The organism is Rhizorhabdus dicambivorans (assembly GCF_002355275.1).
GTDB classification, from domain to species: Bacteria; Pseudomonadota; Alphaproteobacteria; order Sphingomonadales; family Sphingomonadaceae; genus Rhizorhabdus; species Rhizorhabdus dicambivorans.
Window position 1 is genome coordinate 4,372,404 of sequence record NZ_CP023449.1, and the last position, 57,671, is coordinate 4,430,074.

A 57,671-nucleotide genomic window follows, 5' to 3' on the forward strand; every position below is an offset into this window, starting at 1 on the left:
ACCGCCGCCGCGATCTCGGACGGCTGGACGCAGCGGTGGATCATCTGGTGGTGGCTGGCCACCTCGGCCTGCTGCTCCAGCGTGAACATCGACGCGATCTGCGGCGTGGCGGTGAGGCCGGGCAACACGCTGTTCACCCGGATATTGTCCTGCGCATAGGCGCAGCTGGCATATTGGCTGAGGTGGATAACCCCCGCCTTGGCCGCCGAATAGGAGGCCGGCGCCGATGGCGTGAAGATGCGGCCCGACATCGAGGCGGTGTTGACGATGGTGCCGCCGCCATTCGCCTTCATCACCGGAATCTCATGTTTCATCGCCAGGAAGGTGCTGGTCAGCGAGATCGTTACCGTCCAGTTCCAGTCGTCGAGGCTCAGTTCCTCCAGCGAACCGAGCTTCGCCGCGCCGACATTGTTGAAGGCGTGGCGCACCGGGCCATGCGCCGCGCAGGCGGCGTCGATCATCGCCCTGACCGATGCCTCGTCGGTGGCGTCGGTCTGGACGAAGCGGGCGTTGCCGCCATCCGCGACGATCGCGTCGCACACCGCCTGCCCCCCGGCAGCGTCAATATCGGCGAGAGTGACCAGCCCGCCCTCGGCAGCGAAGGCGCGCGCGGCCGCCTCGCCGATGCCGGAACCAGCGCCGGTCACGATCACCGAACGGCCCTCGAAACGGCGGCTGCTGCTCATGCCTTGTCTCCTGTCGGAAGCGCCGTCAGCGCGGCGATGCTGTCTTCGGCCTGATCGGCCCAGAACGGGTTCCAGCTGGCGAAATGCTGGGGCAGCGCGGGCGGCAGCGGATGCGCGGCCCAGCCGGTGAAGGGCGCCGAGGGGCGCTCCTCCCAATCGGCCGCATACCAGTGCTTTTCCTGGCGGCGCACGAAATACCATGTGCCGTCGCGGCGTTCATAGGTGTCGAAATAGGCGATCGCCATCACGATCCACTGGCCGTCGGCCTCATGCTCGGCGCGGCAATAGACGGTGCCATGGGCATGGTCTGCATCGTCGAATTCGACATGGTGGCCGCAGAGCTGGTGGATCGAACGGTAGAAGGTGCGGACCGACGGCTCAATGATCGAGCGCAGCACATCGCGGCCCGAGCCGCGCTTGCCGCAGTTGACGTCGGGAATGAACAGCTCGACCCAGGCGTCGAGATCGCGCCCGTCGATCGCCAGTGCATAGCGGATCGGCAATTGCTGGATCGCCGCCAGCGATTCGAGCCGATCGATTCGTTGCTCGATGCCGCTCATGTCAGCCGCTCCAGGCTGGTGGGATCGAAAGGCAGGAAGGGCTCGCCAGCCACCGCCCGGGTGAACCAGGACGGATCGTTGAGGATCGCCCGGCCGACCGCGACCAGATCGAACTCGCCGCGCTCGAACCGCTCGATCAGCCGGGGCAGGTTGTTCACCGAGTCCTGGCTGGCATCGATATGCTTGGCGCTGCCCTTTGCCTTGTCGAGCGCGACACCGCCCACCGTCATCGATGCCTTGCCGGTGAGCTTCTTCGCCCAGCCGGCAAGGTTGAGCGTCGATCCCTCGAAGGTCGGCGTGTCGAAATAGCGCTGGCTGGCGTCGAACAGGTCGACCCCGGCATCGGCCAGCGGGCCGAGCAGCGCGCCGAGGCCGTCGGGCGTGTCGGCGAGCAGGGCGAGGTAGTTCTGCATCTTGAACTGGGAGAAGCGCAGCACGATCGGCTTTTCCTCGCCGATCTCGGCGCGGATCGCACGGACCACCGCCGCGCCGAATGCTGCGCGCCCTGCCGGATCGCCGCCCCATTGGTCGTCGCGCCGGTTGGTGTAATCCCATAGGAAGGTGTCGATCAGATAGCCGTGCGCGCCGTGGATGGCGATGCCGTCCGCCCCCAGCGCGACGGCGTTGCGCGCCGCCAGCGCATAGGCGGCGATGATGTCGGCGATATCGCTGTCGGTCATCGGCGGCACCGGCGCGAGGCTGGCGTCGCGCCCCTCGGGCCGGAAGGAGATGATGCCGTCGGCCGGCCCCCATATGCCCGACGGGCGCATCGGATTGCCGGTGCCCGGGCCGGCATATTCGACGTTCCACATCGGCCCCTGGTGCCAGAGCTGGGGCACGATCCGCCCGCCCGCCGCATGAACCTCATCGATCACACGCCGCCAGCCGTCGAGCACCTCGACCCCATCGATGCCGGGGATGTCCGGATGGTCGGCGGCAGCATAATGCGGCAGCGCCACCCCTTCGGTCAGGATCAGGCCCAGGCCGGTCGCGGCGCGGCGGGCGTAATAGCTGGCGACCTCTTCGGTCGGCACCCCGAGCGGCGAGCGGTAGCGGGTCATCGGCGCCATCACCACCCGGTTGGGCAGGTCCAGGCCGCGCAGGACGAAGGGCCGCAGCAGCGGTTCGATCGGGCTCATCGTCATTGTCCCGTGAATTTAGGGCGCCGCTTTTCGATGAAGGCCTTGCGCTTCTCGGCGGTGTCGGCGGTCGACTGGCTCATGAAGATGGCCCGGTTCTCAAGTTCGATCGCGGCCTCCAGGCTTGGCGCATCGGCATTGAGCCACATCGAGCTCTTGGTGAGCGCGATCCCGATCGGGCTGTTGACCAGGATCGCGTCGGCCAGCGCGAGCGCTTCATCGATCAGCTTGTCGTCGTCGACGCAGCGCAGGATCATGCCGATCTGGGCGGCCTCCTCGGCCATCACGGTACGGCCGGTCAGCATCAGTTCGGCGGCGCGCTGGGTGCCGATCAGCCGGGGCAGCATATAGCTGAAGCCCAGTTCATGCCCGGTGCCGGCATTGTGGAAGGCATTGACGAACTTGGCCGACCGCCCCGCGATCGTCATGTCGGCGGCCAGCGCCAGCGCATAGCCCGCGCCCGCCGCCGCGCCGTTGACCGCGCAGATGACAGGCTGCGGCAGCGCCCGCATCCGCACCGGGATCTGCCCGAGCTTGTCCATGATGCGGCGCTGCCACTGCGCCTTGCCCAGATCCTCCGACACCCAGTCGGGCCGGCCGCCGTCGCGGATATCGTGCCCGGCGCAGAAGGCGCGACCGGCGCCGGTGAGCAGCACCACGCGCACATCATGATCGTAGCGGATCGATTCGAGCTGGTCGATCAGCTCGCCATACATGGCGTAGCTCAGCGAGTTGAGCGCATCGGGCCGGTTGAGGGTGAGGCGGCAGACCCCTTCGGCCGGGGTGTCGCGCAAGATATCGCCCATGCGGCTTCCCATCCTGTCGTCTTCGGTTTCGATCCAATAGCGTCATAAAGAGGAGAGTCCGGGCCTGCGGGGAAGCCCGGCGTCCTGCATATCATGGTTGTGAACAGGCGGACGGCATGACTTGTCATGGCGGCTGGCCGTGGCGAGGGATGATCGGGCATAGTTTCAGGTTGAACCATGGCCAGACTACCACTTGAGAATATCCGCGTCCTCGATCTCACCCGCGTGCTGGCGGGGCCGTTCGGATCGCAGGTGCTGGCGGACATGGGCGCCGACGTGATCAAGATCGAGCGCCCCGGCGCGGGAGACGACGCGCGCATCTTCGGCGAGCCCTATCTGCGCGATGCCGAGGGCAACCGCACCCGCGAGAACGCCTTCTACATGTCGGTGAACCGCAACAAGCGATCGGTGGCGCTCAACATCGCCTCGCCGCGCGGCCAGGCGCTGATCCGCGAGCTGGTCAAGTCGTGCGACGTGGTGATGGAGAATTACAAGGTCGGCGACCTGAAGCGCTACGGCCTCGACTATGACAGCCTGAAGGCGATCAACCCGCGCATCATCTATTGCTCGGTCACCGGCTATGGCCAGACGGGTCCGCTGGCGAGCAAGCCCGGCTACGACGCGGTATTCCAGGGCGAATGCGGGCTGATGAGCGTGACCGGCATTCCCGAGGGCAAGCCGGGCGCCGGCCCGATGAAGGTGGGGCCCAGCATCATCGACCTGTTCACCGGCCTGAACGTCGCCAATGCCGTGCTCGCCGCGCTCTACCATCGCGACGCCGGCGGCGGCGAAGGGCAATATATCGACGTCGCGCTGCTCGACTGCGGCATCTCCGCGCTGTCGCATTACGCGCAGATCTACCTGACCTCGGGCGAGGTGCCGGTGCGGCGCGGCACCCAGGGCAATGGCGGGATGCCGACCAGCAAATTCCCGTGCAGCGACGGGGCGATCATGATCACCTCTGGCAACGACAAGCAATATGTCGCGCTATGCGACGCGGTCGGCCATCCCGAACTGGCGACCCATCCGCGCTTCCACACCAATGTCCTGCGCGTCCAGCATCGCGACGAGATCACCGAGGTGTTCGACGCGATCTTCGCCACAAATACGGTGGCCTATTGGCTGGAGAAGCTGGGCGCGGCAGGCATCCCAAGCGGCCCGATCAACGATCTGGAACAGGTGTTCGACTATCCGCAGGCAGTGCATCGCGGCATGCGTGTCCGCGTGCCGCACCCACTGAAGCCCGACCTCGATGTGATCCGCAGCCCGCTCAACTTCTCGGAGACCCCGATCACCGACTATCGCGCCCCGCCTATGCTGGGCGAACATACACGGGAGGTGCTGGCGGCCGAATTGGGGTTGAGCGAAGCCGAGATCGCCGCGCTCGCCGACGAAGGGGTGGTTTGAGCGGCGCTCAATTCTCCGGGATCGCCGCGCCCACCGCCGCCCAATAGTCGGGCGAACCATAGATATATTCGACATAATGGCCGAGTGTCGCGCGGGCGTCGGCGTAGAAATAGGTCATTCCATTGGATTCGGAATCGATCGGGATCGCAAAGCCGCGCTCCTTCGCGGTGGCCTGCAACGCCTCCAGATCGGCGAGGCTGTCGAGCCGCTGGGCGACATGGTGGAAATGCAGCGGCCCTTCGCGGCCCAGCGGCTCGCGGTAGAGATCGACCGCGCCCGATAGCGGCTGGATCAGCTCGATCTCCAGATCGCCGGTTCGCCCCAGCGCGATATGGCAATGCGCCACGGCCCCGGCGCGGTCGATCGGGAAGCGGATGTCGCGCAGTTCGAGGAAGCGTTCGATGCCATGGGCCGAGCGCAGCGCCTCCAGCCCCTTGTCGAAATCGGCGGTGACATAGGCGATCTGATGGAATTTGCCGCCGAGCAGATTGTTCATGTCCGTCCTTTCCTCGTCAGGCGTAGCCGCGCCGCGCGCGATAATCGGCGAAGCGCTGCCGCAGACCCTTGGCGGTCAGCCCGAAATCCTCGGGCCGGTAGCGGGGTCCTGCGGCCGCGCGGCGCGGATGGGCGTCGAGCCAGGCCTGCATCACCGCCTCGGTCCCGGCCGTCAGCGTCAGGCCGAAATGTTGATAGAGCCGCTTGACCGTGCCGAGCTGATCGCGCGTGAAATCGCTGAACTCGATGTCGAAGAAGCGATTGTCGCTCTGGCTGCGAACCTGTTCCGCGCGATCGAGCGCCACCGCCCACATCTCCGCCTCGCGCCGGCCGATCGCTTCGGGATCGGCGCGTTCGCCCGCGAAGACGCGCTGCGCGGCGAGGATCAGGTTGCAGATCGACGGTAGCGCCTCGACCGGATCGCGATGCGTCTGGACGATCATCGCGTCGGGGAAGACATCCAGCACCTCGCGCAGCGAGAAGAGGTCCGTCGGGTTCTTGAGCAGCCAGCGCCGGTCGTCATCCTTACCGATCAGCCGCAGCACATCGGCCAGCCAGCGGTAGCTGTCCCTGTCGTCGCGATCGCGATACCAGCCGTCATAGCGCGGCACCGGCCACATCGACGGCCACATGTTGCTGGCGAAGCCGGTGGCGAGGATGAACAGCGATTCCTCGATCCCCTCGGCCGACATCATATGGTCGTCGAGCATTTCCGGCGCGCTGGCGATGAAGGCTGCGATCCCCTCGGAGACGGCACGGTACTGCGGGATGCTCGGCCACTGGCCGCGCGGCGGGCGCGGCATCGGCGCGACGGTCAACCAATGCTCGGGGCCCTGGAACTGCGGATCGAGCGAAAGCAGCTGGTGGAGCGCGGTGGTGCCCGAGCGGACCAGTCCGGCTATGATCAGCGGCTGGCGGATCGGCATCGCCAGCACATCGGCATGCCGCCGCAGTCCGTCGACCGCCATGGCGCGGGCATCGAGGAACTGGCCGATCCGGAAGGCGGTCGCCTGGACGAAGGGTTCGGCTAGATCGAGCGCGCGGATGTCGGCGAGCAGCAGGTCCAGCCCTTCGCGGAAAGCGGGATCGCCGAAGTCGGACAGGCCGGTCCGCGCCGCCGACGCGGCCAGCATCGCTTCGGGCCGCAGCGGATCGTGCAGGGTCATGCCGCGGCCCAGGGGTCGATATGGACCTTGGTCTGGCTCGATCCGGTGCGCAGGGCCTCGAACGCGGCGGGCAGCGCGTCGAGCCCGATCGTGTCGGTGATCATCATGCGCGGCGCCACATGGCCGGCGTCGAGGGCGTCGGCGCAGTGCTGGAACTCGCGCAGATCATAGGCGAAGGAGAATTTCATCGTCACCTGCTTCCAGGTGGCAAGCGAAGGGATGATCGGATCGGGGCTGCCGCAGAAGCCGAGCGAGACGATCATGCCACCGGGCCGCACCAGTTCGACCGCCTTCTGCATCAGGCCGACCGCGCCGGCGCATTCGAGCACGACGTCGGGCATGCAGCCCAGCGCCGCCGCCAGACGATCGCCCTCTCCATCGCCGAACGCTTCGAACGCATCCGCGCCCATCGCTGTGGCGAGATCGGCCCGGCGCGCCGAGCGCGACATGGCGACGACCCGGCCGGCGCCGAGCAGCCGCGCCCAATAGATCGACGCGAGGCCCACCGCGCCCGCCCCGAGCACGACGACCTTCGCCCCCGGCTTCAGACCGGCGAGCGCGGCGCCGCGCAGTCCCACCGCCAGCGGCTCGACCAATGCTCCGTCGGCCATCGACAGCGTCTCGGGCAGATGGATCGCGGCGGGCGTGTAGATCCGCATATATTCGCCGAACCCGCCGATCATCCCCGCCATTGCCGCGCAACCGAGCGGGAAGCCCGCAAGGCAGGCGCCGCATTGGCCGCAGCCCCGCGCCGGCATCGCCGAGACACGCTGGCCCACCTTCAGGTTGGACACATCCTTGCCGATCGCAACCACCTCACCGGCATATTCATGGCCAAGCGTGGTGCCCGCCGGATAATCGGCATAGCCACCCGAGGTCATGCTGATATCGGACCCGCAGATGCCGCAGCGGCACACCTTGATCACCGCTTCGCCGGGGCCGGGTTCGGGATCGGGCAATTGCTCGATCGTCATCGGCTTGCCAGCGCCGTGGAAAATGGCGGCCCGCATCGTCCCTCCTTTCGCGCCTTTACGGCGTCCCATGGTGCGGCGATGTGGCCGCGCCACGCGCCTTCGTGCAAGATGACCGGCCAAGGGATCGCACCTATGATGTCGCCGCTACATAGCAGGACGAGGCCGCCGCGCCGGAACTAGGAGAAGACAATGATCGCGATCCGCTTCGTCAGCGCCCGGGGAGAGGCAATGAGCGTCGCCGCCGACAGCGGCTTCTCGCTGATGGAGGTCGCCAAGCGCAACGGCATCCCCGGCATTGTCGCCGAATGCGGCGGCGCCTGCGCCTGCGCGACATGCCACGTCCATATCGATCCCGCCTGGCTGGAAGCGGTGGGCGATCCCACCCCCGGCGAAGCGGACATGCTGGATTTCGCCCATGACCGCCGCCCCGACTCGCGGCTGTCCTGCCAGATCCGGATCACCCCGTCGCTGGACGGCCTGATCGTCCATGTGCCGGAGCGACAGGGCTGAGCGGCGCGGTGCCGCCAGCAGCCGTCGCGTCCCGCATCGAACCGGCACCAGCCGCTCTCCAAATCGAAGAAAAATGGCAGGCGTAGCGGAGACAGATATCGCTATGAAGTGACCGCTATCATTTTTAAGGAGGATTCCTTATTCCAAACATCTCATAGTAGAGCCCCCGATGTTGCAAGCGGATTTTCTCTTCCGAGGAGAGAGTAGAGACGCGGGATCGCATACACGATTGCTGGGGCCGATCTGCCCAACCATTGTCGGCGCGGCACTCCGGAACTGTTAGATTGCGCTCCATCCCATCAAGCAGACGCCGACTTTCAACGGCCATCCAAGAAGAGGGAGGGGACATGAAAAAGCATCTCTATGCGGCCGGCATGACGGCCATCGCACTCGTCGCCATCTTGCCGGGCGGGGCCCAGGCGCAGACCGCCGCTCCGGCCACCGACCCGGCGATCAGCACCATCGACGACATCGTCGTCACCGCCCGCCGTCGCAACGAGCGGCTCCAGGAGGTTCCGCTTGCGGTAAGCGCGGTCTCCGCCGCCGCGCTGGAACGCGCGAATATCCAGAATGTCGCGCAACTCAGCCGGCTTGTGCCCAGCCTCACCTCGGTGCCCGGCCAGGGCGGCAGCCGCTCGCTGCCCAATTTCTCGATCCGCGGCCTGTCGCAGCAGGAGCTGACGATCCTCGCCGACCAGTCGGTGTCGACCTATATCGGCGACATCGTCGCGGCGCGCACCCAGGGCATCAACAGCACGCTGTTCGACATCGCCTCGGTCGAGGTGCTGCGCGGCCCGCAGGGCACGCTGTTCGGCCGTAACACAACGGGCGGCGCGATCATCATCCGCCCCGCGCGGCCGACCGACGAGTTCGAAGGCCGGGTCGGCGTGACCGTCGGCAACCTCGACACCTTCAATGTCGAGGGCATGGTCAACGTGCCGCTGACGCCGAACGTCGCTATCCGCATCGCCGGCCAGCGCCAGCGCGACGACGGTTTCGTCTATGACGAGATACTGGGCCGCAACGTCAACGACACCAGGCAGGAGGGGGTGCGCGCCTCGCTGCTGCTGCACAATGACGCGGGCCTCGAATCGCTGACCGTCTATAATTATTTCCATGAGAATGACGGCGGCACGGCGAGCTTCCTGCAGAATGTCCGCGCCACCGGCTCGCTCAATGGCGCGGCGGTGCGCACCGCGCGCGGCTATCGCCCGCTGGAGCAGTTGCTGACCGAGCAGCGCGCGCGTGGCATCTACCGCATCGCCAATGGTTCGCCGATCTTCACCCGGGTCGAGACCCATGATGTCGCCAACACCACCAGCGCCGATCTATCCGAACAGATCAAGATAAAGAACATCATCGGCTACCGCCGCGTGAAGGATCACATCTTCGACGATATGGACGGCACGTCCAACTCGCTTCACCCGCAGGAGCGCATCGACCGTGCCCGGCAATTCTCGGAAGAACTGCAACTGCTTGGCGATACCGGCAGCCTGAACTGGATCACCGGCCTCTATTATTTCCGGGAGAAGGGCCGCAACCAAGGCATTTCGGCGGTGGGCGCGGTCGATCCGGGGCTGATCGAGCCGAACAACGTCGCCGCCTTCCCCGGCACCGCCTTCAGCAACACCGATACGGCCGCGCGCAACAGCAGCTATGCGGCCTTCGCGCAGGGCACCTACCGCTTCGGCGGATCGATGGAGGGGCTGAGCCTCACCGCGGGCATCCGCTACAATCGCGACAAGCGCCAGGCGACGATCCGCAACCGCACCGCCACCGCCTGCCGCTTCACCCGCGATCTCGACAACAATCCGGCCACGCCGGAGACGGCGGTGCCGCTCGCGCAGTGCCAGCTCGACGTCAGCGATACCTTCTCCGAGGTCACCTACAATCTCAGCCTCGAATATAAGATCGCCACCGACAAGCTGGTCTATATCGCGCATCGCCATGGCTACCGCACCGGCGGCTTCGGCGCGCGCGCCGGGACCGAGGCGGGCCTGCGCCGAACCTTCTCGCCCGAGACGGTCGACGATATCGAGATCGGCGTGAAGGCCGACTGGCGGATGGGCGACGCCTTCCTGCGCACCAACTTCGCCGGCTATTATGCGAAGTACAAGGACATCCAGCGGCTGCTGACCGATCCGCTGGCGGTGCCCCCGACCACGGTGACCACCAATGCCGGGCGGGCGCGGATCTGGGGCATCGAGGCGGATATATTGTTCCGCCCGGTAAAGATGATCGAACTGACCGCGAACTACGCCTATACCAACGCCGAGTTCACGAAGTTCATCTATCCGGACGGCACCGATCATTCGAACGATCCGTTCGCCCGCGCGCCGCGCAACGTCTATACGCTGGGCGCCCGCGTGATCGCCCCGCTGGCCGATGGACAGGGCAACGCCTCTGCCGGGATCAGCTATTATCACACCGACGGCTATAGCGGGAACGACACCTTCGTGCGCGGCTATACCGACGTGAAGGGCTATAATCTCCTGAACCTGGATGCGAGCTGGAACCGGGTGATGGGTTCGGCCTTCGACGTGGCGCTGTTCGTCAACAACGTCACCAGGAAGAAGTATGACTTCCTGCTGATCAACCTCGACAGCCTTGGCTACACCAGCCACACGCCAGGCCTGCCGCGCACCTATGGCGCGACCGTGCGGGTCCATTTCTGAGATCGCCGCATGCTGCGGTGATGCCTGAGCTGCGCCCGCCCCCACCGCCGGAGATGGTCATGGCGGCGGGGCCGGGTGCGGCAGTCCTCTCCCAAGGAGGCATATTGGGGGCCCGACGGGCGGCGCCGGACGGCGACCGATCGTCGGGCCCTTCCTTTCAGAAGCGGGGTACCGTGTCGAACAGGCTCATGCCGCCCGCGCCGGGCTGCATATATTCGACGAAATGGCCGAGATCGTCGCGGCGATCGAGATAGACATAGCGCATCAGCCCGCCGAAATCACCGCGCACCGGCATTGCCGTGCCCGAGACATCCGCCTCGTCCAGCACCGCATCCCATGCGGCATCGCTGTCAAGCAGGCAGCCGATATGGTGGAGCCGCAGCCCGCAGCCGGGCGGCAGCATCGCCCGATAGACGTCGTCGGCGCCGCCCGCCGGGGCGATCAACTCAATCTGGACCGGCCCGACGAACGCCAGCGCGAAATGACAGTGCGCGGTGCCGCACACGGTTTCGATCGGGACATCGCGATTGACCTGCATCCTCGGAACGGCGAAGCGCGCCTCCGCCAGCTTCACGGCGGCATCGATATCGGCCGTGACATAGGCAGTCTGGAAGATGTTGAACGGACTCACGCCGCCAATCCCGGCGCCTTGTGCAGCAGGCCGCCCCTGACGATGGCCAGCAGCCGGTCGTGCTGGGCAAGCAGCCCGGGATCGGCCAGCGGATCGCCCTCGACCAGCAGCAGATCGGCGGGTGCCCCCTCGGCGATCCGACCCGCGCCCTGGCCCATCAGATCGCCGCCATGCAGGGTCGCGGCAGTCAGCGCCTCGCGCGGCGAATAGCCGAGATAGGTGACGAAATGCTCCACGTCGCGAGCGTTGGTGCCATTGGGCTGCCAGGCGAGGCCATAATCGCCGCCAATCACGGCACGCACTCCCCGCCGCCGCAGCGCGCCATGCGTCTCGATATTGGCGGCCATCGCCGCCTCTACTCCCATCCGGTCGAGCGTCGCCCGGTCGAACGGGCTGTCATGGAGCAGGCTGTGATAATAGCCGATCGTCGGCGCGACGAATACGCGGTCACGGGCCGCCTCGAGCATGTCGAGCGCCTCCTGGTCGGCGAAATCGGCATGGTTGATCAGGGTCGCCCCGGCGCGCAGCGCCCGCTTGATCGATTCCGCCGAGCGGGCGTGCGCGCTGATCGGCAGGCCGAGCGCCGCCGCGGCCTCGCCGATCGCCTGCATCTCATCCTCGGCCAGGGTGGTGGTGCGCCCCGACGGACGCGGGAAGAAATCGTCGCCCGAGACATTGACCTTCACGATATCGACGCCCTCGCGATAGCCGATCCGCACGGCGCGGCGGCACGCCTCGGGCCCGTCGACCACCATCGCCGCGACGTCACGCCCCTGGTGGAACTGCGTCGTGTCGTTGAGACCGCCTGTTGCGGTGAGGGTGGGTGTCGAGGCCATCAGGCGCGGACCGGGGATGCGTCCGGCCTCGATCTCGTTGCGGATCACGACCTCCGACCGCAGCTTGGGCGACCCCGCCCCGACCACCCCGGTGAACCCGGCGTCTAGCAGGGTGCGGACATTGTGCATCGTGATCAGCACCGTCTCCTCGGGCGGCGTGTCCTCGATCTGATAGGCATAGGTGACGACGGGAAAGCTGAGATGGCCATGCGCGTCGACCATTCCCGGGATGAGCGTCGCCCCGGCACCATCGATGCGCCGCGCGCCTTCGCACCACCCGGCAGGGATCGTCCCCAGCGCGACGATCGCCCCGTGCTCGATCAGCACATCGGCAGCGAAGGCTGCGTCGGCAAGCCCGTCCCAGACCTTCGCGCCCGCAATCAACAGCTTCATCGGTCCTCTCCCGTACAACCGGCGCGACCCTATCATGCCGGGGCGGGAAGGCAGCGGGATTGGGCATCACGCCCCATCTCATCGCCTATCTGATCAGCGGAAACGGGCCCGGCCGGCCGGGGCGTCAGCGGGTCAGCGCCCGCCTCGACCGGCAGCGGATCGGGAGCAAGGCGGGGCCGACGCGGGCCGGCGCCCTGCCCTCGGTGCCGTGGCACAACCCACAGCCTCGATTTCTATATCGAAGATTTCCTCGCCTGGTCAGAAGCCCTGCACTTCGGGCAATCTTACAACCATCCCGTCAAGCTCGGCGCGGATATTGATTTGACAACTCAGCCGGCTTTCAGCGCGGCGGTCCTCAACCATCTCAAGCAATTCGCGCTCAGTCGGTCCGGCCTCGCCCGCCACCGCAGTCCAGTCCCGGTCGATATAGATATGGCAGGTTGCGCACGCTCCCGCACCGCCGCACTCCGCTTCGATGCCGGGCACGTCATTGTCCAACGCCACTTCCATGACAGTGTAGCCGTCATCGGCCTCGACCGGGTGCTCGGTTCCATCGAATTCAACGAACGTAATTCTTGCCATGTCGCGATTCTCTACTTGTATCGAAGCAGCGTCAGCCGAAGGACCGGCCAGCACCTTGCGATCGGTTCTTGTGGGCGTCAGGGCATTGCCGCCATGATCGTGTCGAAACGCCCTTCGACCATCGGGATCAGCGTCCGGTTGTCTTGCGTCAACGGCACGAAATAAGGCGCGTTCGCAATGACGGCGTCGCGGCCCCCCAATCCCAACTCGTCCGGATCCGGCGCTCCGGCTTGGTCGGACAATCCAGCGGGAGGCACCCCAAGGGACCAAAGTTCAGTTTCATGCCTGGCGACGCAACAGCTTGCCCGGCAGGGCGCCGGTGTGCGCCCCGCGTTCGATGGTGACCTCGCCCCCGACAATCGTCGCGAGCATTCCATCGGCCCGTGATTCTAGCCGGGGCGCTCCGGTCGGCAGGTCATGGAGCAGGACCGGCAGCGTCGGGGTAATTCGACCCGGATCGAAGATATTGATATCTGCCGCCAGACCCTCGCGAAGCAAGCCACGGTCGGTGAAGCCCCAGGCCTGGGCGGGCGCGAGCGTCACCATACGCACCGCTTCTTCAAGCGTGAACTCCTGCCGCTGACGCACCCAGTGCGACAACAGATAGGTCTGCAGCGAACATTCCTGCTGCGTGACATGGGCGCCAGCGTCCGAGAAGGTCATCACGCAATGGGGATGGCGCATCGCATCGATCAGCGCCTTGTCATCCCAGCGCATCCCAGGCTGGTAGAAGAATTGCTGCAGGTCGGTCTCGACCGCGAGATCGATGAACAGCTCGATTGGGTCCACGCCGCGTTGCGCGGCCATATCATGCATCGTCGGATTGGGCGGCAGTGCATTCTGCCACACCACCATTTGCTCGAAGTCCGGTGGCTTGGGAATGTCGGCGGCCGCCGACGTTGGAAAAACCGCGTGCTTCGCCGAGTTCACCAGTGCGGAGCGCAGCGCGGGATCCTTGAGCGCCTGACGTTGCTGCTCCAAAGGCAGCGAACGAACCTTCTTCCACTCGGGTATCCAGTCATAGGGCGTCTGCGTCAGAAAGGACCACAGCAGGTAGATGCCGCGGCTGTGCGACTGGCCGATCAGCTTACCGCCGGCGGCCGCCGCGCGATCCAGCAGGGGCAACTCCTCGGCGGTCACTTCCGGCAGCGGGATCAGACCCCAGGTGATCGTCGCGCCGCTGGCGACGGACAATTGCAGCAATTCCTCATGGAAGCGGCGGCGCACGTCCAATTCGCCAAAGCGCGACGCACTTGGCGGAGCCAGCTCGAACATTCTCCGGCCGAATTTTCCCATCGCCATGACAAGGCTGCGAACCTCGCCCCAGTCGGCAAGGCGCGATGCGACGGGGCGGTCGTCGGACGTCAGATGCCCCTCCCCGCGCGAAGTCGTAAAACCGATTGCCCCCGCCGCCAGCGCGTCCTCCAACTCACGCCGCATGAGCGCGAGTTCGTCGTCATTCGATGTCCGCTCGAATGCGTCCTCGCCCATGACGAATGTCCGCAGCGCGGAATGGCCAATATTCGCCGCATAGTTGATCCCCTTGGGGAGGGTATCGACCACATCCAGATATTCGCGAAAGGTCGTCCAGCGCCAGTCGATGCCGGCCTCCATCGCCGCGCACGAAATATCTTCGGCGCGCTCGAGATTCCGCACGACCAGCGCGCGCCGCGCCTTGGAGCTGGGCGCGAGCGTGAAGCCGCAGTTGCCCATCACGGCCGTGGTGATCCCCTGCCAGCAGGAAGACGAGCCGAGGGGGTCCCAATGCATCTGCGCGTCAAGGTGCGTGTGCCCGTCGATGAAGCCCGGCGTCACGACATGGCCATCGGCGTTCAGCTCACGCCTGGCCACGCCGGAAATAGTGCCGACCTGGGCGATGCGGCCGTCCTGGACCGCCACGTCGGCGTGATAGCCCGGCCGCCCCGAGCCATCGACCACCGTCCCGCCGCGAATGATGAGGTCGTACATCTAAGCTCCGTTTCCTTCCTGGTCGATCGGGGCAATCCTGCAGGCTGCTTGACGGCCAGACCGGCCCGACACGCATCCTGCCGCCGTCCGCGTGTTCAGGCCCGTGCCTGGGAGGCGAGATCGCGCAATATTTCGGCGTAATTCAGCATTTCCGCCTCCGCCATCGCGCCCCGCTGCTCGATGCCGACCGCCAGCCATTGCTCCTTGCGATCGAGCGTCACCGCGACTCCGGTCCACGAACTGTCGGCACCCTCGCCAGCAAACCAGCCGCGCTGCCGGCCCAACTGCAACTCAGCGAGCAGCGCTGGCGCCTGAACGAGTGGCTCGTGCTCCGCGCGCTCTCCGTTGATGCGCCAGGTCAGCTGCGAGACGTGCTTGTCATCATGCCGTGCGAGAAGCGCCTTGCCGAGAGCCGTGCGCGCGAGCGCGCAATGCCGCCCGACATGGATGCACTCGCCCTCTCCCGCCCCCCTTTGCGGCCGGTTCACATAGATATATTGCGCGTGCAAACCATTGATGGTTCCAATAACGACCGTTTGGCCGGTCCGCAGCGCGACCGCGTCGGCATGCATCAACAGTTCACCCTGGCGCACGATCGTTGGATCGACCCAGTTGCCGAGCAGCGACACGCGGCGCGTGGGATAGTAGGTCCGCCGATGGCGATCGTTCTGAAGATAGCCGAGATGAACCAGGCTGCGCAGCAGAACCGAGGTGCTGGATTGCGGACACCCAAGCGCCCGCGAGATTTCGGAAACGCACGCCTCGCGCTGCACCGCATCGAAATATTCGAGGATCTGTAACGCCCGGCCCGCCGACTTGACGACCGAGGCATCGGCAACCGCAGTTCGCGGCGGTACCGAGGCAGGGACTGCGTGAGCCTTTGCCATGAAGCTCTCCTCTCCAACCGACTAGGCGCCGTTTGATTCGAAAAAAAACCTACTCGTTAGAATGTTCGCTGTAAAGTATCGTTTTCCGGTCGCATCGGCTCATCTTGTGTAGCGGTAGATGGGCGAAGCCTGAGGTCGACAACTGCTGCTACAGCAAGCATCGATGCGGCGGCTCGTGGCCCGCAACTCCGCTGAGGAGCCACTGCACCATCACCAGCGACCTCGAAGTCAATGCCCGCGCGGCGGCAGGCTCAGCTTTGTGTCAAACCCCGTACGCAGTAGTCGGCGAGCGCAGCGGCAATCTGTTCCACCGCATCGAGCGGATCATCGCGATCCTCTTCATACCAATTCGCCACATAATTGAGGGCACCGAGCAGCGGCTTACTGGCGAACCGAGGCTCCACCGGTCGAAACTCGCCCGCCTCCACTCCTTTCGCGATCACTCGGACGAACAGGTCCTCATACTCGTCGCGGAGCTCATTCACCCGCTGGCGGGCGGCCTCCTGATAGGGAGCCGACACGGACAGCAGAAAGCGGTTGAGACCGAGCATCGTGGCCTTCTGGTAGTTGATCCTGGTCATAACCTCGATCGCATGCGCGAAGCACATCTCCCGAACGCGCTGCACGGGACCGAGGTCTGGCCGGGCTGCTATGCTGCCGACGCGATCGATCAAGATTCGAAGGGATTCAAGATGGAGGTCGAGAAATATATCCGCCTTGGACCTATAATAATGATAGATCCTGCCCTTGCTCGCACCGAGCACATCCGCGACATCATCAATGGATGTTGCCTCGAATCCGCGTGCGTTGAACGCAATTGCTGCCGCCTTGAGGATATCCGCGCGAGCCTCATCGGACGCACCTGGCCGATCGACCAGAAGTGATGGTACGTTGCTTGCACCAGAATTCGCCGGTTCAGTCATGATTTAGTGACAGACCCCTGATCCTGCCCAGGATATGCTTTTCACCCGCCGCGTCAATTCGCGGCCCCTATCCTTGCGTGCGCGCAAATGCAATTTGCCACATCCGTGATGGGTGAACATAGCGCGGAGCGCTTTGGGACCAGATCGGCATCGCCCGGCTGCAACATCGGTTGCATGCAGGCAACGCCCCATTTAGGAAATCCGCCCTCAACCTGGTTCAAAGCGCCGCGATGCGCGTCTTCGATGCCGTCCCAATGGATGCCTGGAGTGACTATGCGATCTCCTGCCTCACGCAAGAAAAAGCCTGCGCTGACACCGCTCTGGGAATCAGAAGCGCGATCGAGCCCCAAGATGGAAGGACGGGCGCTCGTACTCGAAGCAGCCGCCACCGCCTTTTATGAGCGTGGCTACGCAGGCACCACGTTGGATCATGTGGCCACGATTTTGGGGACGACCAAGGGCCAAATCTATCACTATTACCGGAGCAAGCTGGATTTATACTTCGACGTGGCGGTCGGCGCCTTTTTCATGATCAACGAACGGATCTATCCGCTCGCAGAAGCGAAGGGGGTGCCTGCCGCCCAGCGGCTGCACGACGTGTTCCGCGCGTTCGCGACGGAGCTCATGGAACACTATCCGTTTCACCGCGTGGCGCTGGAGGCGACTCAGTTCAAGTTGATTGGCCGTGGATCAGCGGCGCAGGAGCGGCCGCTCGCGCGGATCAATGCACTGCGTAAGCAGCTCGAAATTCTAATCAATGCGTTGATCGAGGAAGCGGCGGCCGACGGCGTTTGCCAGATCCCTTCGATCCAACTTGCGATGAGAGGCGGGCTGGGATCGCTCGCCTGGCTGATCGTGTGGTTCGACCCGAAGCAATCGAACAGCGCCGAAGAGCGCGATGCCATCGCAATGCGGATCGCCGACTTCGTCGTTGCCGGGCTCGGTTGCCGGAGCAGCGCCCTCACAAACTCGTTCGCGGCAGAAACTGCAGCGCCGCCGGCGGCGCATCGAGGATGACGCCGCAACCTGCCTTGCACGCCCATCGGCCATTGTCGGCGCCATAGCCGCCTTCGAGTTGCCACCATCCTTGATTGTGCCGGCAGCACGCATCGCACACGCACAGCTGCCGCTCGCCACAGGCATGAACGCCTGTCCCGCCACATTTGACACATTGCCGATCGGCGTTCATCGCGGCGCTGACAAGCGCGTCCTGGCGTGGCTCCGGGCGCCGATGCGCCAGCACGACAGCTTCCGGATCGATACCCTTGCCTGCCGGCATCTCGATTTCGGGGCCCAACAGCGCATAATAGCTGTTGCGAGTCTCCGCGATCTTGAAACTTCCATGCTCCGTGATTTGGATGATCCCGGAGGTATGGAGCACATTGCCGGAGAATTCCGGATGCGAAAGATGGACGATGCAGTCACCCCAAATGACCGGCAAGGCGCCATGACGGGCTTGCCGGACCCGCATCCAGGTGCGGAAAATCCCATTAAGCTGCTTCGTCATCTCATCGCGGCATATCTGGATGCCCACCGGGTGCGCTAAGCTGCCCGATCCCGCTGATATTCGACGACGTCCTCAAGCGTGGCCCGCGGCAGCGGTGAGCGCTGCTGCTCGGTGCCGATATAGAAGATGCCGACAACCGAATCCTCGTCCGCCAAGCCTAATCCGGCGCGCACGGCCGGATGATATGCAGCCGCCCCGGTCTTCCATGCGACGCCGAAACCGAGTGCGTTGGCCGCCAGCATGAGGTGCGCTCCGGCAGCAGCCACTGCTGCCTGTTGCTCGACGACCGGCACCTTGTGTCCGATAACCGGCTTGCAGACGAGCGCAACAACCGTGGGCGCCCGCAACGCCTTCTCGCGCGCCTTTTCGAGTTCCGCCGCTTCAGCCCCCGGCTTGTCGGCCTGCACCTGGGCTGCCATCAGATCGCCCAACCGCTCTCGGCCGGCGCCTTCGAACACGATGAACCGCCACGGCCGCAGCCGCCCGTGATCGGCCGCTGTCACGGCCGCCGAGAGGATCTGCTCCAACTGGGTACCGGACGGCCCGGGCTCAGCAAACTTGAGCGCGGATGCCCGGCGCAGCAGAAGATCGACGACCTCGTTCGGAGTGCCGCTCATTGGCGCGCCTTCTCGCGGGCGGCCAGCGCCGCATCGACCTCTTCCAGCGTGTAGGTCCTGGCGTCAGGCGTCGTGATCCGCACATTGGTACGCCCGATCTGCGCAAATCGGCGGCCATGTAAAACGGCATCGCGTGATGTGCACGCCATCACCAAGGTCGAACCACATCCATCGAAGGTGACATTATAGTAACAAAGCCCCATAACGATCCAAATCCCATCGGTGCGAGCATTGGCTGACGGTATGCCCATAAATGTTTGCGGCGCACGAGGCCATGCGCCCGACCCTTTCGTGGGCAGATAATACATCCCTGATAATTTTCTGCTCCAATGCATCGAGCACGAAGCCGGTATGCGCGGTGCGGCTGACGCACCGACTTGGCTACGCCCGCCAGGGCGAAAAATCAGGCTTCCTCTTTTCCAGAAAAGCGGAGGTGCCTTCCTCCTGTTCTCCAGTTTCAAAAAAATTCGGCGCCACGGTATCGATCACTTCCATAATGCCAGTGCGATCGACGATTTTGCCGAACGAGTATTTGATCGTCTTCAAGGAGGTCGGGCTCATCTGAAGCAATTCATCGCACCACCGTGCCACTTCTTCATCGAGCTTCTCCTTCGGAACCACAGAGTTCACGAGTCCCCACTCCAGCATCTGCGTCGCCGTGTATCGCCGGCAGAGCATCCACAGTTCTCGTGCGCGCTTATGCCCAATAATGCCGGCGACGTGCGCAACGGGATAGCCGCCGGCGGGCGACCCCACGCGCGGGCCGTTCTGGCCAAAAATCGAATGTTCGGCGGCGATCGTGAAGTCGCAGCAATACGCTATGTGGTTGCCAGCGCCGATCGCATAGCCGTTTACACGCGCGATGACCGGCTTGGGACAATCAAGGATGAGATTGCCCAATTGCCAGTCCAGTGATTTCATGCCCCCGGCATTCTCCCACTCGATGTCCCCGCCGGCACAGAAGGCGCGCTCGCCCTCACCGGTCAGCACCAAAACCCCCACATTTCGATCTGCGGCGCTTTGCTTGAACGCTGCCTCCAGTTCGTCGATGGTCTCTCCTCGAATAGCGTTGAGCTTTTTAGGCCGATTGATTGTGATCGTCTGAACGCCGTTTGCTGACGCCACCACGATGTCCTGGAACGACATGCTTCCGTCCTTTCATTTGCCAACCAGTGCGATCTGCTCTCTCGCCAGATTCTTGTGAGGCCGGACTAAATGTGGGCGACAGGCGAAGCGGCAGATTTTAAGCAACCTAGAGCAGTTTTTTAGTTAGACGTATTCTGCTCCCGCTCTAGCCTCCTGAGACGATCCTCGGTGTCTTTCAACATTCGCTCGAGCGCAGCTACCGTCGCCCGGCAGGTCGTTGTCGCCACGCATAACGAAGGTGTCGAACATGTTTCTGCTGCGAAGCCGAACTGCGGGCAGGTAAGCCGATATCTCCAAGCGCCGAGACGGTTGCGCAGCCCGTGCTGATCAGCCCGCGACTGCTCGTTCGCGCCCCTTCCAATAGGGCGCGCGCAACGACCGGCGCAGTACCTTGCCCACCGGGCTGCGCGGCAGCGGATCCGTGGTGACGATCACCTGCGACGGCTTCTTGTACGAGCCGAGCCGCTCCTTGCAGAGCTCGATGATCTCTTCCTCGTCCACCCGCTCGCCCTCGGCGACCACGCACACCGCGATGGGCGTCTCCCCCCAGCGCTCGTCGGGAACGCCGACGACGGCCACCTCGATGATCGCCGGATGAGAAGCGATCACGTTCTCGAGCTCGGCCGGCCAGATGTTGAACCCTCCCGAGATGATCATGTCGGCGAGGCGGTCGATGACGTAGAGGTAGCCGTGCTCGTCGAGCTTGCCGATGTCGCCGGTCAGGACCCAGCCCTCGTGGATCTTCGCCGCCGTCGCCTCGGGGTCGTTCCAGAACTCGCTCATCTGGCCGTCGGTCTTCGCCGCGATCTCCCCTTCTTCGCCGATCGCGAGCGGCTCGTGAGTCTCGACGTCGAGGATCGCGAGCTCAGCGAAGGGGAAGGCACGTCCGGCTGATCGAATGGGCTGCGAGCCCGGAATTTCGCCGAAAAGCTCCCGTGGCCCGATCATGGTGACGGGGAAGACCTCACTCTGCCCGTAAACCTGGTAGATGACGTCGCCGAAGACCGAGCGAGCGTGGTGCAACGCGGCCTCGCCCGAGGGAGAGCCCGCGATCCCGATGCATTTGAGCGCCGACCAGTCCCGTCCGGCGGCCGAAGGGTGTCGGGCGAGCATCCCCAGCATCGTCGGTACGAGGAACATGAAGGCGACCCGCTCGCGCTCCATGATGTCGAGCACCTTCGGAACGTCGAATCCCTCGAGCAGGATGTTGCGGCCGCCCACGGACCACGGTGGAATGAAGAAGTACCCCGACCCATGCGAGATCGCCGCAGCGTGCAGGGCCGTATCGCCGAGCTCGACCGGCGGGAAGCCGTAGAACCAGTCCCGCTCCGCGTCGAGGAACTGCCTGTGAGAGAAGGGCACGCCCTTCGACTTGCCCGTCGTGCCGGCGGTGTGGCGGATGAGGTAGAGATCGTCCGGCGAGATCGCGACCTGTGGGTCGACCGGCGACGCGGCCTGGAGCAAGCCGACGTACCTGGAGTCGCGCACCAGGATCTGCTCCAGGGTGGGAATCTCCTGTTCCAACCCGGCGACCTCTGGCAGGCGGTGCTCCGCAACGACCAGCATCCTCGAACCCGTGTGTCCAATCATGTGGGCGTGGCTCTCCCGCGAGTTGCGGGCATACAACGGCACCCGGACGAAGTTGCCGACCGCGGTCGCCACGAAGAAGTCCACGGACTCCAGGCAGTTGTCCTCGAGGACCGCGATCCGGTCACCCGGGCGCATCCCGGCCTCGATCATGACGTTCGCCAGCCGGACTCCGCGTTCCCAGGCCTCCGAGTAGCTCAGGCGGCGGTCTCCGGCGAGGACAGCCTCACGGTCGCCCCACTGTTCCACCGTTCGCCGCATCATCGTGCGAACGTCCATCAGGTACCTCTCCTCACTCAATGCATCTGGCGCTCACGCGCTCCTCTCGACGAGCGCGCCGGCCGCCTCCTAACACCCGACGATCAAGCCCTCTCCGCGGCCTTCCGGAAGTTCTCGGAAGCCTTGCCGATGTGATCCGCCACGAGGACCGGACGGTCGGCGCTTGGAACGACGCCATACGCCGCACCGAGCGCGAGCCGGATGTCGGCCCATGACCTGCGGTTCGCGGGGACGACCTGGCCGCCCACGACCAGATCCGGCGCAACATCGGGGTTCGCTTCGTCCATTATCCGGGCGATCTCGGCCCAATAGTTGATCTCTTCCTGCGCGGGCGTGAACACCCGGTTGACGATTTCAATATGGCCCGGAAGCGGCATGACCATCATTCCGTAATATCCGATGTTGCGAGTCTTCACCGCGAAGTTCTCGAGTCCTTCGTCATCATTCGTCGGATTCCACAACCCCGACATCGGGTAGCGGACGCCCGCCGCCCTCGCGTCGATGAGCACCTTCTGGCGAATGTAGAGCGACTCTTCCATGTCGCGGGTCCACTGGTAGCCGATGGACCGCACCGGATCGCCATGCTGGTTGACGCACGCCCCCATGTGGACGATCCGCGGCGACGCCAACGCGACGTCGTAGGCCGATCGGAGCGAATGTGCGGTTTCGAGGAGCGGCAGGATCTTCACACTGCCTTCCTCCATCCCCTTCTTCCGCTCGAACAAGGTCAGAAGGCGATCCAGGATCAAGACCTCTTCCACCTTCTCGATCTTCGGGAGGGCAACGGCATACAATTCGGGGCAGACCATCGCGTCCAGATCGTCGAGGAGTTCGGGCGCGCCCATCCTGTTCACCCGCACGAAGATCGTCTTTTCGCTCCCTCGCTCGTCCAGGATCTTGCGGATGTTCACCCGTGCGTTTGCCACCTTGTGGCGAGGAACATGGTCCTCAAGATCGAAGAACACGGCATCTGCGCCGAGGTCGAACGCGGCGCGAAGGTGATCGATATCGTCACCCTCGTCAACATAGATCGCTAACGTCCGGAGCGGCCGCTGCTCGCGTCCCATGGTATTCCCCTTCCCTACTATTTTATCGGACTGCCGGCGAGTGGTCGGTCCACTCGCCGGTCACAAGATCCGACAGCTCAGAACCCGTACAGGTCCGCCGCGTTCTGATAGAGCATCTTGTCCCGAGCCACCGGATCGACCCCGGCAAGCAGCTTTTGGACAAAAGCCTGCGTGTTCGGGAAGGTGCTGACGCTGTGCGGGAAATCGGTCTGGAACATCAGCGTTTCCGTGCCGATCATATCGTGGAAGCGGGCAACAACGTGATCACGCATGAACGCCGCCTTCACGTTGCGCTGCCAATAGTAGCTCGGCGGATGATCACTGCGGGTATCGAAGCCCTGATATTCGATTCCGCGGTGCCGGTGGAACTCGAAGTCGGCGCTTTCCAGCATCAACGGCGCCCAGCTTACCTCATTCTCCGCCGAGACGAAGAGCAGATCCGGGAACGCATCGAACGTGCCGCCCATCAGCATCCCCAGAAGCGGACGCTGGATGCGGTCGACACGCAGCAAGGACCAAATCGGGTCACGCCCCTTCGCGTTGTTGAACGAGTTCCGCTTGTCACGCGACGTTGCGGAGTGGAAGTGCGCGGGCATATTGCACTCAACGGCGGCCTGCCACATCGGGTAGTAATGCTTGGAGGAATAGGGCTGATAGGCTTCACCCTGCACCGTCGCCAGCATGAAGCCCGAGAGGCCGAGCTTGTGAACGCGCCGGATTTCCTGAGCAGCCAGCTCGACATCGTCGTGAGCGACGAGAGCAATGCCCTTGTACCGATTGGGATGCGCCTTGCAGAACTCGGCGATCCAGTCGTTGTAAGCGCGGAACAGCGCCCACTTGAAGTCGAGGTCGTCGAGGGTGAAGAAGATAAGGCCCAGAGTAGGAAACAGGACCTCGCCATAGACCCCGTCGGCGTCGATCGCCTTGAGACGCGCGTCCGGGTCATATCCGATGGACGGCACGTCTGTTTCCCAGCGACCCTCACGTTTCACGTCCTTGTTGCTGCGGTAGGCGCCGGCCATGAAGCCGATGGGCGGCATGGCGACGTCCTCGCAGACCAGCCGGTCGGTGTCCGCTTCGGACACCAGCCTCGGCGCCCGGTCGCGATACTTCTGAGCCACCCGCGTCTGCCAGAGATCACAATGCTCCACCACGTGCGAATCGCTCGAAATAATCCGCCAGTCACCAGTCATTGAAGTCCTCCAACCACAAACCGCCTATCGTGCGGCGCTGAGCAAATCGACTAACTCACGCGATCCGACTTTGATAGGCGCTAGCCCGGCTGAACTTGAATTATCACGCATCTGATTTAGCCCGACTTTGCGGGCGCCGAGTCTCAGGCTGCGAAATCATTTAGGGTTTTGGCCGCTTGGACACTGGTTCGTCAACGAGGATTTCCGATCCTGAACAACATGCGCCAGGGCGATATGCGTCTGCTCGCTGCGGACCGGGCGATGCGCCGTTCGCCCACGCCGTTCGGGAGTATCTGCAAATGACGCTCCACGTGATCGAGATCGCCAACAATAAAGCCAAGTAGAAGCTCACGAGCGTACAGGACCGGCGCTTGAGCCATTCGACGCCGTGACAGCGGCGGTCCAAATCTGGAAGGAGATGGCCGAAGGTCGCTGATGGAGGAAACGAGTCGAGCGCGGCCGGAAGGCTGCATCCGCCTGAATCTTCGCTCCCTATAGCTCCGCATCACATATCTAATTTCCGCCAACCCGCCTTGCGGAAGAGGCCGGGCGCAATGGAAAATGGCGCGTCGAATATGCGTTTCGTATCCCAGCCTCGAGGGCGTGTTCTGACTCTCGAGCACCACAAGAAAAAAATCGGGAGGGGAGAATGGATCTTATAGCCAAGATGGCTTCGCCGCGCCGCAAGAGGTTCCTCGCTGGGAGCGCAGCCGTGAGCGCGCTGATGGCAACCGCAGGGGCCGCTTTCGCCCAGGGCGCGGAAGTCAGCGAAATCGTCGTCACCGCGCAAAAACGTGAGCAATCCATCATGGATGTCGGCGTCGCCGTCACTGCGCTTTCAGGCGAACAACTCAGGGACCAAGGGCTGCAGAATTTCGCGGCGGTCGCCGATCAAGTCCCCAATTTCACCGTCTCTCTCGCCCGTGGGGCCATCCCCGACTTCAATATCCGCGGGGTGAGCGGCGACGCTAACCTGAGCCGGCTGAATGAGAGCTCGGTCGCCGTCTATGTGGATGACGTCTATCTTGGTGACGAGACAGCGCTGGCAGGACAGACCTTCGATGTCCAGCGCGTGGAGGTCCTGCGCGGACCCCAAGGGACTCTATTCGGCCGCAACACCACCGGCGGTCTCGTGCATTATATTTCGTCCAGGCCGACCGCCGAGCCGACCGGCTATGGCAATGCCCAGTACGGCTCCGACAATTGGGTGGTCCTGGAGGGGGCGGTTAGCGGGCCGCTGAGCGACAAGGTGCGTGGGCGTCTCGCCGGCAAGTGGAACAGGCACGACGGACATCGCGAAAATATCAATAAAACGCCCGGAGCCGACCAGAAGCTAGGGGCGGAAAACACCTGGGGTGTGCGCGGTACGCTCGAAGTCGATGTCGCCGACAATGTCTTGATGACGCTGATCGGCAGCTATTCCAAAGGCGATGGCGAAGCCGTCCCCGGCAACAGTTATGGCGCGCTCCGACCCGACGGCAGCCGAAACCCCGCAGACTGGCCGAACGCCTTCTGTTCGCTCGGGCAAACCCTCGACGCCAAGTGCGTCAGCACCTTTTCGCCGCTCGGGCCGATCACCAGCCGCAAGGCGGGACAGGGAAATACCGAACTTTCAGGTGAGGACCTGGAACTCCGCCAGGAGTTCTATTCACTGACCGCGAAATTTGAGGTCGACCTTGATTGGGCCACACTTACGTCGGTGACAAACTATTCGCACAACGATTTCCATTACGAGATAGATGGGGACAATGGACTTCACACCGCCGAATTTGGCCCTGGCATTGTGCAATATGTCTCCCTCGACAATACGGCGAAACAGCTCAGCCAGGAAGTCAGGCTGAATGGCTCCACCGAGACGTTCGACTGGGTCACCGGGCTCTATTTCTATACTGACGACAAGTCGTACCAGAAGCTGGATACGCTGGTTCTGCCGACGTCACGTTTGACCTTGAACGACGCGGGAGTCGAGACGAAGTCTTATGCGATGTTCGGTCAGATCAACGCCCACATCTCGGACGAAGTCAGCTTGGTGGCCGGTGTGCGGTACAACAAGGAAAGCCGTGAGCTGACGCGCGGCATATATGCGAACCTTTCGACTGGCGAAGTCCAGAACGTTCGGGCGGCGTTGCCGGAATCGAAACTCGACACGCGAGACCTGACTGGCAAGTTCGGCGTCGAATGGGCTCCTGGCGACAATCATCTGTGGTACGCCAGCTATTCGCGAGGGGCGAAGAGCGGTGGTTTCAACGCCACCTGGAATCCAGGTACGCTGCAAGCCAATGTGAATCTGACCGGCCCGGTGGGGCAGGAGACGCTGGACGCCTTTGAAATCGGCGGCAAGCATCAGTTGTTGGGTAACAAGCTCAGGGTCAGCGGGGCGGCCTTCCTTTACCTCTACCAGGGCAAGCAGCAGTCGGTCACCAGTTTCAACCCGCAGACGCTGGTCGCATCGAGCGTCTTCATCAATTCCGGCGACGCCGAGATGCGTGGTGCGGAGCTCGAGATCGCCTACACGCCCAACAAGCGCTGGGACTTCACCCTGGGGGGTGGGTTGCTGGATACCAAGATCGTCGATTCGAACGTGGTGGTTCGTGACCATCGCGCGCCGGTGTTGGGTATTCCGCTGAAAGGCTTGGAGTTGACGCAGGCGCCCAAATGGACGGCGAACGCGGTTGTCGCCCATCACCTGCCATTGGGAGGAGCCGGAACCCTCACCTTGCAGTCAGAAGCGAACGCCAGGAGCAAGATCCACTATTCGATCACCAACCACCCTCTCGCGATGGATGAGGTGAAACTCGTGGTGAACTTCCGGGTCATGTGGAGGTCGCAGGACGAGAGGTTCAGCGCTCAGGCCTTCGTTACGAACGCCTTCAACAGGAAGTATCTCCTGTTGAATCGAGACGCCGTCTTTGGAAATTTCGGTGCGAATAATTCGTTCGAAGGAGAACCCCGCTTATGGGGCGTGAAGTTCGGCGCGACATTCTAGGAAATTACGGTGCGTCGTTCCGAAGGGAATGGCGCACCGGCAATCTGGCGTGGTTTTAATCACCCCCTCATCAAACGCAGTCATCGGCAGGTTCGACCAGGAAGCAGGAGATGAGAAGGATGGCGACGGTTACGACGATGGAAGAACGGTCGGACACGCCTGCGAAGCGGGGCTTCTACGAGCCGTTCGGCGAGTACCACATGAGCTGGTATGCCGTCATGCCGTCGTCGGAATTGGCTCCGGGCAAGGTCAAGTCGACGAAGTTTTGCGACGGGCGCATAGCGGTTTTCCGGGGCGAGGACGGCGCGGTTCACGCCATGAACGCGCGCTGCAAACATATGGGCGCGGATATCGGGCTGGGGGACGTCGTGGGCAACAATGTCCGCTGTCCCTTCCATCATTGGGAATATGACGGGAGCGGCGCGTGCGTGCGGATCCCGTCAGGTGACAGAATTCCCAACCATACGACGCTGCTGACATTCCCATGCGAAGACAGCGAGGGGCTTATCTGGGTATTCCTGGGCCGGGAGGCGCCTCATCGGGCGCCGCGTCTTGCCGATTGCGAGGAAGGCAAGGTTCTCTCCCGGTCGTTCGGGATCGACTTCAAGGAACCGTTACAGGTGGAGCCTTGGGCGCTGACCGCCAATACGTTCGATTTCGCCCATTTCCGGGCGGTCCATCATTTCAACATGGACGACATCACGAAGTTTTCCGACGGCCACGTCCGAGGTTGGGAAGGCGATATCGGCGAACAGGGCTTCATGCGGATCGAGTTGCACGGAATCTCAAATGTCGTGAGCTATCTGCGCAAGCCCGGCGAAGCAATGAAGCGCCAGCTTGGAGGCCTGTGCCCCAAGGGCGACGAGGGGCTGAAGCTGTTCATGACGATCTTTACCGACCTGTCCGATCCCAGCGAGGCGGCGCGCCAGGAAGCCGAAGCGCGTCTCGACGAGTTTGAAGCGCTGCACCGGAAGATTGCCGAGGAGGATCTGGCAGTCATGAACTCGGTCGAGTTCGGCAGGGTCCGCCTGACCGAGGGCGACAAGGAAGTGGCCGAGTTTCTGCGGAGTGTGCAAACCTATCCGCGCACCACCATCCGCAAGCTTGAGGCCGCCATGACGGACGGCCGTGGCGCCCCCTGACGCGCTGATCGTCGGCGCTGGATGGCAAGGTGGCGGACGAACAGGCGAGCAGCAGACTCCCTGACCGCAAATGAGGGAAGGGAGACGCCACGTTGCCAAAATCGTTGGACCATCTGATCCCGTCTGAAGGCAGGGCCGAGTGGCGCGCCCATTGGACGGTTGTGGTCGCCTCCATCGTCGGCATCATGATCGGCCAGGCGCACCTCTATTCATTGGGCGTGATGACTGCGCCGCTCGAGCAGGAGTTTGGCTGGAGCCGGACACAGCTCAACTCGGGCCTTCTGATCATTTCAATGGTTATATTCCCCCTGGCCCCGATCGTCGGCATGGTGATCGACCGTATCGGTCCCCGCAAGATCGCCTTGTGCGGCGTGATAACATACACGCTCAGCATCGCGCTGCTTTCGCTGGCTCGGCAGCCGCTATGGACGTGGTGGCTTCTATGGCTGCTGGTCGCCTTCGGACATCTTCTCATCAAGCCAACCGTCTGGGTGACCGCGATCACGAGCCTCTTTAGAAAAAGTCGCGGCCTCGCCCTCGCCATGGCGCTCAGCGCGTCCGGCTTGGCCGCCTCCGTGGCACCGATCGTGACCGCTCTTCTACTGGAGAGTTTTGGATGGCGTACGGCCTATCTTATGCTCGGCGGCATAATAGGCCTGATCAGCGTGCCGATCATCGGGCTGTTTTTTTGGAGCGCGCGGGACAAGCGGCCCACATTTGCGCCGGCGGCTCCCAAGTCCACGGCGCCTGCTGAAATCAAACGTCCGCTGCGCGACGAGCTGAAATCCTTCACCCTCCTCAAGTTGGTGGCGACGGCGCTCATCATGTCGATCGTCGGCGCGGGGTTGATCGTCAGCATGGTGCCGATCTTGAAATCTTCCGGCTTCAGCACGGCCAATGCGGCGGCCATCGTCGGGGTGATCGGAGTTTCGCAAATCGTGGGCCGGCTGTCCGCCGGACTGCTGCTGGACCGCGTCGATGCGCGGTTTGTGGGCGCAGTCACCCTGAGCTGCCCGTTGGTGACATGCCTCATCCTGATCTTCGCCCCAGGATCGGCCCCTCTCGCCATCCTTGCGGTGATCGTGTTCGGCGTGTCGGTGGGCGCCGAAGTGGAGGTGATCGCCTATCTTGCGGGCAAGATCTTCAGCCCGACAAACTTCGGCACGCTGTTTGGCGTGATCGTAGGGCTCATGTCGCTCGGCAATGGACTCGGGCCCGTGCTCGGAGGGTTGAGCTACGACCTCGCCGGCTCTTACGTGCCGGCGCTATGGGGCGCGGTTCCGCTGAGTTTACTGAGTGCCTATCTGATCGTGTCCGTGGGACGATACCCTACGCCATCCATAGATGCCGACCGATAATGACATCCAGTTCGCTGATTTGCCGAAGAACCGCGACGGTCCGACCGCTCGCCGGCGTAGCCATACCTTCGATCGCGCCGGTTGGAGCCATGATATCGAACACAGGGTCACGACTTCCACGCGCGACCTCTTCGAAGACCCGTTCGCCGCGAATCGCCCCTGGACGGGAATAGGCGCTTCGATCTTAAGCGATTGATGCGCGTTCGGCTCTCTGGCCCAGAACCACGGATGAACTACACGACAGCCATTGAGGGCAGTGCGTGCAGTCCTTCCTGGTAGACAGATTCAGTGCACCGACCTCCGCGTCGGCGCGCGTTGCGCGCTGATGCCAAGCGCGTACAGACTGGTGTCTCGACTGGTGCAGGTTAGCCCGCTGACGCGCGGCGGCTCAGCCCTCAGGGCGCTATAGCCCAATGACGCTCACACGGGATCATAATTGAACAGGTCAGGTGAGGTCTCCAGCGGAGTCAAAGCGCCGCGCATTGCCGGGAAGGCGCTCTCGGCCAAGGATTCGACGGTCCAACCGCTCAGGTTAATAGCCGTCTTGATCGGGCGAGGCTGACTGAATAGGAAGACCTCGTTGCCGCGGGCGCCTAGAATCTGCCCACTGCAGAATTCCGGCTTGGCTGCCAACGCCACTGCCAACGGCGCGATCTGCTCTGCGCGGAGCTTGGTTTGAGCGCGCGCTACCCGCTGCGCGGAAGCTTCGTCTTTGACCGGAATAGTGGCGACCAAACGCGACCATGCGAACGGCGCGATGACGTTCGAGTGGATGCCCTTCTTTGCGCCTTCTATCGCCAAGGAGCGCGATAGGCCACAAACACCCATCTTGGCCGCTGCATAGTTGGCTTGGCCCATCGCCCCGATCACCCCGGATGTTGACGTGAAAAAGACGTAGGCCCCTTCACCTTGCTCACGGAAATGATTGACCGTTGCGTGCGCCACATTGAAGGCGCCCTGGAGGTGGACATCGACGACCTCGGTCCAATCCGGCGTCTCCATCCTGTGAAACATCCCGTCGCGAAGAAATCCTGCAGGATTCATCACGATGTGGAGACCGCCGAAGGCCTTGAGCGCCTGTTGCACCATGTCCTCGACGGCACCATAGTCAGTTACGCTTCCCGCATGAGCGATGGCGCGCCCTCCGGCATCGCGGATGGCCCGCGCGACATTCTCAGCTGGCGTCGCATCGCCTTCGGCGCCGCCGCGCGGTCCCGAGCCGAAATCGTTCACGACAACGGCCGCGCCTTCTTTCGCGGCAAGCTTGGCACACTCCATCCCGATGCCATTGCCGCCGCCGGTAATGAGGACGACCTTGTCCTGCAAAACGCCCATGTGGAACTCCCTTCAATCAGATTTTAGTTCATGTGAACTATCACGGCAGCGGCTGTGAACGCGGCGCGACCCTCAAGTCGATGCGATGCCCCAGTCCTCGAATACGCTTTGGCGATCTGCACCTGGCTGCGGCGGCGGACCTTGTACGCTCGCCTCCGTACGGGAAAATCTTGGCGCGGCGTTCGGTTGCCTGACGCCGTCTATCACGACATAGGTTTCGCGCGCCCTATTGTGTGGGTGCGCCGCAGCTTCTTCCCATGTGAGAACGGGAGCGAAGCAGGCGTCGCTCCCCTCGATCATCGCGCACCACTCTTCGCGCGTACGGCCCGAAATGACGCCAGCAATCCTGACCTTCATCTCGTCCCAGCGGCTGCGATCCCACTGCTCAGCGAGCAATGGATCTTGGGACAAGCCCAATTTCTCGAGCAGTTCTCGATAGAATTGAGGCTCGTAGGCCGCGATCGCCACATATTTGCCGTCACTGCATTCGTAGGTGTCGTAGAACGGCGCTGCACCATCCAGGAAGTTCGCGGCTCTGAGCTCACTCCAGCGGTTCGAAGCAAGGAGGCCATGAAACAGTGCCGAAAGCGACGCGACACCGTCGGTTATGGCGCAATCTATGACCTGGCCGCGCCCCGACCTGCTCGTCTCCAGAAGAGCCGCGCAAATTCCCATCGCCAGGTAGAGGGCGCCACCGCCAAAGTCTCCAACGATATTGAGAGGCGGCGGCGGCGGCGCGCCGGCGCGACCGATAGCGTGAAGGGCGCCTGTCAACGCGATATAGTTGAGATCGTGGCCTGCGGCGTGTGACAATGGTCCGCTCTGTCCCCAGCCGGTCATTCGCCCATAGATAAGCCGCGGGTTGCGCTTCTCGACTATCTCAGGTCCAAGCCCCAGTTTCTCCATCACGCCTGGGCGGAAACCCTCAATCAACACATCGGCCTTGTCGAGCAGACGCAGCGCGGTTTCCACGCCGATGCCGGTCTTGAGGTCGAGCGCGACCGACCGCCGTCCCCGCCCTGTCACGGCGAACTTCGGATCATGCTGGGGCGGCGAAGTACGATCGATGCGCACCACATCCGCGCCGAGATCGGAGAGCAACATCGCGCAAAACGGCGCCGGCCCGATGCCGGCGAACTCGACCACGCGAACACCGGCCAGCGGCCCGCTCGAGAGCGTGCTCCGCATTTTCAGTGCAAACCCACTATGAAGACTGAGCAGACATTGCTCCAAGGCGCGCCACCGAGATTGGATGTCAGGGCGAGCTTCGGGTCCTTCAGTTGGTGTGCGACCGCGCGATGCTGAAGCTGCAGGTAAGCCTCATCGATCATGCGCAGACCGCTCGCGCCGTGGAGTGCCCGAAGCACTTCAAACCATCATCCATCTGGCATGGGACGCGGCCGTCGGCATCATAAACGCCGTCAAGCACATCCCGCCACGCATACCCTTCTTGGAACACGAACAAATTCTCCACTGTGAGGAGTTCGGTGATCGAGATGTTCACCGGCGATCCCGATACACTCATCCGCATCGGGGTCGACGGCCTTCAACACCTCGAGCAGGTCATCAACAACCTCCGCAAGAACGTCTTGGTCATCGGGACCCAGACCCTCATGATCTTCAGCTTCTGACGCCATTCGGGCTAAGCAGGGAGGAGGTGCTGGGGCTCCCCATGGCCCTTGGCCCGAAACTGCTCGAAGTAGGCATGATCGTCGGGATCCGAATATGTCGGCATGATCCCCGCGAGGTCGGACCAGATCTCGAAGAAGTCCATGCCATCGGGACCGGCAAGTCCGTCTCCGTACTCGACATTGCCTGGCGCAATCTTGGCCTCACCCGGCCGCAACCACACACCATCCATGTACACCGCACCTCTGATGACGAGATTTACGGCATCGGCGCCGTGGATGTGCCGACTGCGCAGCCGGTCGCCGGGCCCCGGCCCCACGTTGATGCACCCGACCACTGGCGCGTGCGGGTCGTCGGGCGCCCCTACCACCACCAACGACGTTCGGGCGTTGAGGATAGGTGGACCCCAGTTCAATGAATCGTCGTCGACCGCGCTGAAGAACAGGCCGGGGTGCTCCGGCGGCGGCGGCGACTTTCCCGCATCCACCCACTGCTTGTTCGTCACTTTGATACCGCGACGCGGCGTGAAGTTCTCCCTGAGGTGCAACAGCGCAACCGCCGACTCGTCCTGACCGCTCGCCACTCGCTCGACGGGACCCCGCAAGGTGGCATCGAACACCCGCTGGTCTCCTGGGTCCAGGTATGACGGGATCAGCCCGGAGCGACGCCCGAACAACATCATGTAGGTGGCGCCATAGGGTCCGATCACGACGTCGCCGTGCGGCGCCCCTGCGGCCGCCAGCTCGAAATCCCCGGGCTTGCACCAACGACCATCGAGTTCGAGCGATCCCTCGATCACCGTCGTGAACACAGTCGTCTCGTGGGTTCGCCGTCCGGCAATGCGATCACCGACCGACTCGTCTGCGCGCACGAAGAGGGCTATCGGCGCGTCCTTAGAGTGGGACTCACCAAAGCACAGCACTTTGAACGCCAGCCCGGGAGTTTCGATCCAGCCGTCAGACCCGGCCCGCAATGACACTTTGACCGCGTCCCGCGAATTACCAGCCATCATGCAACCTCCCCCATCCGTGTCCGCCAGCGACCTGTCATCGACATTCTCCAGCCACAAACCGCGTATCTCTCAGCGGCTTAGTAAAACGAGTAGCTCACGCGACCCGACTTCGATAGGCGTTAGCCCGGCTGAACTCGAATTATCACGAATCTGATTTGGCGTGATATTGCGATCTTTCAGCAGGATTATTGTCGATCGCGAGGCATCCGTCGCTCGTGTGGCGCCACAGCGCTTTCTGGCGCACTATGACGTAGTTGAGTGTACTTGCAGTGTTAGCCCCTGGATAAGATACGCTGCTGCTTTATCGGATCCAGTTATTAAAGTCTGCACGTATCAGCGTGGATCGCTGTTGGCACACGGCCAAGCGTTCTTGCACTGACTTGCCAGCGATCTCCAACTATACGAACCGAGATCCTCACCTGCGCTCATTTCGAAAGGGTTCACTGAAGAGCACAAATTGCTGCTTGGAAGTGAAGAGTTCGGCTGAGCTATGGCATTGCTTTCATGATGGCATCGAAGCGCGCTTGGACCATCGGGATTAACACTTTGTTGCCCTCGGTGAGGGGAATGGAATAGAGCGCATTGGCAATGACGGCGTCACGCACTTCCAGTCCGACCTGATCCGGGTCCATCATGCCGACGGGGTCGGAAAATTCGGCCGGTGCCTCGACCGTCGTGTCCTTGAGGTCGTCTGGACGGTTACGAGCTGCCCCGAGAATGTTTGTGCGAACCGATCCCGGACAGAGGACGGTGACCCCGATATTGTGCGGCGCAAGCTCAGCTCGAAGCGTCTCGGAAATTGCAACGACGGCATATTTCGTCGCCGCGTAGATACCTCCTTCCGGAATCGTGACGAGCCCGGCAATCGAGCCGGTATTGACGATGTGCGCTTCGCCGTCCTGCGCCTTCATGCGCGGCAGGAAGGCCGTGAGGCAGTTCGCGACGCCTTCGATGTTCACAGAAACGACCCAGCGCCAGTCGTCGTGCGTCATGTCCGATAGCGGACCGCCCAATGCGACACCGGCATTGTTGCAGAGCAGGTGGACAGCACCATGTTCCCGATAGACCTGGTCCGCGAGCGCCCGCACGTCGCCCGGTTTGGTGACGTCGACCCTGACGGCTGTTCCATTCAGCTCGCGGGCCACGGCTTCGGCCGCGTCCAGTTCGACATCCGCAACGACGACGTGCATTCCGGCGCCGGCAAAGGCTCGCGCCATCCCGCGTCCGATGCCGCTCCCTGCTCCAGTGATGACGGCGACTTTTCCTGCGAGGTCTTTCATTATCTCTCGGCCTGCATCTCTTTTGGGTTTCCGGCTAGCGGCGGATCAGGCGGCCCGGCAAAGCGCCCGTGTGCTCGCCATTCTGGATCGTGATCTCGCCGCCGACGATCGTCGCGAGAATGCCTTCCGCCCGCGACTCCAGGCGCGGCGCACCGGTCGGCAGATCGTGAAGCAGAACGGGCAAGGTCGGCGTGATCCGGTCGGGATCGAACACATTAATGTCCGCAACCATGCCTTCGCGCAGCAATCCGCGGTCGTGGAATCCCCACACCTTGGCTGGCGCGAGCGTGATCATGCGCACCGCCTCCTCTAGCGTGAAGGCCTGCTTCTGCCGAACCCAGTGGGCGAGCAGATAGGTCTGGAGCGAACATTCCTGCTGGGTCACGTGCGCGCCAGCATCAGAGAAGGTCATGACGCAATGGGGGTGGCGCATTGCTTCCACGAGCGCGTCCATGTCCCAGCGCAAGCCGGGCTGGTAGAAGAATTGCTCCAGATTGGTTTCGGCTGCAAGATCGATGAAAAGCTCGATCGGATGGACGCCGCGCTGCGCCGCCATGTCCTTCATCGTGGGATTGGGCGGCAGCGCATTCTGCCACACGACCATCTGCTCGAAGTCCGGCGCACGAGGGCTGTCTGCCGTGGGTGCCTCGGTGAAGACGGCATTCTTCGCCGACTCGAACAATGTCCTGCGGACGTTGGGGTCCTTGAGAGCCTGGCACTGCTGCGGAATGGGCAGAGACCTGATTTTCTTCCACTCCGGCAGCCAGTCATAGGGCATGGTGGTGAGGAAGGAATATAGCAGATAAATGCCTCGGCTGTGCGACTGCCCGATCAGCTTCGCGCCGGACGCCGCCGCGCGATCGAGCAGGGGCAGTTCTTCGGCCGTGACTCCGGCAAGCGGGATGAGCCCCCACGTTACCGTCGCGCCACTCGCCAGCGACAGGTTCAACAGCTCGTTGTGAAAACGGCGACGCACTTCGATGTCGCCGAAGCGCGACGCGCTGGGCGGCGCGAGCTCGAACACACGACCTTCATAGTGCCGCATTTCGAGGACAAGCTGGCGTATCTCTTCCCAGTCCGCCAGACGCGAGGCCACGGGGCGATCGTCCGAGGTGGCATGCCCCTCGCCACGGGACGTCGTGAAGCCGATCGCGCCCGCAGCGAGCGCGTCGTTCAGCTCCCGGCGCATGAGCGCCAGCTCGTCATCGTTGCATGCCCGCTCGAATGCGGCTTCGCCCATGACGAAGGTACGCAGCGCCGAATGGCCAACATTGGAGGCGTAGTTAATCCCCTTGGGCAGCGCGTCGATCACATCGAGATATTCGCGGAACGTCGTCCAGCGCCAATCGATACCCGCTTCCATCGCCGCGCCAGAGATGTCCTCGGCGCGCTCGAGATTGCGGACGACCAGGCCGCGCCGCGACTTCGAGCTCGGCGCGAGCGTGAACCCACAATTGCCCATCACGGCGGTGGTGATACCCTGCCAGCATGACGAGGAGCCGAGCGGATCCCAATGCATCTGTGCGTCAAGATGGGTGTGCCCGTCGATGAAGCCAGGTGTGACGACCTGCCCCTCCGCATTCAGCTCGCGCTTGGCACGGCCGGAGACATCACCAATGGCGGCGATGCGCCCGTCCTGAATTGCAACGTCGGCCCGATAGCGCGGGTTTCCGGAGCCGTCGACCACAGTGCCATTGCGAATTAGGAGATCGTACATCCTCTACTCCGTCCCCATTCATTTGTTACAGACATCAAGGGCGCGCCTTGGCCGATATTTTGCGAATAGCTGTGAATCGATCAACGCCGGGCTGTTTATCACGCCTTGTCCAGCCTGTGGGGCAAGTGACGCTAAATTACATGCATGATGAAGCGCGCGAGCCCCTAGGCCGGCCGCTGGTCATGGAGCGCCTGTTCCAATGCATCAAGCACGAAGCCAGCATGCGTAGTGTGGCGGCTGGTTCGAGACGCGACACTCTAGGCATTTACCGCCTTGCGCTCTGCCGCATTGGCCGCAGTCTCAAGTGCGTCCAAAGTTGTACGGGGGTATTTCCGAACCGCGCGCATAAAACGTGCCATGGCTCGATCGGCGCCTACCAAATGCATATCGCCAATTCTCAGACCATTCAGAATCGGAAGGTCCTCGTTGACAAATCTGTTATGCATCGCCTGCCAAGTATCGAAATATTCTTCGGACTTGTCGTCTTTCGTGGTGACGATCGAAAAGAATACCTTCGTTCCCAGGCTACCGCATGGTGTCATTACGGCGACATACCATTTGAGCCGGCCGTCAACTTCGCTCCGTGTCGTGATGCCATTAACGCCGTGAACGGCGATGTCGGGACGCCACACACCTTCTTGCTTTTCTCCCGTGTGCGCCGCGTCCCAGCTCATCCGCCGCAGATAAGGGCTGACTTCTTCGACATCGGGATCGGCAAATTGCAGACCGTGGACCACGCGATTGTGAACAACGTCGAAAACGTTGGTTGCAAATATCCAAGGCTCGACGTTCAGCTTTGCCTCGAGATCGATTTCGAACGCCCGAAACGCGTGCTTCGTATCATCGAACTCTTCGAACGTCGGCAGATCGTAAAGCGGCGTCTCTCCCAGGAACACCCAGATCAATCCCAGGCGCTCAGCCGTCGGAAGATTCGCCAAGCTCGATCCTTTTGGGATCGGGTCGCCGGACGCGATCACTTTACACTTGCCGCCCTGGCCAAACTCCCAATGATGGTAGGGGCAACGAATATTATTGCCGACAACGTCGCCACCCACGCTGAGGTCAGCGCCCATATGCTTGCAAAACGCGGACATCACCCGGACGACTTCATCCTCGCCTCGGTAAATGACAACGCGGCCGTCCGCTAAATCGGCGCCAATGGCTTTTCCCTTGGGCACGTCGCGCGACAGGGCGATCGGGTACCAGCACTGATGAGCGCCCGGCCCCAAATCAGCTACCATTGCCCGCCGTCGCGCTTCAGGCGTTGCGCTGCGTGTCACGTCCATTCACCGTTCTCCTGTACCTTCGCACCGCGCGGCCGGGCCCGCGGCGAACCCCGTTGCAGCATCCACTTCATGCGCAGGTGAAGGGGCTCGCCATTTGCTTTGGCGGCTAAACGTCATCATTCGGTTCTTCCTTGCGATATTCCTCGATCTCCGCAAGCGTGCCGAACTTCTGAACGACCGAATTTATATATGTGATTATGGGCGTCCACCTGAAGCGCCGCGGCGATTGCGCGGATGCAAATTCATACGATCCGTCAAGATCTCCCGGGCGCCAAGGATGCCCGCGCCTGCCGGGGGCGTCCTGACCCAACAACCGATAACGTCGCCTACCCTTCGTCGTTCCAGACATGAAAACGACGAAGGGCGCGACGAAAACCAAGCCAGACGTTAGAATGCAACGCCGAGCTTAACTCCCCACAGTCGTGGCTCGCCCATCTGTGCGACCAAAACGCCCGCCGAGAAAGCGGTGTCGTTCATTCTGGCGAAATAGTCCTTAGAGAAGGCATTGGTGACGAATGCCTGCGCGTTGAACTTCTTATCCTCCGATTCCCAAAGGACGCGGAAGTTGACGATGCCATAGGACGGAAGATCCACTATCGGGTCGTTCGTCAGGACGAAGTTCTGCTTCGCCTGCGCCCGCCCTTCCGCCTGGAGAGTGAAGACGCCGAGTCCGCTCACCGGAATGTGGTGGGCGATCGTGGCGCTCAGATTCCACTTGGGTGTCTGCGGGATCGGCTTCCCTTCGAGCGGGACCAGACCCAGGTTCGGACTGCTCAGGATGAGGGGCGAGTCCGTGATTTTGGTGTTCAGGAGACCCCCCGACACATTGAAATCCCAGCGGTCGTTCGGCGCATAGTTCAGCTCGACTTCCGCCCCATATATCCGGGCCTTGCCGATATTAAGGAAGCGGCTGGTGACGATTGGCACGCCGGTACTGAGGTCGCCGACGCTGAGCAACTCCTGCTTGCCGTCAAAGAGATAATAGAATCCGGCCAGGTTGAGCGTCAACGTCCGGTCAAGGAACCGGTTCTTGCTGCCGATTTCGAAGGCATCGAGATGCTCCTGTCCCACCGGGCCGGTCAGGGCAGCGTTGGTCGCCAAAGCGGCGGCCCTGCCGGCGGGGGTGGCCCCCCCGGTAGCGGAGTAGAATGTACTATAGGAGACGCTCTTTGCGCCGCGCGAGTAGCTGGCGTAAAGGCTGTTCTCGGTGGTCGGCTCCCAGGTCAGGCTCACTCGGCCGGTCACGTCCTTCGTTACCGGATCGGGATCGGTTACGCCCGACAGGATGTCCAGCGGGGGCAGGGCGCCGGCCGCGGTAGTCAGGGTGACATCCGCCTGCTTGAGCTCCCGGTTTTCGATTGTATAACGCGCTCCGGCGGAGAGCGTCCACTGATCGGCGAACTCCCAATCGGCCTGACCAAACACCGCTCCGGACTTGGTGTCTACGCGGGATCTGGACCGGACTGATTGGAGGAGCCCACCCGTGTTGTTCCTGACGGTCAGAGGCGCGTCGCTTCTCTTGCGGTCCTGGTAATAGTAAATACCCGTCACCCAATTCAGCGTGTCGGTCGTACCCTGGAGACGCAATTCTTCACTGAATTGCCTGGATCGGTTATTAAATTGCGCTTGGATGTTCTGATTTTGGAGACCACTGGGCGTCGAGGACTGATCGCCGTCCACGCCGATGCTCGACTTGAACCGAGTATAATTGGCGATGTTGATCAGCGACGCCCAGCCAAAATCGGTCTCAAACTTGCTGGTAAGGGACGTAAAATTCTGGGTGACCGCCAGTTGATCCCTGGAAAGTTCGGTGATCGCGTCGCCGGATTGCGGCCGAACCTGGCGAGGCTGGCCGCCGAGAACGACGGTATCGACGCATCTGGCGGCGAATATGTCCTTCCGCGCGCAGACCGCCCTCGAGGCGTCCCTCCATACGCCCAGGCCAATGTTGGGCGTCGATTCCGAATCATTTTCGGAATGGGTGACCTGCAGCCGCAGCTTCGATGCATCGCCGAGATCAAAATCGGTCGTGCTCCGGATGCTCCACACCTCCTTTGCCGCCAGCTTCTTGGGCGCGCCAGGGAAAGTGCCACGATTGGTGAAATGGCCGTCATGCTGCTCGAACTGACCGGCAAGGCGTGTCCGCACATTCTCGCCGAGCGGTCCGCTGACCGCGGCGTTGAGGGCTATCCAATTGTCCGAGCCATACAGAACACTGGCCTTGCCGGTGAAATCGGAGGTCGGCGCCGCCGAAACAAAATGGACGAGGCCGCCCGTCGTGTTGCGGCCAAACAACGTCCCCTGCGGGCCGCGCAGCACTTCGATCCGTTCCACGTCGAACATCTGCCCGGTAAGGCTGCTTTCATCGCCGAGATAGATCTCGTCGACATAGACGGCGACCGAACTCTCATTGAGACGCCCGTTGGAACCCTCTCCGCGGACGCCGCGAATGCTCAAGTCGGGGGTGGTGTTGCTGCCGCGGTTGAAGGTGATGTTGAAGTTCGGCGTCTGTTGCGCAATCGAGGTGAAGGTCGACAAATTGAGGTTTTCAACCTTCTCAGCGCTCACCACGCTGACCGAGATCGGCACGTCGATAATCGCCTGCTCGCGCCGCTGGGCGGTCACGATGATTTCACCAGGGTCTTCAGCGAAGGCGGCGCCGCCCGCGAGAATGGACGGAACAACAATCGCCGTCCGCATCAGCATCGCAGCCAATGCTCTTCGGGATCCTTTGCTCTTCAAGTGAGCGTCTGAGAAATTCACGATCATATCCCTCTCCCTCTTAATGTTTTCTTGATGTTTTGTTTTAAGTTCGCACCCTACCATTGGCATGGCCATATGACGATATCCGGCGTTTAAATTACATATGTGAAACGCAAGACGTTTCTCTCGCACAACTTGACGCACGTCTGGCTCTTCGGCCGGGTGCTAGCTGGAGAAATTTCAATGACGTTCACATCAATCGTCAGGTGGTCCGAATATTTATATTCCGTAGATATCAACTCTGGCCTACCGGCTTCATTCAATATGCGTTGCCGTTGAAGTCTGCCCCGGCCAGATAGAAGGCATCCCATTTGTGCCCGTTGGACAACTTCCGATGATCAACCGCGATGCCATCCTTGGCGTTTGGAAAATCAAGATGAGCGTTTCGGCGAACATATTGCCGCCCATGGCGACGAGGATCACGGCCTTGGAGACATCGATGCGCTTTTCATAATCGCGCGCGAGCCTGCGCCATCGGATCGTCCGAGCGCTTGATGACCTCGATGGTGAAGTCGAGGAAGGTCGCCTTGTCCATCAGCTTGAGCCGAAATTCACCTCTCGCGGCCGGCCGCCGCAGCGCCCCGGCCTATTCCACGAAGCGTGGCGGCTTTATGCTCCTTCCCGTCCCACGATGACCACGGCGCTAACATTCTGGTTGGGCATGCCACCCAGATTATGGGACAAGCCGTAGACAGGCTCGTCCGGTCGCTGACGCTCCCCCGCGCGGCCGAGGATCTGAAGATAATTCTCGTAGATCATACGCAGACCCGATGCACCGATCGGATGGCCGAAACATTTCAGCCCTCCGTCGATCTGGCAAGGGATCTTGCCGTCCGCATCGAAAATGCCGTCGAGCACGTCCTTCACCGCGCCACCATTCTCGCTGACGCCCAGATCCTCCATCGTAACAAGCTCGGTCACGGAAAAGCAGTCATGCACTTCCATCAGGCTCAGCTGCTCGCGCGGATTGGTGATCCCGGCTTCCTGATAGGCGGCTTTCGCTGCCACGCGAGTGGTATGAAAATAGCTTCCGTCCCAGCCCGATCCCTGCAGTTCCCACCCGTTGGACGTGGAGACTGCCAGCGCCTTGACTGTCACTAGCTCTCTCTTGCCAAGCGCTCTTGCGATTTCCGGTGTCGTGACGATCGCGCAGGCTGCGCCATCGGACACGCCGCAGCAGTCAAACAATCCAAGCGGCTCAGCGATATACGGCGCGTTTATGACCTGATCCATCGTTACCCGCTTGCGCAGATGCGCCTTCGGATTCTTCGCGCCATTATCATGGCTTTTGACGGAGACATGCGCGATTGCCCGCTTGAACAGATCCTTCTCGATCCCATATTTTGCCCGGTAGGCTGAAGCTAGCTGGGCGAAATGGCCAGGTGCCGATCCCACCACCCCCATCATGTCCCAGTTGGTGCCGCGGGTGCGCACAGGCAGGCCGCCATAGCCTGTGTCCTTCAGCTTCTCGACGCCGAAGGCGAGTGCGATATCCACGGCCCCGGACGCAACCGCATAGACCGCACCCCGAAAAGCTTCCGAGCCTGAGGCGCAATAGTTCTCAACCTTGGTGACAGGGATGTTCGGCAGGCGCAACGCCATGGCGAGCGGAATGCCCGAAGGCCCGATATTCACCGTATCGAACGCCACGCCAAGCCAGGCCGCGCCGATCTCCGACACGTCGATGTTCGCATCGGCAAGCGCCTCTTCAAATGCTTCGACCGCCAGATCGTCGGCACCCGCTGACCAGCGCTCGCCAAATTTGGCGCAGCCCATTCCGAGAATGGCGACCTTGTCTCTTATCCCGCTTGCCATCGCTCTGCTCTTTTCTACTATGCTCTGTTCGACAACCGCCGCTCGGGGGCGGCTTTCCAGAAATATTGGGAGAACCCCCTCCGGTCATCGATCGCCTTGATGCGGAACACCATCCGCAGCTGCGTCCCGATATCCAGCCCTTCCTCTCCGACGTCGACGATCTCCGCCAGCATGCGGCCGCCGCCTTCGAACTCGATATTGCCGTAATAAGCGGGCGGCGACGGCGAGAACATGAGGTAGTCTGACGTGAAGGTGACGATCTTTGCTGGCAGTTCCGCAAGCGGATAGTCTTCCTGAGTGTGGATGGCCCGCGCCTCACGCGAGATGCTGACAGGCGACTTCGGGAACTGGACGGCGCCGGTCTGCGTGCATTTGCCGCCGACCAGGCCGAGCACCGATTTCCGTTCTCGATATTGGGCGGTGAGGATCGGTTTTTGGTCCAGCTCGGCGCGCATGCCCTTATCGAGGTCGATCAGCCCCGAAAAGGCTAGATATTTGACATAATTATCGACTGGCGCTCGATCTTCCAGATATCCCCCGATGCCTCTGGCTTTCGCCGCGCCCACGATCGCTGCGGTCGTCTCCAGGAGGATTACGTCGCATCCTCCGCCAAAGCCGACCACCATGATGAGTTGACCCGGCGTTGCGCGTTCCAGGACATGGGACAGCAATATCAGCGGTTGGGCCGCACCGGCGTCCCCCAAGACACCCCCCAGCGTGTCGGCAACGGCTTCCGGCCTGATGCCGCTACCTTGCGCGACATATTCGCTGATCTTCGGCATGGAAGATCCAAGGACGAAATGGTCGATCTTCCTGGCGTCGACGCCTAGCTTCTGAAGGGCTGCGATGATCGTAGAAACGACAATCTTTCCGTAGCCTTCTTCCCGCACCCAGCGGGCTTCCCAATTATAATCGAACGTTTCGCCTTCCTTGCGGAAATGGTCGACGAGATCGATGCTGACGGAATGTGTTCCGATCAGCTTCGCACAGCCGTCTCCCTTCGACACCACCACCGACGCCGCTCCGTGCCCGGAATTATACTCCCCCTCTGAGCCGGGCTTGGCCACGTTACGCTCCGCGGCGACGCACAGCGTATCGCCGGCCCCGCCCGCCACCGCATGAAACGTATCGATCAGGGCGGAGGTCGCCGACCGCTTGCTCCCCGAAACGTCGAGTGCCGCGGTCGCGTCCGAAAGGAAGAGCGCCTCCTTCACGATGGTCGAGTTCTGCCGGTCGGCGAAGGGGTGCGAGGTGGAGGCCAGCACGACACGCGCAATGGCAGCACGATCGCGGCCTGCGAGGCAATCGCGCGCGGCCTCCACGGCCATGGTGATCGCGTCTTCATCCCAGGAACAAAAGGAGCGCTCTCCCTTCGCAAAGCCCTTGAGGCCGGGCGCAAACCAGCCAGTCGCCGCATAGGCAGCGTTTCGCTGCAGCCGCTGCCGAGGAACATATCCTCCAAACGCGTGGATACCTACCACCACAATCTCCCGAAATGGTCTGGCGTCGAAAAGTCACCGCCTCGACCGATCTCCCGATCGCTCAGCGGCGTGGTCGCACTTGCCGGGCTAGTCCATTTTCGCGGTTCGCTCGAGTTCCTTCATCGTCACCCGCGGATATTTGAGGACGGAGCGCATGAAGCGCGACAGAGCCCGATCCGACGGCAACAGCAGGAGCTCATCCAATCGCATATTGTTCAATACCGGGAGATCTTCGTTCATGATCTGCGCGTGCATGGCAGCCTGCCGATCCAAAAATTCTTCAGCACCTTCTTCGTTCGTTGTAATGACGGTCATGAAGAACTTGGTGCCATGGCGAGCGGAGGGTACGCTTGCGCCAATATACCATTTGAGCCGTCCGCCTTGCTCACCCTTGTTCCGCAGGGAATTCACGCCATACACATAGATTTCCATGCGTAGGCCGCCGGTGCCCTTGTCGCCCAAATCGGCATCCCACGACATACGACTTCGGTAGGGGTCGATTTCTTCAACCTCCGAATGGACAATGTTTATACCGTGAAGAGAGCGCAAGTGCGCAATGTCGTACACGTTGGTGGTGAACATCCACGGCTCACAGTTCAGCTTGTCGTTAAGCTGCACCTCGAAGGACCGGGCGACATGCTTCGTCTCGTCGAAATCCTCGAAGGTCTGAAGCTCATAAAGCGGCGTTTTACCGAAGAACACCCAGATCAGTCCGAACTGCTCGCGCGCCGCGAACTCGAAGAGCTTGGCGCGCTTCGGGATCTCATCACCCGCGGGGATATGTTTGCAATCGCCGCCGTCGCCATAGGACCAATGATGAAAGGGGCAGCGAATATCGTTGCCGACGACCTCGCCACCTACGCTCAGGTCGGCACCCATATGCTTGCAATAGGCGGACATTGCGCGGATCACGCCATCCTCGCCGCGATAGACGACGACCCGCCCGTCCGCAATATCGCGGCCGACGACCTTACCCTTCGGTACGTCCGCCGAAAGGGCAACCGGGTACCAGCACTCGTGGGCGCCGGGGCCCAGATCAAATATCGATCTCCCCCCCGAAGTGCTCTCGGCAGGGTCAGCCGTTGCGCGCGCAGCCATTTAATCCTCCTTCAATCAGGCAGCGCTGGGGAGCGCGTGCCTGCCATCCCGCCAGCCGCCTCCCAATTGCCAGGATGACGTCCGCAGATGTTCTGCGAATCAAGCATGGTCTTTCTACACAGACCCCGCCTTTTCCGTGAGATCGGGCAAGTTTATATTATGAATGTGATGATCTCCCAAACGGGTAGTATTCACGCGGCAGCACGAGATTTTCTCGGAGATTATACTTTTATTTGCCGTGTATCTATTCCTCTTTTAAATGAGATATTTCGTCGATATATTAGAGTAACTTTGCAATAATTTACGATATTACATGAGGGTCTGCGTCATGAAGGATGAATGTCCATCATCGCAGAGTTCGTTTGGAAAATCAGGGATGAACGTTTCGGCGTACGGTTTCGCGGCAACGCGGAAAAATTCCGGTCAAGCATTCCCAGCGAACAGGGCGAGCTCAACTAGCAGTCGCGCTGGTCTGCCGGACCTCTTTGCGCAACAGCTCCAGGAAGCGGTCATGTTCGCTCTCTATCCGGTAGATCGGGGCGCCGATACCGATGGCGAGGGGGGGGTGATCGCCCAGTCCCGCGATTGGCATCGCAATGACGCCGGCGCCCGGTGTCACCGTTCCCTTGGTGAGATAATAGCCGAGCTTTCGACCCTCTCTTACCTTGTCGATGATCTCCTGAGGGGAGAGCGGAGAAGCGTCGGCTGGTCGCTCTGCATTCACCCGGCGTACGATCGCGCCGATCTGCTTGTCAGACTTGGTGGAGAGCAAGGCCTGACCGACCGCAGTCGTACATAGCGGTCTTCGCGCGCCCTGCCTCATGTGAAAGCGGATCGGATTCGTCGCCTGAAGCACCTTCACGTAGACGACGTCCATGCCTTGCTCGGTGCCGAGGACGATCATGTCGCCCGTGGCCGTGCTGAGATGGCGCATCATCTTGGTCGGGTCCTGGGCACGACCGGCTTCGTCGACCAGCCAGGCGCCGATCAGCGCGATGCGGATCGTCGGCCGGAAGCGGCGGGTCTCGGCTTCGAAGCTGAGATAACCAAGCGAGGCGAGTGAGCGCAACAATACAGACGTGCTGGACTGCGGGTAGCCGAGGGCCCGACGGATCTCGTCCGCCGATGCCGCGCCTTGGCGTTCCGCAAAGTACTCCAGCACTTCGAGTACCCGGCGGGCCGATTTAACGGATTGATCCATGGCCACCGCTATAAGCGTGTATGAGTAAGCTCATATCCGCCCTGCACCCCTCATTTCAAATCATGCAGCACGCTTATACAACTCCGAGACAGAACGCACATCCTGCAGATTGCAGAGCATCGAGAAAAGGTCCCTGCGCGTCGCCTCGCCAAGCTGGCTTGCGGTGCATTCGTCAAACTTGGCCGCTAGCCTCGGCTGCCCCGCAGGGTTGGAGGCGTGGCCAAATGCGAAGCGAACCGCGGGGCCGGATTGAACGGTGCCGTCAGCGAACTCGATCTCGACATGGTCTGCGGGCGAGAACAGCGATTGCTGCGGGTCTATTTCGGTGCACTCGACCCGTTCGACACGTGCCATGAGTTCGCGGACGGCGACGCGCTTGACGTAATCGTCGTCAAGCTCACGAAGGCCGACGCTGCCCTCCAAGATAGCGGCGGCGACGGCAAATTCTGCGCTGAACTTTGCTTCTAGCGACGTGCCCGGCGCTCGGTAACGAAGGATCTGCGACTGGGTGTGACCCAGGTGCACGCGAATGGACCGGATCGCATCGATGCGCCCCGCCGTCGCGTCGGCCAGGGCGACTACCGAGTCGATCATCCGATGTGCGGCATAGCAGACCGGATAGAGCTTGATATTGGGGCCTTCGGACAAGATCCGCCATGAGCGGCCGAAGGCAGGCTCAGTCGTGCGATCCACCCTGGCTGCAGGCGAATATGCCGCAAGGAAGCCCAGCGGATGCTCCAGCGCATCGATCGCCGCTGTCATGCCCTGAGCCGCGAGCTGCGCCGCGAGGACTCCGTTCTGAGCGGCGCGGCCGAGCTGGTAGGGCTTGGTCATCGAGCCGAAATTCGCGACGAGTCCTGCCGACATCGAGGCGGAAATGGATAGTGCCGCTGCGGCCTTCTCCTCGTCCAGGCCCAGCAGATTGGCGCAGGCGGCCGCAGCGCCGATGGCACCGAAAATGCCGGTGGGGTGGAAGCCCTTCGCGTGATGCTTGTCCTGCTCCCGAGAAGCCAGCTCACACCAAACCTCGTAGCCGGCAACATAGGCCGTCAGGATATCCTTGCCGGTCGCGGCCGGTTCGCCGAGAGCCAGAATGGCCGGAAGCAGTACCGCGCTCGGGTGGCTGTCGCCAGCTGTGTCGTCATAATCCAGCGCATGCGCAGCCGTCGCGTTCACGAGCGCAGCATAGTCGGCAGAGGTGCGCAATTTCCCCCAGAGTGCCCACGCTTCGTCCGCCCCTCTTGGCGCGTTGCCGGCGACGAGCGAGGTTACCGGCTCGTCGAGACCGAGCAGGATGACCGAGGCGCAATCGGCTATGCCCCTCACGGCGGCATCGGTCGCTCCGGTGGGAAGGTCCTCATATTGAAGGTTCGCAACGAAATGTGCTGCGCTTTTCGTCAACCCGGTCATCGGAACGCCTGCCTATCATCTAGCGGACACTGAAGAACGACCATCCCAGATGCTACATGCCAGCTCGTTCGGCGCGCTGGAGGATGACCTGCACCATGCGCACGGTGCCCACGTCGACCATTTGCCCATCGACGGCGATCGAGCCCAATCCCTCCGCTTCGGCCTTTGCATAGGCGTCCACAATGGCACGCGCTCTGCGGACTGCCTCGGCGTCGGGGGTGAAGACGTCCAGAGCGACATCGATCTGTGCCGGATGCAACGCCCATTTGCCGCCGAAGCCAAGGAGCTGCGCGCGCGTGCACTCCTCGCGGTAGGTTTCGAGGTCCTTGAGGCCGGGAAACGGCCCGTCGATCGCCTCGATACCCGCCGAACGTGCGGCGATGAGAAGCTGCCAGCGGCCATAATGCCAGGGATCGCCCGGATAGCTGCTCTTCCCGTAGAGGATGATGGGATCGATACCCTGCGACGCGGAATAGTCGCCGAAACCGAAGATGAGCGCTTCCAGTCGCGGCGTCGCAAACGCGATCTCATTGACATTGCGCATGCCGTCGACTTCTTCGATCAGCACTTCGAGGCCGATCTTCTTCGTGAGCTTCAGCCGCTTCTCGATCTGCGAGAGAAGCGTATCGACGAACAGCAGATCGGATGCGCACCGCGCCTTGGGGAGCATGATCGTGTCGAGATGCTCGTGCGCCTGTTCGGTGACCTGGATGATATCCTCATAGCACCATTCCGTGCCGAGATCATTGATGCGGACGCATGCCGTCTTCCCGCTCCAGTCGAGGTTCTTCAGCGCGTCGATCGCCTTGGCGCGGGCCGATACCTTCTCGCGCGGCGTTACGGCATCCTCGAGATCAATGAAGACATGATCGGCGTTGGAGGCGGCGGCTTTCGCAAGCATTTTCTCGCTCGATGCCGGGACGGCCAATTGCACGCGGCGGCGACGAATAGGGCGCTGATAAGTCATGGGATTCCTATTTCACAATGTTCCGGTTGAACAGATTGTCGGCCTCGGCGCCCGAATAGCCCGCAAGCTCCAGGACCTCCCGCGTATTCTCGCCGAGAAGAGGAGCCCGGTGGCGCACGCGTCCGGGCGTACGGCTCATCTTGACAGGCACACCGGCGACCTTGACGGAGGTTGCCGAGCCCGGCTGCTCGACATCGACGAGCATTTCCCGGATCTTGAAGTGGGGCTCCTCGAAAATGTCGGCGACATCGTAGATCGGTCCGAACGGGATCACACCGCCGAACAGCGCGGTCAGCTCCGCCTTGGTCTTTGTCTGGGTGAAAGCCTCGATAAGCCCATACACCTCGTCCTGATGATTGAGCCGATCGTTATTCTGTGCGTAGCGCGGATCAGTCGCATGGTGCGGCTGATCCATCAACGTGACGAGCTTTTGCCAGAATTCGTCTGTGGGCGCGCTGATCGTCAGCCAGCCGTCGGACGCCCGAACCACGCCATAAGGGCAAAGCAGGGGATGCCGGTTGCCTTCCGGCCGGGGTATGCGGCCCGTGTAGGTATATTGATTGATGATCCGTTCGCAGGTCGCCAGCACGCAATCGACCATGCTGACGTCAACGAACTGGCCGACCCCCGACCGCCGCGCTTCCATGAGCGCCATGACGATGCCAAAGGAGGCTAACATACCCGGAATGAGATCGCCTACTCCGGGTCCAACCTTGACCGGGGTCTGCGCATCCGGCCCGGTGATGCTCATGATACCGCCCATCGCCTGCCCGACGATGTCGAAAGCGGGCCAATGGACATAGGGGCTTTCCCCGGATCGTTGGTCTCCGAAACCGCGGATGGCCGCATAGACCAGCTTGGGATTGCGCGCGGACAATGTCTCATAGGACATGCCGAAGCGTTCCATGACGCCAGCGCGGTAATTCTCGACCAGGGCATCCGCGCCATCGACCAGTTTGAAGAGGATGTCCCGGCCTTCGGGGCTCTTCAGGTCGAGCGCGATGCTCTTCTTGTTGCGGTTGACGCTTTGGTAGTAGCCGCTGATTTCGCGCAGTTCGTCATCCGCGCGATAGGGGCCGAGCCTGCGCGTCTCGTCACCTTTGAGCGGCTCGATCTTGAGCACCTCGGCGCCGTGATCCGCCAGCAATTGCGTGCAGAACGGCCCGGCCAGAACCTGCGTCAAATCGATGACGCGGACGCCGGTCAGGGCGCCTCGGGGTTCGGAAGCGGACATTATTGGGTTGGCCTCCGCCGCACGAGGACGGTGCGTTCGACCTGGCAGACAAATTCGTCGCGCTGGTTATAGCCATAATGCCGGAAGGTCACGAGCCCGGCATCTGGCCGGTCCGACGGTGCGCAGGCGAGGACTTCGGTCACGCTGTAGAGCGTATCGCCTTCCACTACCGGCGTCCTCAGGCGCAGCTTGTCGAGTGCCACATCCGCCAGCGCATTCTCCGATGTATCCTCGCTCGCCAGGCCCACCACGATCGAAGCCGTGACGCCGCCATAGGTGATGCGGCGTCCGAATTTGGAAGCCGCAGCATCATGCGCGTTGAAGTGGCCCTGAGCTGTGTTCATCGTCAGATGTGCCAGGATCACCGTCTCATTTTCACCGATCGTCTTGCCGCGCGCGTGCCGCATCTTCTGGCCGGGCGTGAAATCCTCGAAATAGTTGTCCGGGCTGGTGAGTTGCTGAGACGTCATTTTGCGGGTTTCCCAAGGAGGTGATCGGAGATCACGCGCAATTGAATTTCGGATGTGCCTTCGAAGATCTTGGTGAGGCGGGCATCGCGCCAGTGCCGCTCGACGGCATAATGCGTGGTGTAGCCCGCGCCGCCATGGATCTGGATCGCTTCCGAGGTGACCCGCTCGGCCATTTCGGTGGCGAACAGCTTGACCATCGACGCTTCCAGATCGCAGCGGACGCCGGTATCGATCTTGCGGCACACCGAATACATGAGCTGCCGTGCGGCCTCGATGTCGGTCGCCATCTGCCCCAGCTTGAAGCGGATCGCCTGGAATTCGCCGATCGGCTTGCCGAACTGGATGCGTTCCTGCGCATATTTCAGCGCATCTTCGAGCGCGCCGCGCGCCAAGCCGATAGCGCGTGCTGCGGTATGCGCACGTGCGACCTCCAGGCCGCTGGTGGCAAGGTAGAAGGCACGGCCGGGTTCGCTCACCATATTCGCATGGGGCACGCGGGTTTTGTCGAACGCCAGTTCCCAGGTCTTCCAACCGAAATAGCCGATCTTGGGGATCGGGGCTCCGGCGCAGTTGTCGGGAAGCGCGCCGCGCGTCTTTTCGACGAGGAATGCCGAAATGCCTTTGTGCGGCTTGGCTTTGTCCACTGGTTCCGTACGCGCGAGTACCAGAATGGCGTCGGCGCCGTCGGCGTTGGTGCACCAATATTTGCTGCCGCTGATCAACCAGTCGTCGCCATCGCGCTCGGCGCGGGTCGAAAGACCGGAAATGTCGGAGCCCGTGCCCGGCTCGGACATCGAAAAGGCGAAGATCATCTCGCCCGTCGCCATTTTTGGGAGATATTTCTGCTTTTGCGCCTCAGTCATCAACTGATAGCCGAGCATCGGCCGAATGATGCTGCTGACGCTCATCCAAGCGCGGGCAAGTTCTTCGGTTACGAGGCAATATTCGAAGCAGCCAAGACCCAATCCGCCATATTGCTGCGGGATCGTGATGCCGAAGAAGCCCAGTTCCGCCAGCTTTGCCCGCAAGGAATCCGGTATGTCGCGACGCTCAGGATCATATTCATTGGCGATCGGCAGGACTTCATTCATCGCGAAGTCGCGCGCGACATCCTGGATCATCTTCTGTTCGTCGGAAAGCGAAAAGCTCATAATTTGGCGTCCCTACGCGGCACGAGATTGCTCCTTGTGAAGACGATCACTCTCTCATCGCGCTGGTTGAATCCTTCGGTCAGCCAGGTGGCGATCCCATAGCTCGCGTCGCTCTTGGACTCCCGCAGAGCCGTCACCGTCGAGCGGGCAGTAAGTGTATCGCCGACATGTGCAGGCTCACCAAAGGACAGGTCGTCTACCCCGAGAAAGGCTCCGCCACGCTCGCTCAAATCCTCGACGGACAGGCCGAAGACTATGGCAAACACCAGCATAGGGCTTATGACGATATCCGCATGACCTTCCGACTTTGCGTACTCTCTGTTAAAATAGAGAGGGTTCAGCTGGAGGGTAGACAGCGAGAACAGAAGATTATCCGACTGTTCGATCGTGCGCCCCCAATGGTGGTTGAAAACGGCGCCCACCTCGAAGTCGTCATATGAGTTTCCCCGAAGTCTTAAGGGAAACTTCTTGAGTTCAGAGACAAGATTTTCCATCCGCGACATGCCTTTGAGAATCGATTATGCTGGCCCTACTATCACGCTTTGCTTCGCTGGATGACGCGCGTGCCGGAAAATCATATGTGTGATTCCGGTGGTGGATTGGGCTATCATGATCCCTACGATGGAAGCAGATACGACGAGCCAGTGCGCCCGCCATTCGCCCCTGCCCTCGACGCCGACCAGCTTATCCAACAACTTGAGGAAATGTCCTTTCCCAGCTTTTATTGTTGGTATTGGATCGACTGTCTACTCTGGCGCCGATTGGACTCGCACACAATGAGCGCAGGTCTTCGAGTCAGCAAGCGCAGCCTTCCGGACATCAGAACGCGCACGAGCGTGACAAACAATGCCGCGTCGCCTGTCGGTGCGGCACAGACTGTGCTTGGGGTGTGGCGGGCGGGCAGACCGAAACCTCTAGCGCAACCGCCGAGGCAATCATGGTCACGAGGCTGTCAATTTCGGTCCATAAGTTCAACCACATGGGTAGTGCCGTCGCGGCTCCGCTGCCGGAGGGCGATATCCGGCCGAGGCCGTTCTCGGCTTCGCCGGAACACCTCTAGCCACTACCTTAGGTCGCAGAGCGCACCTGGAATCATATATATAATTTTAAGCTCTTCGCCTCTCAGCGCCGGCTGGGGGTGGTAGATGGCGAGACATCGGTCGTGTGCGCCGCATCTTCGTGGGATCATCCGAAGTTTGTCGCATGATCATCGAGCGGTCCCTGTAGGATCAGGCGCCCTGGTTGGGAACGGGCCGCGTGCCCCCTCGCCCTCTGACCCTAAGTGGTGACCGACCAAAGAACTGAAGCGGGTCCACAGCTGGAGCCCGCTCCAGCTACCGTGATGCGCCGCTACCGCCTGATCGGCATCACGCATCGCTGAACCGAGGAGGGCGCTTCTCCTTGAAAGCGGCAATCGCTTCCTTGTGATGCGCGGTCGTATGCGCGAGCGATTGCATGGCGGCCGCAAGCTCAAGATGCTGGTCGAGACGCTGATCGCGACCCTGCATCAACAGGCGCTTCGCCATCCGCGTTGCATGCGGCGGATTGGCAGCGATCCGCAAAGCTAGCTGGCGGGCAGCTGACAGCAGCTCTTCATCCGGGACCAATCGGGAGATGAGGCCGCAGCTTAGAGCTTCCTGGGCATGGACGGGATCGCCGGTGAGCGCCATTTCGCTTGCTTTCGAGTAACCGACAATTCGCGGCAGCAGCCAGGCGCCGCCATCCCCGGGGATCAGGCCGAGCTTGACGAAGCTCTCGGCGAAAAAGGCGCTTTCGCCGCCGATGCGGATGTCGCACATGCAGGCCAGGTCGCAGCCGGCGCCGATCGCCGCGCCGTTGACCGCGGCGATGATCGGCAGCTCGAAGGATTCGAAGGCCAAAGGTATGCGCTGGATACCGTAGCGATAGCCATCGGGCGTATCGATCGGATCACCGCCGCCGAGTTCACCCGGCGAACCGATCTTCTGGAGGTTGCCGCCCGAACTGAAGGCCTTCCCGGCCCCGGTAAGGATGACGGCGCGGACCGATCGATCCCGGCCGACGCGCTGCAGCGCCGAAATCAACGCATCGATCATCTCGGTATCGGAGATCGGGTTGCGCATCTGAGGGTTGTTCAGGGTGAGAGTCGCGACGGCGTCTTCGATCTCGACGAGAACCAGGTCGGTCATATATTTCCTTCAGCGAAGGCCAAGGCCGCGGGCGATGATGCCGCGTAATATCTCGCGCGCGCCACCGCGCAACGAGAATGAGGGGGCGTGCAGCATGATGTGGTCGAGCACGGCGCTATAGTCTGCGTCCGCCGACGCGAGCGTGCCAGCGGTAAGGGCTCGCGCGATCTCAGGAATTTCCTGCTCGAACACGGCGCCGAGATCCTTGACGATCACCGCCTGCAGCGACGGGTCCAACCCCTCGTTGAGCTGACCGGCAACCGAGTAGGACATGCGCCGGAGCGTGGCGAGATGGGCTGCAAGCCTGCCGATCACCAGTGCCGCGCGCTCCGAAGGCTCGGGTCCGCAGACGCGGGTGAGTTCCGCGAGAAGGATGAACGAGGACAGGAAGCGCTCGGGACCGCTGCGTTCGTGAGCCAGCTCGCTCATCACCTGGGTCCAGCCATTGCCCTCTGCGCCGAACAGCGCATCCTCGGGCAGAAGCACATCGTTGAACACCACTTCGTTGAAGTGATGCTCACCGCTTGGAATGAGGATCGGGCGGACGTCGATCCCTGGCGTCGACATGTCGATGAGGAACTGGCTCAGCCCGCCATGTCGATCCGTGGTTTCCTTGTCGATCCGCGCCAGCAGAACCATGTAATGCGCGATATGGCCGTTGGTGGTCCATAATTTTGTGCCATTGAGGCGCCAGCCGTCAGCAGTGCGGACCGCCTTGGTCCGCACGGCGGCAAGATCGGACCCGGCATCCGGTTCGCTCATGCCGATCGCGACATAGCATTCGCCGGCAGCGATACCGGGAAGGACCTTCCGCTTCTGCGCCTCGGTTCCGAATTTCAGCAGCGAAGGGCCGACCTGGCGATCGGCAATCCAATGGGCGGCGACCGGTGCGCCGGCGGCGAGCATCTCTTCGACCACGACATAACGTTCCAGGCTGCTGCGCTCGTGGCCGCCATATTGTTTCGGCCAGGTCATGCCGAGCCAACCTCGTTTGCCGACCTTGCGGCTGAATGCCGGGTCCGCGCCAGTCCAGCTCTGCGCACGTTCGACGGGCGGCCGGTCTGCAAGCTCTACGGCAAGGAAATCGCGCACTTCTTCACGCAGCGCATCAGCGGCAGGTCCACGAGGGTGAGGATAGGAAAATAGGTCCATCTCAATCAGATCCTGGTGATTTCGGACCAAAGCGCCCTGCCCGACGGCGCGAGATCACGTCCGAGCGCGATCGCCCATTCGCTTTCGGAGCTGAATTCGTCTCGCCAGCTCCACAGCCGACGGCTGAGCAGGTGCAGCGGATATTCGCGCGTAAAGCCCATCGCGCCATGCAGCTGATGCGCCGTCGCGGCGACCAGTCCGGCCGCCTCGCTGGTGCGGGACTTGGCAATGGCGACCTTGCGCATGTCGGGCGCGGTGTCGAGACCAAGGACTCCCAGATCGACGGCAACGCCGGCGGCCGCGGCTTGCGTCGCGATGACGGCAAGAAGCTGTTGCACTGCCTGAAAAGCGGCGAGCGGCTTTCCGAACTGCCGGCGATCCCGGACATAGTCCACCGTCATCGTCACCGCGGCCGAGATCGCGCCTGCGATCTGCGCCGAGCGCAGGAGAGCGCCGATCGCCCGGATCATGTCGGGCGCCGTACCATTGTCCGGTCGCCCGACCCGGTTCGCTGCGACGATCAGGTCGATCGTGCAGCTGTCGCGCGGCTCACCGGCTTTGTTGCGTCCGGGCTCGCTGTCGAAGCTGCCGGGCTCCAGTCTTACGATGTAGCTGTCATCACCATCGCTTCCGGCCAACAGAATGCCACAGGATCGTGCCCAGGGTACGGCGGTTGCCTGCCCCGACACGCGCCAGCCGCCGTCCGTGCGGCGCACGGTGACCGCCGCATCCGAAAAGCCGAGCGGTTGATCGGTGGGTTCGAGGCCGGCATGCGCCAGCAGCCAGTTGGCGCCCATTGTCTCGACGATGGGGAGTGGGATCGCCATGGCGCCGGCCAGCCGGGCGATGGCGAAGGCGTGATCGGTGCCGATACCGCCGCGCTCTTCGGGCAGCAACGCCTGGGGAAAGCCGGCTTCCTGCAATGCCTTCCAACCTGCGGCGTCGAACTCGCCATGTTCGGCAGATTCACGCAGCGCGGCATTGGTTATCGGTGACAGAGGCTGAAAAACCCCGGTGGCGGTCGATACCACCATCGCGCCAATGTCGTCCGCCACATCGCTCACGTCTGATTTTCCATTCCAGCTCATAGCCGGGCCACCAGATTGGCAAGGCTGCAGACATCGCCTACCGTAAGCAGGGTCGTCAGCACCGTCGGCTGTTTCGTTCAATGACGACTTGGCAAGGCACAATTGTTCTCGAGCCAAGCATATGTCGCTATTATTCTTAGCTGTTACACGCCGTAAGCATGCGACGCGGGAATCGCCGCAATATCTATGAGAAGTTTCGAATATGCCAACTCATCAGCCTCAGAGATCGGTCCAACCTGGTCGAGTCCGATGGACAATAACTGCTGCTTGTGATCGAGCGTCGCGGCTATGCCGTACCGCGAACTGTCTGAACCGTCGCCTGTAAACCAACCACGCTTACGGCCCTGTTGTAGCTCGGAAAGCAAGGCCGGGATGTTGATCGACGGTTCATGGTCGGATCGCTCCGCATTTATCCGCCAAACCATTTGGGAAACATACTTATCGCTGTGACCGGCCAGCAGCGCCTTTCCGAGCGCTGTCCCGGCAAGCGAGCGATGCATGCCGACATGGGAGGGCCCTGACGTCGCAGAGCCGTTCTGGGATCGATTCAAATAGATATGCTGAACCTGCAGGCCATTGATGGTGGCAATAATCACCGTCTGCTGGGTTTGCTTGGCAAGCTCGTTAGCTTGCATCAGAAGCTCGCCCTGACGCACCAATGTTGGATCTACCCAGTTCCCAAGAAGACATACTCTGCGTGTAGGATAATAAGTCCGGCGGTAGCGATCATTCTGAAGGTAGCCCAGGGACACCAAGCTTCTCAGCAGAACCGAAGTGCTCGATTGCGGGCATTTGAGCGCCCGGGAAATCTCCGAAACACAGGCTTCTCTTTGAACCGAGTCAAAATATTCAAGGATCTGCAATGCGCGACCCGCCGATTTCACGACCGATGCGTCTGTGCCCACCGATCGCGGTGGCATCGCAATTGCCTGCGCATTGCCCATGGTTTTCCTCTCCGATCGAGCGACTCAAGCGACAGTTAGCAAAAAACCTACTCATTAGAATGTGAGATGTAAAGTGGGCTGTGGCAGAGGGAGCTTCGAGGATGCCAGCCGCTGTGCGAGAAGAAATTTGGCGAAAATCAGGGAATTGTCGCGCGATCAGTTGTCCTGCGTTCCGATGGCATGGGCAACACCATGACTAAATCAGTGACCCGTCTGAGCGAGCGAGTCGCTTGACGCGCGATGCTACTCCCTCCGGCGAGGAAGGAAGGCTGCCGTCCTGCGTCCAGCCATTTGCGGCATGCAAGACGAGGGTTTTCCGGAACGAACTCTATGAATTTCGGCGCAAAGCGCGCTACCTTCGGAGCGCGCCACTCACACAGAAATCGGCCAGCGCATTCGCGATTTGCTCCACTGTGCCAAGCGACCCGTCGCGAGCTTGCTCATACCAAATGGCGGTGTAATTCAGCGCGCCCAGCAGGGGCTTTGCAATGAAACGGGGACCCGCCTGGCGAAATTCGCCCGCTTCTATGCCCTGCGCGATCGTGGATACGAACAGGCTCTCATATTGGTCACGCAGGTCGTTCACGCGCTTACGGGCTTCATCCTGATAAGGTGCCGATATGGACAGGAGGAAGCTGTTCAAGCCCAGCATGGTGCTCTTCTGATAGGTGAGTTGGGTCATCACGACCATAGCGTGCGCCAAGCACATCTCACGCAGACGCTCACGAGGGCTTAGTGTGAGATCAGCAGCGATGGGACCAACATTCTCCGTCGCTACGCGCAGGGATTCAAGGTGCAGGTCGAGGAATATGTCCGTCTTCGAACGGTAGTAATGGTATATTCGGCCCTTCGAGGCACCGAGCCGGTCGGCGACATCATCGATCGATGTGGCCGCGTATCCACGCTCGTTGAAGGCGGTTGCCGCCGCATTCAGAATGTCTGCCCGAACG

At 62.1% G+C, this 57,671-nt stretch carries 53 protein-coding genes and 1 pseudogene (2 of these 54 cut by a window edge); 8 read left to right on the plus strand and 46 right to left on the minus strand.

What is annotated here, in order from left to right; translation table 11 throughout:
• The 4 genes in view from CMV14_RS20530 to CMV14_RS20545 are tightly spaced (at most 2 nt apart) and all read right to left on the minus strand, a layout consistent with a single transcriptional unit that may run on beyond the window.
• Positions 1–686 carry the 5' portion of an SDR family NAD(P)-dependent oxidoreductase gene (locus CMV14_RS20530; protein ID WP_066961945.1) on the minus strand. It extends 82 nt beyond the left edge of the window, so only the first 686 of its 768 coding nucleotides appear in the window; the start codon lies at positions 684–686; the stop codon falls past the left edge of the window.
• Positions 683–1,246 carry a nuclear transport factor 2 family protein gene (locus tag CMV14_RS20535; protein ID WP_066961942.1) on the minus strand — a complete coding sequence of 188 codons (564 nt, stop codon included), beginning with the start codon at positions 1,244–1,246 and terminating at the stop codon, positions 683–685. The genes CMV14_RS20530 and CMV14_RS20535 overlap by 4 nt, the downstream gene beginning before the upstream one ends.
• The gene (locus tag CMV14_RS20540; protein ID WP_066961939.1) at positions 1,243–2,385 is read right to left on the minus strand and encodes an NADH:flavin oxidoreductase; all 1,143 of its coding nucleotides are present in this window, start codon (positions 2,383–2,385) and stop codon (positions 1,243–1,245) included. The genes CMV14_RS20535 and CMV14_RS20540 overlap by 4 nt, the downstream gene beginning before the upstream one ends.
• 2 nt (positions 2,386–2,387) lie before the next feature.
• The gene (locus tag CMV14_RS20545; protein WP_066961936.1) at positions 2,388–3,191 is read right to left on the minus strand and encodes an enoyl-CoA hydratase/isomerase family protein; all 804 of its coding nucleotides are present in this window, start codon (positions 3,189–3,191) and stop codon (positions 2,388–2,390) included.
• Positions 3,192–3,368: 177 nt separating this feature from the next.
• Here CMV14_RS20545 and CMV14_RS20550 point away from each other — a divergent pair, with 177 nt between their 5' ends.
• Positions 3,369–4,598: a CaiB/BaiF CoA transferase family protein gene (locus CMV14_RS20550; protein ID WP_066961933.1), complete on the plus strand. Its 1,230-nt coding sequence runs from the start codon at positions 3,369–3,371 to the stop codon at positions 4,596–4,598.
• 7 nt (positions 4,599–4,605) lie between these two features.
• On the opposite strand, the gene CMV14_RS20555 is transcribed toward CMV14_RS20550, so the two are convergent.
• The 3 genes from CMV14_RS20555 to CMV14_RS20565 are packed head-to-tail and all read right to left on the minus strand — an operon-like array spanning position 4,606 to position 7,269.
• A complete protein-coding gene (locus CMV14_RS20555) occupies positions 4,606–5,094 on the minus strand; it encodes a VOC family protein (RefSeq protein WP_066961930.1) in 489 nt (162 codons plus the stop codon).
• Positions 5,095–5,110: 16 nt separating this feature from the next.
• Entirely contained in the window at positions 5,111–6,259 is a 1,149-nt protein-coding gene (locus tag CMV14_RS20560) for a sulfotransferase family protein (protein WP_066961927.1), read from the minus strand.
• Entirely contained in the window at positions 6,256–7,269 is a 1,014-nt protein-coding gene (locus CMV14_RS20565; protein ID WP_066961925.1) for a zinc-binding dehydrogenase, read from the minus strand. Before CMV14_RS20565 ends, CMV14_RS20560 begins: the two co-directional genes overlap by 4 nt.
• 153 nt (positions 7,270–7,422) lie before the next feature.
• Between CMV14_RS20565 and CMV14_RS20570 the strand changes: the two genes are divergently transcribed.
• Both CMV14_RS20570 and CMV14_RS20575 read left to right on the plus strand, forming a co-directional pair.
• Positions 7,423–7,743 carry a 2Fe-2S iron-sulfur cluster-binding protein gene (locus CMV14_RS20570; protein ID WP_066961922.1) on the plus strand — a complete coding sequence of 107 codons (321 nt, stop codon included), beginning with the start codon at positions 7,423–7,425 and terminating at the stop codon, positions 7,741–7,743.
• A gap of 347 nt (positions 7,744–8,090) precedes the next feature.
• A complete protein-coding gene (locus CMV14_RS20575; RefSeq protein ID WP_066961919.1) occupies positions 8,091–10,418 on the plus strand; it encodes a TonB-dependent receptor in 2,328 nt (775 codons plus the stop codon).
• A gap of 157 nt (positions 10,419–10,575) precedes the next feature.
• On the opposite strand, the gene CMV14_RS20580 is transcribed toward CMV14_RS20575, so the two are convergent.
• From CMV14_RS20580 to CMV14_RS20605, 7 genes are all read right to left on the minus strand, one after another.
• Positions 10,576–11,049 (minus strand): VOC family protein, encoded by a 474-nt coding sequence (locus CMV14_RS20580; protein WP_066961916.1) that lies wholly within the window; start codon positions 11,047–11,049, stop codon positions 10,576–10,578.
• Positions 11,046–12,278: an amidohydrolase family protein gene (locus CMV14_RS20585; protein WP_066961913.1), complete on the minus strand. Its 1,233-nt coding sequence runs from the start codon at positions 12,276–12,278 to the stop codon at positions 11,046–11,048. Before CMV14_RS20585 ends, CMV14_RS20580 begins: the two co-directional genes overlap by 4 nt.
• Positions 12,279–12,536: 258 nt before the next feature.
• Complete coding sequence (locus CMV14_RS20590; protein ID WP_066961910.1) at positions 12,537–12,860, minus strand: 2Fe-2S iron-sulfur cluster-binding protein; 324 nt, start codon at positions 12,858–12,860, stop codon at positions 12,537–12,539.
• A 77-nt stretch (positions 12,861–12,937) separates the two neighbouring features.
• Positions 12,938–13,102: a hypothetical protein gene (locus tag CMV14_RS26880; RefSeq protein ID WP_176488960.1), complete on the minus strand. Its 165-nt coding sequence runs from the start codon at positions 13,100–13,102 to the stop codon at positions 12,938–12,940.
• Between the two features lie 37 nt (positions 13,103–13,139).
• Positions 13,140–14,828, minus strand: coding sequence for an N-acyl-D-amino-acid deacylase family protein (locus CMV14_RS20595; RefSeq protein ID WP_066961906.1), 1,689 nt, complete (start codon positions 14,826–14,828; stop codon positions 13,140–13,142).
• 95 nt (positions 14,829–14,923) lie between these two features.
• Positions 14,924–15,715, minus strand: coding sequence for an IclR family transcriptional regulator (locus CMV14_RS20600; RefSeq protein WP_066961903.1), 792 nt, complete (start codon positions 15,713–15,715; stop codon positions 14,924–14,926).
• Positions 15,716–15,966: 251 nt separating this feature from the next.
• Positions 15,967–16,638 (minus strand): TetR/AcrR family transcriptional regulator, encoded by a 672-nt coding sequence (locus tag CMV14_RS20605; RefSeq protein ID WP_083215806.1) that lies wholly within the window; start codon positions 16,636–16,638, stop codon positions 15,967–15,969.
• A 273-nt stretch (positions 16,639–16,911) separates the two neighbouring features.
• On the opposite strand from CMV14_RS20605, the gene CMV14_RS20610 reads away from it, so the two are divergent.
• Positions 16,912–17,655, plus strand: a complete 744-nt coding sequence (locus tag CMV14_RS20610; RefSeq protein ID WP_176488959.1) for a TetR/AcrR family transcriptional regulator — start codon at positions 16,912–16,914, stop codon at positions 17,653–17,655.
• Here CMV14_RS20610 and CMV14_RS20615 read toward each other — a convergent pair.
• From CMV14_RS20615 to CMV14_RS20645, 7 genes are all read right to left on the minus strand, one after another.
• Entirely contained in the window at positions 17,600–18,172 is a 573-nt protein-coding gene (locus tag CMV14_RS20615) for a hypothetical protein (RefSeq protein ID WP_066961891.1), read from the minus strand. The two genes, CMV14_RS20610 and CMV14_RS20615, sit on opposite strands and share 56 nt — an antisense overlap.
• Before the next feature lie 8 nt (positions 18,173–18,180).
• Positions 18,181–18,762 carry a nitroreductase family protein gene (locus tag CMV14_RS20620; protein ID WP_066961888.1) on the minus strand — a complete coding sequence of 194 codons (582 nt, stop codon included), beginning with the start codon at positions 18,760–18,762 and terminating at the stop codon, positions 18,181–18,183.
• Entirely contained in the window at positions 18,759–19,070 is a 312-nt protein-coding gene (locus CMV14_RS20625) for a hypothetical protein (protein WP_139114696.1), read from the minus strand. The genes CMV14_RS20620 and CMV14_RS20625 overlap by 4 nt, the downstream gene beginning before the upstream one ends.
• A gap of 73 nt (positions 19,071–19,143) precedes the next feature.
• Positions 19,144–19,908: an enoyl-CoA hydratase-related protein gene (locus tag CMV14_RS20630; protein ID WP_066961882.1), complete on the minus strand. Its 765-nt coding sequence runs from the start codon at positions 19,906–19,908 to the stop codon at positions 19,144–19,146.
• A 327-nt stretch (positions 19,909–20,235) separates the two neighbouring features.
• Entirely contained in the window at positions 20,236–21,774 is a 1,539-nt protein-coding gene (locus CMV14_RS20635; RefSeq protein ID WP_066961880.1) for a class I adenylate-forming enzyme family protein, read from the minus strand.
• 83 nt (positions 21,775–21,857) lie between these two features.
• Positions 21,858–22,841 carry an HpcH/HpaI aldolase/citrate lyase family protein gene (locus CMV14_RS20640; RefSeq protein ID WP_083215804.1) on the minus strand — a complete coding sequence of 328 codons (984 nt, stop codon included), beginning with the start codon at positions 22,839–22,841 and terminating at the stop codon, positions 21,858–21,860.
• A gap of 77 nt (positions 22,842–22,918) precedes the next feature.
• Positions 22,919–24,034, minus strand: coding sequence for an amidohydrolase family protein (locus CMV14_RS20645; protein ID WP_083215803.1), 1,116 nt, complete (start codon positions 24,032–24,034; stop codon positions 22,919–22,921).
• A 712-nt stretch (positions 24,035–24,746) separates the two neighbouring features.
• On the opposite strand from CMV14_RS20645, the gene CMV14_RS20650 reads away from it, so the two are divergent.
• The 3 genes from CMV14_RS20650 to CMV14_RS20660 all read left to right on the plus strand — a co-directional run bounded on the left by CMV14_RS20650 (position 24,747) and on the right by CMV14_RS20660 (position 29,520).
• Complete coding sequence (locus CMV14_RS20650; RefSeq protein WP_176488958.1) at positions 24,747–27,020, plus strand: TonB-dependent receptor; 2,274 nt, start codon at positions 24,747–24,749, stop codon at positions 27,018–27,020.
• A 119-nt stretch (positions 27,021–27,139) separates the two neighbouring features.
• Positions 27,140–28,162, plus strand: a complete 1,023-nt coding sequence (locus CMV14_RS20655; protein ID WP_066961868.1) for a Rieske 2Fe-2S domain-containing protein — start codon at positions 27,140–27,142, stop codon at positions 28,160–28,162.
• Positions 28,163–28,266: 104 nt separating this feature from the next.
• Positions 28,267–29,520 (plus strand): MFS transporter, encoded by a 1,254-nt coding sequence (locus tag CMV14_RS20660; RefSeq protein WP_139114695.1) that lies wholly within the window; start codon positions 28,267–28,269, stop codon positions 29,518–29,520.
• 420 nt (positions 29,521–29,940) lie between these two features.
• Here the strand turns inward: CMV14_RS20660 and CMV14_RS20670 are convergent, their stop codons facing one another.
• The 3 genes from CMV14_RS20670 to CMV14_RS27730 all read right to left on the minus strand — a co-directional run bounded on the left by CMV14_RS20670 (position 29,941) and on the right by CMV14_RS27730 (position 32,386).
• Complete coding sequence (locus CMV14_RS20670; protein WP_066961858.1) at positions 29,941–30,855, minus strand: SDR family NAD(P)-dependent oxidoreductase; 915 nt, start codon at positions 30,853–30,855, stop codon at positions 29,941–29,943.
• Between the two features lie 72 nt (positions 30,856–30,927).
• Positions 30,928–32,043 carry a CaiB/BaiF CoA transferase family protein gene (locus CMV14_RS20675; RefSeq protein WP_066961855.1) on the minus strand — a complete coding sequence of 372 codons (1,116 nt, stop codon included), beginning with the start codon at positions 32,041–32,043 and terminating at the stop codon, positions 30,928–30,930.
• Positions 32,044–32,182: 139 nt separating this feature from the next.
• Positions 32,183–32,386: a thiolase C-terminal domain-containing protein gene (locus tag CMV14_RS27730; protein ID WP_524539028.1), complete on the minus strand. Its 204-nt coding sequence runs from the start codon at positions 32,384–32,386 to the stop codon at positions 32,183–32,185.
• On the opposite strand from CMV14_RS27730, the gene CMV14_RS26885 reads away from it, so the two are divergent.
• Complete coding sequence (locus CMV14_RS26885; protein ID WP_176488957.1) at positions 32,343–32,486, plus strand: Lrp/AsnC ligand binding domain-containing protein; 144 nt, start codon at positions 32,343–32,345, stop codon at positions 32,484–32,486. The genes CMV14_RS27730 and CMV14_RS26885 overlap by 44 nt on opposite strands.
• Before the next feature lie 11 nt (positions 32,487–32,497).
• Here CMV14_RS26885 and CMV14_RS20680 read toward each other — a convergent pair whose 3' ends face one another.
• The 22 genes and pseudogenes from CMV14_RS20680 to CMV14_RS20780 all read right to left on the minus strand — a co-directional run.
• A complete protein-coding gene (locus CMV14_RS20680) occupies positions 32,498–33,496 on the minus strand; it encodes a hypothetical protein (RefSeq protein WP_139114694.1) in 999 nt (332 codons plus the stop codon).
• Between the two features lie 142 nt (positions 33,497–33,638).
• Complete coding sequence (locus CMV14_RS27645; RefSeq protein ID WP_176488956.1) at positions 33,639–33,740, minus strand: hypothetical protein; 102 nt, start codon at positions 33,738–33,740, stop codon at positions 33,639–33,641.
• 244 nt (positions 33,741–33,984) lie between these two features.
• Positions 33,985–34,776: an SDR family oxidoreductase gene (locus CMV14_RS20685; RefSeq protein ID WP_066961849.1), complete on the minus strand. Its 792-nt coding sequence runs from the start codon at positions 34,774–34,776 to the stop codon at positions 33,985–33,987.
• Between the two features lie 34 nt (positions 34,777–34,810).
• Positions 34,811–36,493 carry an N-acyl-D-amino-acid deacylase family protein gene (locus CMV14_RS20690; protein WP_066961846.1) on the minus strand — a complete coding sequence of 561 codons (1,683 nt, stop codon included), beginning with the start codon at positions 36,491–36,493 and terminating at the stop codon, positions 34,811–34,813.
• A 257-nt stretch (positions 36,494–36,750) separates the two neighbouring features.
• A complete protein-coding gene (locus tag CMV14_RS20695; protein ID WP_083215801.1) occupies positions 36,751–37,779 on the minus strand; it encodes a Rieske 2Fe-2S domain-containing protein in 1,029 nt (342 codons plus the stop codon).
• 387 nt (positions 37,780–38,166) lie between these two features.
• A complete protein-coding gene (locus CMV14_RS20700; protein WP_176488955.1) occupies positions 38,167–40,548 on the minus strand; it encodes a TonB-dependent receptor in 2,382 nt (793 codons plus the stop codon).
• Between the two features lie 370 nt (positions 40,549–40,918).
• A pseudogene (locus tag CMV14_RS27235) lies at positions 40,919–41,089 on the minus strand (IS5/IS1182 family transposase); the annotation flags it as partial.
• Between the two features lie 62 nt (positions 41,090–41,151).
• The gene (locus tag CMV14_RS20710; RefSeq protein ID WP_331251125.1) at positions 41,152–42,318 is read right to left on the minus strand and encodes an acetyl-CoA acetyltransferase; all 1,167 of its coding nucleotides are present in this window, start codon (positions 42,316–42,318) and stop codon (positions 41,152–41,154) included.
• 56 nt (positions 42,319–42,374) lie between these two features.
• A complete protein-coding gene (locus tag CMV14_RS20715) occupies positions 42,375–43,685 on the minus strand; it encodes a 3-oxoacyl-[acyl-carrier-protein] synthase III C-terminal domain-containing protein (protein WP_238147104.1) in 1,311 nt (436 codons plus the stop codon).
• A 240-nt stretch (positions 43,686–43,925) separates the two neighbouring features.
• Positions 43,926–44,936 (minus strand): aromatic ring-hydroxylating oxygenase subunit alpha, encoded by a 1,011-nt coding sequence (locus tag CMV14_RS20720; protein WP_066961832.1) that lies wholly within the window; start codon positions 44,934–44,936, stop codon positions 43,926–43,928.
• A 451-nt stretch (positions 44,937–45,387) separates the two neighbouring features.
• The gene (locus CMV14_RS20725; RefSeq protein ID WP_066961830.1) at positions 45,388–46,137 is read right to left on the minus strand and encodes an IclR family transcriptional regulator; all 750 of its coding nucleotides are present in this window, start codon (positions 46,135–46,137) and stop codon (positions 45,388–45,390) included.
• 60 nt (positions 46,138–46,197) lie between these two features.
• Positions 46,198–47,547, minus strand: a complete 1,350-nt coding sequence (locus CMV14_RS20730) for an MmgE/PrpD family protein (RefSeq protein ID WP_066961828.1) — start codon at positions 47,545–47,547, stop codon at positions 46,198–46,200.
• A 52-nt stretch (positions 47,548–47,599) separates the two neighbouring features.
• Entirely contained in the window at positions 47,600–48,448 is an 849-nt protein-coding gene (locus CMV14_RS20735) for an HpcH/HpaI aldolase/citrate lyase family protein (protein WP_238147105.1), read from the minus strand.
• A gap of 73 nt (positions 48,449–48,521) precedes the next feature.
• Positions 48,522–49,748: a CaiB/BaiF CoA transferase family protein gene (locus CMV14_RS20740; RefSeq protein WP_066961821.1), complete on the minus strand. Its 1,227-nt coding sequence runs from the start codon at positions 49,746–49,748 to the stop codon at positions 48,522–48,524.
• Positions 49,748–50,218 (minus strand): MaoC family dehydratase, encoded by a 471-nt coding sequence (locus CMV14_RS20745; protein WP_066961818.1) that lies wholly within the window; start codon positions 50,216–50,218, stop codon positions 49,748–49,750. Before CMV14_RS20745 ends, CMV14_RS20740 begins: the two co-directional genes overlap by 1 nt.
• Positions 50,215–51,369 (minus strand): acyl-CoA dehydrogenase family protein, encoded by a 1,155-nt coding sequence (locus CMV14_RS20750; protein ID WP_066961815.1) that lies wholly within the window; start codon positions 51,367–51,369, stop codon positions 50,215–50,217. The genes CMV14_RS20745 and CMV14_RS20750 overlap by 4 nt, the downstream gene beginning before the upstream one ends.
• A complete protein-coding gene (locus CMV14_RS20755; RefSeq protein ID WP_066961812.1) occupies positions 51,366–51,863 on the minus strand; it encodes a MaoC family dehydratase in 498 nt (165 codons plus the stop codon). Before CMV14_RS20755 ends, CMV14_RS20750 begins: the two co-directional genes overlap by 4 nt.
• An 873-nt stretch (positions 51,864–52,736) precedes the next feature.
• Entirely contained in the window at positions 52,737–53,537 is an 801-nt protein-coding gene (locus CMV14_RS20760) for a crotonase/enoyl-CoA hydratase family protein (protein WP_066961809.1), read from the minus strand.
• 9 nt (positions 53,538–53,546) lie between these two features.
• Entirely contained in the window at positions 53,547–54,689 is a 1,143-nt protein-coding gene (locus tag CMV14_RS20765) for an acyl-CoA dehydrogenase family protein (protein WP_066961806.1), read from the minus strand.
• Between the two features lie 5 nt (positions 54,690–54,694).
• On the minus strand, positions 54,695–55,753 hold the full coding sequence (locus tag CMV14_RS20770) for an acyl-CoA dehydrogenase family protein (protein ID WP_176488954.1): 1,059 nt from the start codon (positions 55,751–55,753) through the stop codon (positions 54,695–54,697).
• A gap of 167 nt (positions 55,754–55,920) precedes the next feature.
• Positions 55,921–56,721 carry an IclR family transcriptional regulator gene (locus CMV14_RS20775; protein WP_083215798.1) on the minus strand — a complete coding sequence of 267 codons (801 nt, stop codon included), beginning with the start codon at positions 56,719–56,721 and terminating at the stop codon, positions 55,921–55,923.
• Between the two features lie 352 nt (positions 56,722–57,073).
• Positions 57,074–57,671, minus strand: partial view of a TetR/AcrR family transcriptional regulator gene (locus CMV14_RS20780; protein ID WP_096367873.1) — the 3' portion only. Its footprint extends 74 nt past the window's final position; the window shows 598 of its 672 coding nt (coding positions 75–672); its start codon lies beyond the right edge, outside the window; its stop codon occupies positions 57,074–57,076.

Bases quoted from the DNA above. Each gene is read 5' to 3' on its own strand.
- CMV14_RS20535 (WP_066961942.1), bottom strand. From the start codon at position 1,246: ATGAGCGGCATCGAGCAACGAATCGATCGGCTCGAATCGCTGGCGGCG.
- CMV14_RS20540 (WP_066961939.1), bottom strand. From the start codon at position 2,385: ATGAGCCCGATCGAACCGCTGCTGCGGCCCTTCGTCCTGCGCGGCCTG.
- CMV14_RS20545 (WP_066961936.1), bottom strand. From the start codon at position 3,191: ATGGGCGATATCTTGCGCGACACCCCGGCCGAAGGGGTCTGCCGCCTC.
- CMV14_RS20550 (WP_066961933.1), top strand. From the start codon at position 3,369: ATGGCCAGACTACCACTTGAGAATATCCGCGTCCTCGATCTCACCCGC.
- CMV14_RS20555 (WP_066961930.1), bottom strand. From the start codon at position 5,094: ATGAACAATCTGCTCGGCGGCAAATTCCATCAGATCGCCTATGTCACC.
- CMV14_RS20560 (WP_066961927.1), bottom strand. From the start codon at position 6,259: ATGACCCTGCACGATCCGCTGCGGCCCGAAGCGATGCTGGCCGCGTCG.
- CMV14_RS20565 (WP_066961925.1), bottom strand. From the start codon at position 7,269: ATGCGGGCCGCCATTTTCCACGGCGCTGGCAAGCCGATGACGATCGAG.
- CMV14_RS20570 (WP_066961922.1), top strand. From the start codon at position 7,423: ATGATCGCGATCCGCTTCGTCAGCGCCCGGGGAGAGGCAATGAGCGTC.
- CMV14_RS20575 (WP_066961919.1), top strand. From the start codon at position 8,091: ATGAAAAAGCATCTCTATGCGGCCGGCATGACGGCCATCGCACTCGTC.
- CMV14_RS20585 (WP_066961913.1), bottom strand. From the start codon at position 12,278: ATGAAGCTGTTGATTGCGGGCGCGAAGGTCTGGGACGGGCTTGCCGAC.
- CMV14_RS20590 (WP_066961910.1), bottom strand. From the start codon at position 12,860: ATGGCAAGAATTACGTTCGTTGAATTCGATGGAACCGAGCACCCGGTC.
- CMV14_RS20595 (WP_066961906.1), bottom strand. From the start codon at position 14,828: ATGTACGACCTCATCATTCGCGGCGGGACGGTGGTCGATGGCTCGGGG.
- CMV14_RS20600 (WP_066961903.1), bottom strand. From the start codon at position 15,715: ATGGCAAAGGCTCACGCAGTCCCTGCCTCGGTACCGCCGCGAACTGCG.
- CMV14_RS20605 (WP_083215806.1), bottom strand. From the start codon at position 16,638: ATGACTGAACCGGCGAATTCTGGTGCAAGCAACGTACCATCACTTCTG.
- CMV14_RS20610 (WP_176488959.1), top strand. From the start codon at position 16,912: ATGCGATCTCCTGCCTCACGCAAGAAAAAGCCTGCGCTGACACCGCTC.
- CMV14_RS20620 (WP_066961888.1), bottom strand. From the start codon at position 18,762: ATGAGCGGCACTCCGAACGAGGTCGTCGATCTTCTGCTGCGCCGGGCA.
- CMV14_RS20625 (WP_139114696.1), bottom strand. From the start codon at position 19,070: ATGTATTATCTGCCCACGAAAGGGTCGGGCGCATGGCCTCGTGCGCCG.
- CMV14_RS20630 (WP_066961882.1), bottom strand. From the start codon at position 19,908: ATGTCGTTCCAGGACATCGTGGTGGCGTCAGCAAACGGCGTTCAGACG.
- CMV14_RS20635 (WP_066961880.1), bottom strand. From the start codon at position 21,774: ATGGACGTTCGCACGATGATGCGGCGAACGGTGGAACAGTGGGGCGAC.
- CMV14_RS20640 (WP_083215804.1), bottom strand. From the start codon at position 22,841: ATGGGACGCGAGCAGCGGCCGCTCCGGACGTTAGCGATCTATGTTGAC.
- CMV14_RS20645 (WP_083215803.1), bottom strand. From the start codon at position 24,034: ATGACTGGTGACTGGCGGATTATTTCGAGCGATTCGCACGTGGTGGAG.
- CMV14_RS20655 (WP_066961868.1), top strand. From the start codon at position 27,140: ATGGCGACGGTTACGACGATGGAAGAACGGTCGGACACGCCTGCGAAG.
- CMV14_RS20670 (WP_066961858.1), bottom strand. From the start codon at position 30,855: ATGGGCGTTTTGCAGGACAAGGTCGTCCTCATTACCGGCGGCGGCAAT.
- CMV14_RS20675 (WP_066961855.1), bottom strand. From the start codon at position 32,043: ATGCGGAGCACGCTCTCGAGCGGGCCGCTGGCCGGTGTTCGCGTGGTC.
- CMV14_RS27730 (WP_524539028.1), bottom strand. From the start codon at position 32,386: ATGCGGATGAGTGTATCGGGATCGCCGGTGAACATCTCGATCACCGAA.
- CMV14_RS20680 (WP_139114694.1), bottom strand. From the start codon at position 33,496: ATGATGGCTGGTAATTCGCGGGACGCGGTCAAAGTGTCATTGCGGGCC.
- CMV14_RS20685 (WP_066961849.1), bottom strand. From the start codon at position 34,776: ATGAAAGACCTCGCAGGAAAAGTCGCCGTCATCACTGGAGCAGGGAGC.
- CMV14_RS20690 (WP_066961846.1), bottom strand. From the start codon at position 36,493: ATGTACGATCTCCTAATTCGCAATGGCACTGTGGTCGACGGCTCCGGA.
- CMV14_RS20695 (WP_083215801.1), bottom strand. From the start codon at position 37,779: ATGGACGTGACACGCAGCGCAACGCCTGAAGCGCGACGGCGGGCAATG.
- CMV14_RS20700 (WP_176488955.1), bottom strand. From the start codon at position 40,548: ATGATCGTGAATTTCTCAGACGCTCACTTGAAGAGCAAAGGATCCCGA.
- CMV14_RS20710 (WP_331251125.1), bottom strand. From the start codon at position 42,318: ATGGGCTGCGCCAAATTTGGCGAGCGCTGGTCAGCGGGTGCCGACGAT.
- CMV14_RS20715 (WP_238147104.1), bottom strand. From the start codon at position 43,685: ATGGCCGTGGAGGCCGCGCGCGATTGCCTCGCAGGCCGCGATCGTGCT.
- CMV14_RS20720 (WP_066961832.1), bottom strand. From the start codon at position 44,936: ATGGCTGCGCGCGCAACGGCTGACCCTGCCGAGAGCACTTCGGGGGGG.
- CMV14_RS20725 (WP_066961830.1), bottom strand. From the start codon at position 46,137: ATGGATCAATCCGTTAAATCGGCCCGCCGGGTACTCGAAGTGCTGGAG.
- CMV14_RS20730 (WP_066961828.1), bottom strand. From the start codon at position 47,547: ATGACCGGGTTGACGAAAAGCGCAGCACATTTCGTTGCGAACCTTCAA.
- CMV14_RS20735 (WP_238147105.1), bottom strand. From the start codon at position 48,448: ATGCTTGCGAAAGCCGCCGCCTCCAACGCCGATCATGTCTTCATTGAT.
- CMV14_RS20740 (WP_066961821.1), bottom strand. From the start codon at position 49,748: ATGTCCGCTTCCGAACCCCGAGGCGCCCTGACCGGCGTCCGCGTCATC.
- CMV14_RS20745 (WP_066961818.1), bottom strand. From the start codon at position 50,218: ATGACGTCTCAGCAACTCACCAGCCCGGACAACTATTTCGAGGATTTC.
- CMV14_RS20750 (WP_066961815.1), bottom strand. From the start codon at position 51,369: ATGAGCTTTTCGCTTTCCGACGAACAGAAGATGATCCAGGATGTCGCG.
- CMV14_RS20755 (WP_066961812.1), bottom strand. From the start codon at position 51,863: ATGGAAAATCTTGTCTCTGAACTCAAGAAGTTTCCCTTAAGACTTCGG.
- CMV14_RS20760 (WP_066961809.1), bottom strand. From the start codon at position 53,537: ATGACCGACCTGGTTCTCGTCGAGATCGAAGACGCCGTCGCGACTCTC.
- CMV14_RS20765 (WP_066961806.1), bottom strand. From the start codon at position 54,689: ATGGACCTATTTTCCTATCCTCACCCTCGTGGACCTGCCGCTGATGCG.
- CMV14_RS20775 (WP_083215798.1), bottom strand. From the start codon at position 56,721: ATGGGCAATGCGCAGGCAATTGCGATGCCACCGCGATCGGTGGGCACA.